Below are 44,982 nucleotides of genomic sequence, written 5' to 3'. Positions count from 1 at the left end.
TTGAGCCAGGCCCGGTTGACCTTGCTGCTTTTAACTGCTGATTTCATAGTTCTCACCGATAATACTGTTATGTCTCAAATTCAACTGACCCCCGCCCAACGCAAAGTTCACCGTGCTGAAGCCCACCACCTCGACCCCGTGGTCATGATTGGCGGCGACGGCCTGACCGATGCCGTCAAGAAAGAAGCCGACGCCGCGCTGAAGGCCCACGGCCTCATCAAGGTTCGCGTTTTCTCAGACGATCGCGTCGCCCGCGAAGCCATGTTTCAAACCCTGGCCGATGAACTCAATGCTGCTCCCATCCAGCACATCGGCAAGTTGCTGGTGCTGTGGCGGCCGCTGCCCGAGCGCGAAAAAACCGCTGACGAGGACCGCAAACCCGGCCCGCGTGATGTCAAGGTGCTCAAGTACAGCACCCGCGGCGGCCAGCGTCCCGAGGTCAAAACCCTGCGCGTGTTGGGCAACCAGCGTCTGACCTCCGGCGGGCAAGTCAAGCGCTCCAAGCCCAAGCAGGTCAGCGTTAAAAAGCAACGCAGCCAAAGCTAATCGGATTGCACCGTCCTCAACTGACTAGTGCTTTCGGGTCAATTGCCAGAACGTCACCCCGGCACACAGCCACTGCAACGCAAACATCGCGCTGCCCACGCTGTGCCAGAGACGCAAACTCTCCCGGCTCACGATTCTGGGGGCGACCGCAAATTCCGACAGCAGCGCCAGCAGCACCCCTAGCAGCATGAAAACCAGCGCGGCCTGAGTCCGCCCATTGCCGGGCCCTGCCTGACCGGGCCGATGCAGCAGCAACAGCAGCAGGCCACACCCGGTACTGAGCCAGGTTTGCGCCGTGAACAATTTGGCCGCCATGCCGCCCGCCAGGGCCGGGCTGGGCAAATGCACAAAAAGCAAAGGTACGACCAGTGCACCCAGGGTGGTCAGACTGCCCCACCACAAGGCCGCCAGCCAGGGTGCCAAAGCCAGAAAACGCTCGGCCATTCAGATCAGATATAGCTGACCGCCACCACTTCGTAGTGACGCAAGCCAGCGGGCGCCTGCACCTCAGCGGTGTCGCCTTCGACCTTGCCAATCAGGGCGCGAGCAATCGGGCTGTTGATGTTGATCAGACCAAGCTTGAGGTCAGCCTCGTCTTCTCCGACGATCTGGTAAGTGACTTTTTGGCCGGATTCTTCGTCTTCGAGCTCCACCGTGGCGCCAAAGACCACCCGGCCATCGGCATGGAGTTCGGTCGGGTCGATGATTTGCGCCGCCGAGAGCTTGCCTTCGATTTCCTTGATGCGGCCTTCGACAAAACCCTGTTTGTCCTTGGCCGATTCGTATTCGGCGTTTTCGCTCAAATCACCCTGCGCGCGCGCCTCGGCGATGGCGTTGATGACCGCTGGGCGCTCAAATGCCTTGAGTTGATGCAACTCGGCCTTGAGTTTGTCAGCACCACGTTTGGTAAGGGGAAGGGTCGCCACGTCAAGCTCCGTGAAAATGAAAGGTCACAAAATGAAACCGCCGAACGTTGCCGTCCGGCGGTATGGGTTGAATTATGCCGCGAATATGCGACTGGCAGGCAAAGGTTTACCCTGCGTTCAATTGCGCATGCATCTCCTGCACCGAAATCACACCGAGATCGTCCATGTAACGCATGCCTTCCACCGCCGCTTCAGCACCGGCAATGGTGGTGAACGTGGTCACTTGGGCAAGCAGGGCCGAGGTGCGGATCTGACGCGAATCGGCAATCGCATTGCGACGCTCTTCCACCGTGTTGATGACCAGCACAATCTCGTTGTTCTTCAGCATGTCGACAATGTGCGGACGGCCTTCGGTGACCTTGTTGACGACGCCGCAGGGGACACCGGCGGCATTGATGGCAGCTGCCGTTCCCTTGGTCGCCACCACGTTGAAATTCATCGCCACCAGTGACTTGGCGACGTCGATGGCACGCTGTTTGTCATTGTTCTTGACCGACAAAAAGACCTTGCCGGAAGGCTCACCCGTGGCCGTGAAAGGCCGCGGCAACTTGCTGCCGGCGCCCATTTGCGACTTGACGAAGGCTTCGCCAAAGGTCTTGCCGACGCCCATGACTTCGCCGGTGGACTTCATCTCGGGGCCCAGGATGGTGTCCACCCCGGGGAACTTGACGAACGGGAAGACGGCTTCCTTGACGCTGAAATAAGGCGGATCAACCTCGCGGCTGATGCCTTGCGCGGCCAGCGTTTGACCCACCATGCAGCGCGCTGCCACCTTGGCCAGTTGCACGCCGGTGGCTTTGGAGACAAAGGGCACGGTGCGCGAGGCCCGCGGGTTGACTTCGAGCACAAAAATCACGTCCTGCCCATCGAGGTGCTGGATCGCAAACTGCACGTTCATCAAGCCCACCACGTTCAGGCCATGGGCCATGGCCGCGGTCTGACGCTTGATCTCGGTCACCGTATCAAAGCACAGGCTGTAGGGCGGCAGCGAGCAGGCCGAGTCGCCGCTGTGCACACCGGCCTGTTCAATGTGTTCCATAACGCCGCCAATGTAGGTCTGACCGGTGGCATCACGCACGCAGTCGACATCACATTCAATGGCGTCGTTCAGGAAGCGGTCCAGCAGCACCGGCGAATCATGCGAGACCTTGACCGCTTCGCGCATGTAGCGCTCCAGGTCGCGCTGCTCGTGCACGATTTCCATGGCCCGGCCGCCCAGCACATAGCTTGGGCGCACCACCAGCGGGTAACCCAGGGCAGCGGCTTTTTCCAGCGCCTCGGCCTCGGTGCGCGCGGTGGCGTTGGGCGGTTGGCGCAATTTGAGTTCATGCAGCAGCTTCTGGAAGCGCTCGCGGTCTTCAGCGGCGTCAATCATGTCCGGGCTGGTGCCGATGATCGGCACGCCATTGGCTTCCAGATCCAGCGCCAGCTTCAAGGGGGTCTGACCGCCGTACTGGACGATCACGCCATAGGGTTTTTCCTTGTCGACAATCTCCAGCACGTCTTCCAGTGTCAAGGGCTCGAAGTAGAGACGGTCCGAGGTGTCGTAATCGGTCGAAACGGTCTCGGGATTGCAATTGACCATGATGGTCTCGAACCCGTCTTCACGCATGGCCAGCGCGGCATGCACGCAGCAGTAGTCGAACTCGATGCCCTGGCCGATGCGGTTGGGTCCGCCACCAAGCACCATGATCTTCTTTTTGTCGGTGGGTGCCGCTTCGCACTCCGCGCCTTCAGCCTCGTAGGTGGAATACAGATAGGCGGTGTTGGTGGCGAATTCAGCCGCGCAAGTGTCGACCCGCTTGTACACCGGGCGCACACCCAGCGCATGGCGGCGCGCACGCACCGCGGTGTCGCTGGTCTTGAACTGCTTGGCCAGGCGGCGGTCGGAAAAACCCTTTTGCTTGAGCGCACGCAGGGTAAGCGCGTCAATCGAATCCAGCGCCGTGCCCACGGCAGGCTGCGGCAACTGCTCGATTTCAAGCTCGATCTTGACGATTTGCTCGATCTGCACCAAAAACCAGCGGTCAATCTTGGTGAGTTCAAACACTTCATCCACGCTCCAGCCGGCGGCAAAGGCGTCACCCACGTACCAGATGCGGTCGGGGCCGGGCTCGCCGAGCTCGCGCTCCAGGATTTCGCGGTCCTGGGTTTTCTCGTTCATGCCGTCCACGCCCACTTCCAGACCGCGCAGGGCTTTCTGGAACGACTCCTGGAAGGTGCGGCCCATCGCCATGACCTCGCCCACACTCTTCATCTGGGTCGTCAGGCGGCTGTCGGCTGCGGGGAATTTCTCGAACGCAAAACGCGGGATCTTGGTGACCACGTAGTCGATGCTGGGCTCGAAGCTGGCCGGTGTGGCGCCGCCGGTGATCTCGTTCTTGAGTTCGTCGAGCGTGTAGCCCACCGCCAGTTTGGCGGCCACCTTGGCAATCGGGAAACCCGTGGCCTTGGAGGCCAGCGCGCTGGAGCGGCTGACGCGCGGGTTCATCTCGATCACCACCATGCGCCCGTCCTTGGGGTTGATGGAGAACTGCACGTTGGAGCCGCCGGTATCGACACCAATCTCGCGCAGCACGGCGAGCGATGCGTTTCGCAAGATCTGGTATTCCTTGTCGGTGAGCGTCTGCGCCGGCGCCACCGTGATCGAGTCACCGGTGTGCACGCCCATCGGGTCCAGGTTTTCGATCGAACAAACGATGATGCAGTTGTCGGCGGTGTCGCGTACCACCTCCATCTCGTACTCTTTCCAGCCCAGCAGCGACTCTTCGATCAGCAGTTCGTTGGTCGGCGAGGCTTCCAGGCCGCGCTTGCAGATCACGACAAACTCTTCGGGGTTGTAGGCAATGCCGCCACCGGTGCCGCCGAGCGTGAAACTGGGACGGATCACGGTCGGGAAACCGACCGTCTTCTGCACCGCCCAGGCTTCTTCCATGCTGTGCGCAATGCCGGATTTTGCCGAGCCCAGACCGATCTTGGTCATGGCATCCTTGAACTTGAGGCGGTCTTCGGCCTTGTCAATCGCCTCCGGCTTGGCGCCGATCAGCTCGACCGGTTTGCCTGTGGCGGCGCCGGTGTATTTGGTCAGCACGCCGTTGTGCCACAAATCGAGGGCACAGTTGAGCGCGGTCTGGCCGCCCATGGTCGGCAGAATCGCGTCGGGACGCTCCTTGGCGATGATCTTCTCGACCGTCTTCCAGGTGATGGGCTCGATGTAAGTCACATCGGCCGTGGCCGGGTCGGTCATGATGGTGGCCGGGTTGCTGTTGATCAGGATGACCTTGTAGCCCTCTTCACGCAGCGCCTTGCAGGCTTGCACGCCGGAGTAATCGAATTCACAGGCCTGGCCAATGATGATGGGGCCCGCGCCAATGATGAGGATGCTTTTGATGTCGGTACGTTTTGGCATGTTGAAGGACGGTTCTCTTGTTTTATTAATTCAGGCTGGCGCTGGCCAATTTGGCCCCAAACCACAGAAACAGGCCACCCACCAGGCTCGACAGCCCGGCCGACAGGCGCTTGCGCTGGGCAAACCCCTGCGCCAGTCTGGCCCCGGTGACGATCAGCACCGACAGATAGAGGGCGCTGAAAGTCATCAGGATGGCGCTCAAAATCAAAAATGGCACTTCCGGATGGGCATAGCTGGTATCAATGAACTGGACAAAAAACGACAGCAAAAACAAGATCGCTTTCGGATTCAGCAGGCTGATCACAAGGGCACGACGAAACGGCCGCTGCAAATGGGCGGCGCTGGCGGGGCTTGCGCTATTGGCGTCATTTTTCTCGCTGCCCAGCAGCTCGGGCTGGGCACGCAAACCGGCCAAGGCCGCGCGCAGCAAATTAAAACCGACCCACGCCAGATAAGCCGCACCAACGTACTTGACCACCATGAACATGGCCGGGTAGGTGCGCAGCACACCAGCCGCGCCCAATGCGGTGCACAACAGCAAAATGGTGTCGCCCACGAACACGCCGTAGGCCCCCTGGAAACCGGCGCGCACGCCGCGCGCGGTTGCCACCGAGAGCACATACAGAGAATTGGGCCCGGGCAGCAAGATGATGCCAAAGGCACCAATCACATAGGTCCACAGGTCGGTGACGCCGTAAAAACTCATCCGCGCGACTCCATGGCGGTGATGAAGCGGTCGAACAGGTAGCCAATGTCATGCGGGCCGGGTGAGGCCTCGGGGTGCCCCTGGAAGCAGAACGCCGGCTTGTCGGTGCGCTCCAGGCCTTGCAGCGTGCCGTCAAACAGGCTGACATGGGTGGCGCGCAGATTGGCCGGCAGGGTTTTTTCATCGACGGCAAAACCGTGGTTCTGGCTGGTGATGCTGACGCGGCCGCTGTCCAGGTCTTTGACCGGATGGTTGGCGCCATGGTGGCCAAACTTCATCTTGAATGTTTTGGCGCCGGAAGCCAGCGCCATGATCTGGTGCCCCAGGCAAATGCCGAAGGTCGGGATGCCGCTGTCGATCAGTTCGGCGACCGCGGCAATGGCGTAGTCACAAGGCTGCGGATCGCCCGGGCCGTTGCTCAGGAAGATGCCGTCCGGCTGCTGCTTGAGCACCTCGGCGGCCGGGGTTTGCGCCGGCACCACCGTGACCCGGCAGCCACGCTGTGCCAACATGCGCAGGATATTTTTCTTGACGCCGAAGTCATAGGCCACCACGTGAAAGCGCGGCGCGGCTTGTTCACCGTAGCCAGGGCCGCCACTGAGCGCCGGGTTGAACAGTTCCCACTCGGTCTGCGTCCAGTCGTAGAACACGGTGCTGGACACCACCTTGGCCAGGTCAGTACCAGCCATGCTGGGCGCGGCTTTGGCCAATGACAGCGCCTTATCAATGGCGGCAGGCGTCACCGCCTCGCCGTCAGCCAGAGCCAGGATGCAGCCGTTTTGCGCGCCAAGCGTGCGCAGTTGACGGGTCAACTGGCGGGTGTCGATGTTGGCGATGGCGACCGTACCCTCTGCAACCAGGTAGTCGCTGAGCGTTTGGGTAGAGCGAAAGTTGGACGCCAGCAAGGGCAGGTCCTTGATGATCAAACCGGCAGCGTGAACCTTGTCGGCCTCCACGTCCTGCGGGTTGACGCCATAGTTGCCGATGTGCGGGTAAGTCAGCGTGACGATTTGCTGGCAGTAGCTGGGGTCGGTCAGGATTTCCTGGTAGCCGGTCATGGCGGTGTTGAAAACCACCTCGCCTACCGTGGATCCTGCGGCCCCGATGGAATGACCGATATAGACCGTGCCGTCTGCGAGTGCCAGAATGGCCGGTGGGGTATTTCCCTTGAGAGACAAAAGCACTGGGTTCTCCGAAATGGTTGCGGGTACGCCCAAGCGCGCAGGAAGACTTCCTGAAGCGGCTACTGACTGGGTTGAGTGGACTGCTGCTGCGAGCGTACGCGAGGGCGAAATTGACCCGAATTATAGCCCAGGGGCACCCTTAGCCCAAGTGCGCCGTGGCACTCGCGTGCAGGCAAATCGCAGCGGCGCTGGCCACATTGAGCGACTCTTCGCCGCCCGGTTGGGCAATCCGCACATGGCCACTGGCGCGCGCTTCGAGTTCGCCGCAAACGCCCTGCCCCTCGTGCCCGAGGGCCCAGGCACAGGGCATGGGCAGCTCCTTTTTCATGAGTGCCTGGTGCAAATAACTGCCGCGATGCGAACTGGTGACCAGCAAGGGCACGGTCATTCCATCCAACTGATCAAGGGTTGCCCCCTCGATGAGCTGAAGACCCCAGTGGGCACCCATGCCGGCGCGCAGCACCTTGGTGCTCCACAGCGCCGCCGTGCCCTTGAGGGCAATGACCTGTTTGAAGCCAAAGGCCGAGGCGCTGCGCAAAATGGCCCCCACATTGCCGGCATCCTGCACCCGGTCCAGGATGACGGTTGCCACAGCGGGCTGAAATTCTGGCTGGGCCGGCAAATCAAAGACAAAGCCCATGCGTGCCGGCGACTCCAGCGTGCTGAGATCGGCAAACAGCGGGTCGGTCAGAACAATATTTTTAAGCGCTGCCTGCACATAAGCTGCCGGCGCAGACGTCCAATAGGAAGCTGCAAAAATACCCAGCGCGGGCCGCACACCGCGCCCCATGGCGGCGCGCACCAAGTGGTCGCCCTCGGCCCAGATGCGCTGCTGCTTGCGGTACTCGGTGCTGCCATGGGCCAGGCGCTTGAGGTCCTTGAGCAAGGCGTTGTCGCGCGAGCTGATGTGCAGCACCTGGGGCGAGGTCATGGCATGGCTCCGTGCAATACCTCGGTCACCGGCCGGAAAGTGGTGCGGTGCTCCGGGCAGGCGCCATGGCTTTGCAAAGCCGCCAGATGAACCGCCGTGCCATAACCCTTGTGCCTGGCAAAGCCGTATGCGGGATAGCGGGCATCGACATCCAGGCACCAGTGGTCACGCGTCACCTTGGCCAGAATCGATGCTGCCGAAATCGCCGCCACCAGGCTATCGCCCTTGACGATGGCCTCGGCGCGCATGGGCAACACCGGCAGGCGGTTGCCGTCGACCAGCACCAGTTTGGGGCTCAGGCGCAAGCCCTCGACGGCGCGGCGCATGGCCAGCAGGGTCGCCTGCAGGATGTTGAGCGCATCAATTTCCTGCACACTGGCTTGCGCCACAGAAAAACACAGGGCCTTGGCCCTGATCTCGTCAAACAGCGCCTCACGTTTGCGGGCCGTGAGTTTTTTGGAGTCGGCCAGGCCCTTGATCGGATGCAACTCGTCCAAAATGACCGCAGCAGCCACCACCGGACCGGCCAGCGGTCCACGGCCGGCCTCGTCAACCCCGGCGATCAAGCCAGTCATACCCCATTGCAGTGCGACCTGCTGCATGCTGGCTGGTCGCTGGGCACGCCGCCTGGCCGCAGGCGCGGTACGCGACGCCGACAAACGGCTGGCGCCGGGTTCAGGGGTGGAGGAGTTGCGCGATGGCATGGGCAGCAAGTCGGGGTGTGTCGCGCTGCAACTCGGCGTGCAGCGCGCAAAAGCGTTGTTCAAGGGCGTGTATTTTCTCAGGTTGCCGGGTTTTTGCGTCAAGCCACTGCAGAATTTCCTGCGCCAGCGCTGGCGGCGTGGCGGCTTCCTGCAGCAGTTCCGGCACGACAAAATCACGGCACAAAATGTTGGGCAACCCGACCCAGGCCTGCAGTTTCTTGCGCCGCATGATCTGCCACGACAACCAACCCATGCGGTAGGCGATGACCATCGGACGCTTGAACAGGGCGGCCTCCAGCGTAGCCGTGCCACTGGCGATCAGAGTCACGTCACAGGCGGCAAGCACCGTGTGGGACTGACCCGTTACCAGTTGCACCCGATCAAACATGCCGCTGGCCCTGAGTGCCGCTTTGATCCGGGCCTGGCGGGCTGCCACCACGGGAACGATGAATTTCGTTTCAGGTCGTGCCAGACCGATCAGCCTGGCCGCCTCGAAGAAGTGGGAAGCCAGATGGGCAATTTCCGACTCACGGCTGCCCGGCAAAATGGCCACCACTGAATCCTGCACTGACAGCCCCAACCGGGCACGCGCCGCGGCTTGGTCTGGCTGCATCGGAATCACGTTGGCCAGCGGGTGGCCGACATAGGTGGCGGCAATGCCATGGGCGGCCAGCAGTGTCGGCTCGAACGGAAAAATGCACAGCACATGGTCGACGCTGCGCTTGATCTTCTCAATGCGCTCCGGTCGCCAGGCCCAAATGGAGGGACAGACAAAATGCACGGTCTTGATACCCTGGGCCCGTAAAGCGGCTTCCAGGTCCAGGTTGAAGTCGGGTGCATCGACGCCGATAAAAACGTCCGGATGGTTTTGCAACAGGCGCGCTTTGAGTTGATTGCGGATGCCGACAATCTCACGGTAGCGGCGCAGCACCTCCCAGCCAAAACCATGGACAGCGAGTTTGTCATGCGGCCACCAGGCCGCAAAACCGCGCTGCGCCATCTGCGGGCCGCCAATGCCAACCGACTGCAAACCTGGCCAACGCTGCTGCAAGCCGTCCAGCAACAAACCCGCCAGCAAATCACCAGAGGTTTCACCAGCGACCAGGGCGACTTGCATGGGCTTACGGTTAACAGGCTTAGCGCACAATGCCGCGCTGGGGCGATGCCTGGTCCAGGAACGCGACCATCATCTGCACGTCTGGCAACGATTCGGGGTAGGTTTGCGTTAAATCTTCAATACGTTCCCGGGCCGCTTGCAGCGTCAGGTCGTCGCGGTACAGCGCCTTGTGCATGGCCTTGACGGCACTGATGCGCTCGGGCGAAAAACCGCGCCGGCGCAAACCTTCAAAGTTCATCGAGCGCGCCGCTGCCGGCTGCCCCTGGCACATGACAAACGGCGGCAAGTCGGCAAACAACAGCGCGCACATGGCCGTCATGCTGTGAGCACCAATGCGGACAAACTGGTGCACAACGGTAAAGCCACCCAAAATCGCCCAGTCGCCGACATGCACATGACCGGCCAGTTGTGCGCTGTTGGCAAAAATGGTGTGGTTGCCCACCTGACAGTCATGGGCCAGGTGCACATAAGCCATCAGCCAGTTGTCGTCGCCGACGCGTGTGACACCGACATCACCGGGCGAGCCGATGTTGAAGGTGCAAAACTCGCGAATGGTGTTGCGGTCGCCGATGACCAACTCGCAAGGCTCACCGGCATATTTCTTGTCCTGCGGTATGGCACCCAGCGAGGCAAACTGGAAAATCCGGTTGTCGCAACCAATGGTGGTGTGGCCTTCGATCACACAGTGCGGACCAACGGTGGTGCCGGCGCCAATCTTGACGTGCGGACCAATGACGGTATATGGCCCGACGGTGACCGAACCGTCAAGCTCGGCAGCGGGGTCAACGAGGGCCGTGGTATGGATGGCGGTCAAGTGCGCCTCCTCAGGCGATTTTGCGCATGGCGCAGGTGAGTTCTGCCTCAACCGCCAGCACACCGTCCACGGTGGCGCAGGTCTTGAACTTGAAAATGCCGGCCTTCATGCGCAGCAATTCGACATCAAGGATCAGCTGATCACCGGGTTCCACCGGACGCTTGAAGCGAACCCCTTCCATGCCGGCAAAGTAGTAGACCATGTCGTCGGTGGCGCCGGAATCCATGGCATCAAAGGCCAGCAAGGCGGCGGCCTGAGCCAGGGCTTCCAGCATCAACACGCCGGGCATCACCGGGCGGTGCGGAAAATGCCCCTGGAAGAACGGCTCGTTGATGGTGATATTTTTCAGCGCCTTGATGGTTTTGCCCTTGTCAATCGCGAGCACCCGGTCCACCAGCAGGAACGGGTAACGGTGCGGCAACTTGGTAAGAATCTTGTAAATATCCATCGTGGGTCCTTGGTTCGGATTTTATTTATTGAGTTTCGCCTCAAGCGCACGGATGCGCTCGCGCAGACTGGCCAGTTGCTTGAGCGATGCGGCATTTTTTTCCCAGGCCGCGTTGTCGTCGAGCGGGAACATGCCGGTGTAGTGACCCGGCTTGTGGATAGAGCGCGTCGCCACCGAGGCGGCAGAAATGTGAACCCCGTCAGCCAGTGTCAGATGCCCCAGCACAATCGCCCCGCCGCCCACGGTGCAATGGGCCCCGATGGTGGCACTGCCGGCCACGCCGGCGCAACCTGCCATGGCCGTGTGTTGGCCAATGTGCACGTTGTGGCCGATCTGGATCAGGTTGTCAAGTTTGACGCCGTCCTCAATCACCGTGTCTTGCAGCGCACCCCGGTCGATGCAGGTGTTGGCGCCAATTTCCACATCATTGCCAATGCGCACCGCACCGAGTTGTTCGATTTTTTCCCAGGCACCGTCGTTGGGGGCAAAACCAAAGCCGTCGGCCCCGATCACCACCCCGGTGTGAATGATGCAGCGCTCACCCACCAGACAACGCTCACCCACCGTGACGCGCGACTTGAGTACGGTCAGGGCGCCAATCACAGCGCCCGCCTCGACCACGCACAAGGGGCCGATGCGCGCGCTCGGGTGAACCCGGGCCAGGGGGTCGATCACGGCACTCGGATGAATTCGCGGCCCATCAGCTGAACCCAGGGTCTTTTTCCAGAGTTGGGTCACACGGGCAAAGTACAAATAGGGTTGATCGGTCACGATGCAGGCACCCCGCGCACAGGCGAGTTCCTGGAACTGGGGGCTGACGATGACACAGGCGGCCCGTGAAGCGGCCAGCTGGTGCTGGTACTTGGGGTGATTGAGAAAACTGAGTTGCCCTGACTGGGCACTTTCAAGAGGCGCCAGGCCTTCGATCAGAAGGCTGGCGTCGCCATGCAACTCGCCGCCCAGCGCCTCAACAATGGATGCCAATCGCAGGGTCACGCGCAACCAGACTGGAAGTCAAACTTACTTGGCAGCAGGCGTGTTGAGCGCCTTGATCACTTTGTCGGTCATGTCATGCTTGGGATTGACGTAAACCGCATCCTGAAAAATAAAGTCGTATTTTTCAGCCACGGCAATGTCCTTGATGACCTTGTTGGCACGCTGAATCACCACCTGCAGTTCCTCATTTTTACGTGAGTTCAGGTCCTCCTGAAACTCGCGCCGCTTTCTCTGAAAATCGCGGTCCTGCTCCAGCAATTGTTTCTGACGCGTCTGGCGCTGGGTTTCGGGCAAGGTGGGCGCTTCGCGCTCAAATTTGTCAGCCAGTGCCTTGATGCTGGCGCCCTGGTCAACCAGCTCTTTTTCGCGTTTGGAAAACTCCTGCTCAAGTTTGGTCTGCGCCGCCTTGGCGGTGCCGGCTTCCTTGAGCACACGATCAGTGCTGACAAAGCCCATGCGCAACTCCTGCGCCTGCAGGGAAACTGCAGACAGGCCGCACAGACTTAAAGCACAAAGATGACGTAAAAAATGGTTCATTAGAAACTGGTCCCAATTTGAAATTGCATACTTTGGATTTTATCGCCATCAAACTTGCGAATGGGTTTGGCAACCGCCAGACGCAAAGGCCCCACAGGGGAAATCCAGCTGATCCCGACCCCTACCGACGAACGCAGGTCGTTGGCATGTGCGTTGACTGCGTTATCGCCCCCGACCATACCGATATCCCAGAAACCATACATACGCAAGGTACGGTCATTGCCTGCCCCCGGGAACGGCGCCAACACTTCCATGTTGATGTTGAGCTTGCGTGAGCCGCCGATCACGGTGTCAGTGGCATCCCGCGGCCCCAGGCTGCCCTGCTCGAAACCGCGCACCGAACCCAAACCTCCGCCGTAAAAATTCTTGAATACCGGGTAAGAGCGGCTGCCCGACGCGCTGCCCAGGCCGATTTCGGTATTGAAGGCGGCGGTGTACTGCTTGCTCAACGGGAAATACTGCTGAAACTGGTAGGTGGCGCGCAGGTACTTGGCATCACCGGCAAAAGACCACTCTGCATTGGCCCGCTGGAAACGCCCGCTGGTAGGTGCCAGAGAGCTGTCGCGGCTGTCGCGCGCCCAACCCGCAGTAAATGGCAACGAGGTACTTGAATAGCCGAATTCATCGGCGTAACTCTGGTAGGAGGCGGGTAACAGAGTGCCAGGAACAATGGTCGTTTTTTCAATGCCAGCGCCAAAAAACACGGTGTCGATTTCGGTAAACGGCACACCAAAACGCAAACTTCCCCCCGAGGACTCCAGTTTGTAATAGTCCTCATCCTGGTAGGGGCTGCTGGTTTTGGAATAGAGGTCAAACGTGCGCGACACGCCATCCTCGGTGAAATAAGGGTCGGTGGTATTGAGCACGACCACCCGGTTGAATTTGCTGGTATTGATCTGAATACCCAGGGAATTGCCGGAACCAAAGGCGTTTTCCTGCTTCAGCCCAAACGACAGCCCCAAACCATCACCACTCGAATAACCTGCGCCCAGACTCAGGCTGCCGGTGGGTTTTTCCGTGACATTGACAGTCAGGTCAACCTGATCCGGGGTGCCTGGCACTTCCTGGGTTTCAATGGCCACTTCACCAAAATAGCCCAGGCGGTCAACCCGATCGCGCGACAGGCGAATTTTGTCTCCGTCGTACCAGGACGCTTCAAGCTGGCGGAATTCGCGGCGCACCACCACATCGCGGGTGCGGGTGTTGCCTGCCACGTCGATCTTGCGCACATAGGCGCGGCGCGAGGGATTGGCTTGCAGCACCAGGCTGACCCGGTTGTTGACGCGGTCAATTTCGGGTTTGGCCTCGACGCGCGCAAAGGCATAACCAAAGTTGCCGAAATAGTCAGAGAAGGCCTTGGTTGTTTTGGCGACATCATCGGCGTTGTAAGCCTGCCCCGGCCGGATCGCCACCAGCGACTTGAACTCGTCTTCCTTGCCCAGGTACTCACCTGCCAGCTTGACGCTGCTGACCACGAAGCGCTCGCCCTCGGTGATGTTGATGTTGATGCCAATGTCGGTCTTGTTGGGCTGCATGGCGACTTGGGTCGAGTCGATCTTGAACTCCAGGTAACCGCGGCTCAGGTAATAGGAGCGCAGCGTCTCAAGGTCGGCATTGAGTTTGGCGCGCGAATAACGGTTCGACTTGGTGTACCAGCTCAACCAGCCTCCGGTGTCGAGATCGAACAAATCGCGCAAGGTGGATTCGCTGAACGCCTTGTTGCCGACAATCCGGATTTCACTGATTTTGGCGGGCTCGCCCTCAACAACGGTAAACGTCAGATTGACCCGGTTGCGCTCGATCGGCGTCACGGTAGTTACCACCTGGGCGGCATACAGGCTGCGGTTGATGTACTGGCGCTTGAGCTCCTGCTCGGCACGGTCCAGCTGGGCCTTGTCAAAAGGCCGGCCGTCCGCCAGACCGACATCGCGCATGGACTTGACCAGCACGTCCTTGTCAAACTCCTTAGTGCCGACAAACTCCACATTGGCCACCGTGGGGCGCTCTTCGACCACCACCACCAGCACATCACCATTCACTTCAATGCGCACATCCTTGAACAGGCCCAGCGCAAACAGGCTCTGGATGGCGGCGGCGCCCTTGTCATCACTGTAGGTATCGCCCACCCGCACGGGCAAGGAGACAAACACGGTCCCGGGTTCGACCCGTTGCAAACCTTCGATCCGGATGTCACGCACCGTGAACGGATCAACAGCCCAGGCGGACTGGGCAACAAACATCAGGGAAACCAGCGCGGCGCAGGTGGTAAGACGAAAACGATTGAGTTGCATAGTTGAATTCAGTAAATAAAGGGTGCTGGCAAATGAAGCAATGATCAGCCAAACAATCGGGAAATATCGTTAAAAAGAGCGACCGACATCATGAGCATCAGGATGGCGACACCCCCTTGTTGCAAACGTTCCATCCAGGCATCGGAAACCGGTCGGCCCGTGACACCCTCCCAAAGATAATACATCAGGTGTCCGCCATCCAGAACCGGCACCGGCAGCAAATTCAAAACACCCAGACTGACACTGATGAGCGCCAGGAAAGTCAAGTACTGGGTCAGGCCCAGACCAGCCGATTTGCCGGCATAGTCGGCAATCGTCAGTGGGCCGCTGATATTTTTGATGGAGGCTTCACCAATCAGCATCCGGCCCATCATCTTGAGTGTCAGTACCGAAACATCCCAGGTTTTAGCCAGTGCCTGCCAGCCGCCATCGAACACGCCATAACGCACCAGCACCTGTTCAGGGGGTGCGCCCACATAGGCACCAATGCGGCCAATCGGCTGCTCCTGCTCCAGCACCACGCGCGGCGTCACCGTCAGTTGCAGGCGCTGGCCATCGCGCAAAATGGTCCAGACCTGGCTTGACGCCACCTGATTCGTCACCGATTGGCGAATCAACACCCGCAACTGTTGACCATCCACGATCAACTTGCCACCGACCTGGGTGACTTCGTCGCCCGCCAACAGACCCGCCAGCGCTGCGGCCGAATCCGGCATGACATCACCAATCACGGGGCGCGTCATCGGGCCAAGCACGCCGATTTTCTGAAACAGCCGGGCGTCTACCTCGTTGCTGTCCAGCCCCGAGAGCCTGAGCAGAAATTCACGCTCGGTGGCGGCGCTATTGCCTTGCACCCAAAGCCGGACATCCTGCCCCTCCAGGGCGCCGCGGGTCAATTGCCAGCGCAGGTCGTCGAACGACAGCACCTCAAGTTCCGCCTCACCGTCCAGGGCGGCGCGCAACACCCGCTCGCCGCCGACCAGCCCGGCTTGCGCGGCCACGGACTCAGCCTGCGGCGGCGCCAGGATGGCTGCCGGAAGTTGCACCCCGGTCCAGTTGACCACGCTGTACAAGAGCACCGCCAACAACAAATTGGCCGCCGGACCGGCCGCCACAATCGCACTGCGCCGCCCCAGGCTCTGGGTATTGAAGGCAAGATGGCGCTCGGTGGGCGCCACCGGAGCCTCGCGCTCATCGAGCATTTTGACGAAACCACCCAGGGGAAACAGGGCCAGCACAAATTCCGTGCCGCTGGTTCTGGATTGCCAGCGCAGCAAAGGCTTGCCAAAGCCAATCGAGAAACGCAACACCTTCACGCCACAGGCCACGGCCACCCGATAGTGGCCGTACTCATGGACGGCAATCAGCAAGGCAATGGCAACGAGGAAGGAAATGACAGTCAACATGCGATCAGAGCGTCAGCCGGGCCACCACACGCGCCGCGGCATCACGGCTTTGCGCATCGAGTGCCAGCAAATCCTCGAGAGAACCCGGCGGTGCAGGTTGCACTTTGGCGAGTGTTTCGAGATTGACGGCGTGCATCTGATCAAAGCGGATCTGGCCGGCCAGAAAAGCAGCCACGGCGATCTCGTTGGCCGCATTGAGCACGGCCGTGCTGCCCGGGGGCGCGGCCAGCACCGCCCAAGCCAGGGCGAGTCCGGGAAAGCGCTGGCCATGGCCGTTGGCATCGAGCGACTCAAACGTCAAATCCGTCATGGCCCGAAAATCCAGCGCACTGGCACCCGAGGTCATGCGTTGTGGCCAGGACAGGCCGTAGGCAATCGGCACCTTCATGTCGGGCGTGCCAAGCTGGGCCATCACGGAGTGGTCGCGGTACTGGACCATTGAATGGATCACGCTTTGCGGATGGATCACCACCTCGATCTGCCCGGGGGCCACACCAAACAGATAGCGTGCCTCAATCACCTCCAGCGCTTTGTTCATCATGGTGGCAGAGTCCACCGAAATTTTGCGCCCCATGACCCAATTCGGGTGGGCACAGGCCTGCTCGGGCGTGATGTCGGCAAAGCTGGCCGGGTCACGCCGGCGGAACGGTCCGCCCGATGCCGTCAAAATGATCTTGTCAATCTGCGCGGCCCAGGTTGTGGCGTCTTCGGGCAGGGACTGAAACACAGCGGAATGCTCGCTGTCAATCGGCAACAGCTTGGCGCCACCCGCCGTCACGGCTTGCAGAAAATAGTCACCGCCAACCACCAAGGCTTCCTTGTTGGCCAGCAACAGACGTTTACCGGCCCGCGCCGCAGCCAGGCATGAAGCCAGCCCGGCGGCACCCACAATGGCGGCCATCACCACGTCCACCAGTTCATGTCGGGCCATGTCGGTGATCGCGTCCGAACCAGACAACACCTGGGTCGGCAAACCCAGCGCACGGCATCGACGCGCCAGTTCCTGGCCGTGCGCCTGACTGGCCATGACCGCAAAGCTTGGCCGAAACTGCACGCATTGCTGCAGTAATTTGTCGACCTGGGTTGAGGCGGTCAAGGCAAACACTTCAAAACGTTCCGGATGCAGTGACAGCACTTCAAGGGTGCTGACGCCGATCGAGCCTGTCGAGCCCAGAATCGCGACCCGTTGTTTTTCCAAACCTGTTGAATCCAGCATGGTCACTCTCAAAATGTGTAAAGCATTATGGCCAGTGGCAAACTGGGCAACAAGGCGTCGACCCGGTCCAGCACCCCACCATGACCCGGCAGCAGCCTGCTGCTGTCCTTGACCCCGGCACTGCGCTTGACCAGGGACTCGATCAGATCGCCGACCACACTCATGGCCGACAGGAATAAGCAGGCGATCACGGCAAACACCACACCACGCTCCGCGAGGTGACTGTAAAAACTGGGCACCGCGGGTTGCGCCCACAGGTCAAACCAGGTCCAGGCCCAAGCCAGCAGCAGCACGGCCACCATACCACCCAAGACCCCTTCCCAACTTTTGCCCGGGCTGATGGAGGCCGCCAGTTTGCGCGTGACCAGACGCCCGCCCCAGGTGCGCCCGGCAAAATAAGCGCCAATATCGGCAATCCACACCAGCGCAAACACCGAGAGCAGGAAATTGGTGCCAATCAGCCTGGCCTGCGCGACCGCCAGCCAGGTCAGCACCAGTGCCAGCAAGCCAAGCCCCAGACGAAAGCCGCGATGCAGCCGCCCCCAGGCTGGCACGCCCGCGCGCAACACCCAGCTGCCCAGCAGCACCCAGGCAGCGCCAGTAAAAAGCCAAAGTTGCGGCAGACTCTGCGCCAGCCAGCCGGCCCACCATAACAGTGCACAAACCAAAGCAGTCAACACACCCGCCAGGTAGCTGGCAGCTAAGTTAAAGGCGTTTAAACGCGCCCACTCCCAGGCAGCAGCGGCCATGAAGAGGAGCGCCAGAAAACTGAAAGGGGCCGGATCATTAGAAAAAAGCGCGGGCAACAGCACCAGCAGCAACAACACAGCCGTGATCACACGTTGCTTGAGCATGACAGAGATCCTCAGTCGGAGCCAGTTGGCAGGGTTGACGCGGCACTCTGGCCCGGAATTTTGCCAAAGCGGCGCTCACGCTGACCATAGGATTGAATCGCCAGGTCGAGTGCGGCCTCGTCAAAGTCCGGCCACAGTATGTCAGAAAAGAAAAATTCGGAATAAGCCGATTGCCACAGCAAAAAGTTGCTGATGCGTTGCTCGCCGCCGGTGCGGATCACCAGGTCGGGGTCCGGTACATGCGCCAGTGCCATCATCGGGCCCAGGTTCTGCTCTGTCATCGTCAAGCCCTGGGCGGCCACACGAGCGGCCGCCTGCACGATGTCCCAACGACCACCGTAGTTGAAACAGACATTCAACACCAGCTGCTGGTTGGCGGCTGTGGCCGCTTCAGCCTGCTCGATACCCTTGAGCACGCGGGCTGACAAACCCTGACGTTCACCAATGAAGCGCAATTGCACACCATCGGCATTCAGCTGCGGCACCTCACGCCCCAGGGCCAGGGCGAACAAGTCCATCAGACCGGAGACTTCCTCTTGCGGACGCTGCCAATTTTCAGAAGAAAAGGCAAACACCGTGAGTACCTTGATGCCACGCGCTTCACAGGCCCGGGCGCAACGCTTGAGGGCATCCACCCCCTGCTTGTGACCCGCAATACGGGGTAAAAACCGCTTTGACGCCCAGCGACCGTTGCCATCCATGACAATGGCCACATGGGTGGGCGTTGACTTGTTCGTCATGCCCGGTCAAACCGCCATGATGTCGTGTTCTTTGGCAGCCACCAGTTGATCAATGACGCCAATGTGTTTGTCGGTCACTTTCTGAATGTCGGTCTCGCAGCGCTTTTGCTCATCTTCGGATGCCAGCTTGTCCTTGACCAGTTTTTTGACGCCCTCATTGGCATCACGGCGCAGGTTGCGCACGGCGATCTTGGCGCCCTCGCCTTCGTTGCGCACCAGTTTGGTCAACTCCTTGCGGCGCTCCTCGGACATCGGCGGCATCGGCACCCGGATCAGGTCGCCCATGGACGACGGGTTCAGGCCGAGATCGCTGTCGCGGATGGCTTTTTCAATCTTGGCACCCATGCCCTTTTCCCAGGGCTGCACACTGACGGTGCGGGAATCCAGCAGCGACACATTGGCCACCTGACTGATAGGAACGAGAGAACCGTAGTAGTCCACATGAACCGTGTCCAAAATGGCAGGGTTGGCGCGTCCGGTACGGATCTTGGTCAAATTATGTTTGAAAGCCTCGATGGATTGGTCCATCTTGGTTTCTGCAATATTTTTAATTTCGGCGACTGACATGGGTCTTTCCTCACTCAGGGTTCAAAACAAAAAACGATTGGCTGTGGCCGTCAATACCGACACGCTCAGGCGTAAACCAGGGTGCCCTCGTCTTCGCCCAGCACCACGCGCTTGAGCGCGCCGTGCTTGAAAATCGAGAACACCTTGACCGGCAGTTTCTGATCGCGGCACAGGGCAAAAGCCGTGGCATCCATGATGCCCAGGTTTTGCGAAATGGCGTCGTCAAAAGAAATCTTGCTGTAACGCGTGGCAGCGGCATCTTTGTTGGGATCAGCGCTGTAAACGCCGTCGACCTTGGTGGCCTTGAGCACAATCTCGGCGCCAATCTCGGCACCGCGCAAAGCGGCAGCGGTGTCGGTGGTAAAAAACGGATTACCGGTGCCAGCCGCAAAAATCACCACCTTGCCTTCTTCAAGGTATTGCAAGGCTTTGGGCCGCACATAGGGCTCGACCACCTGCTCAATGGCAATGGCCGACATCACGCGCGCCGTCAAGCCGGCCTTGTTCATGGTGTCGCCCAGCGCCAGTGAATTCATGACGGTCGCCAGCATGCCCATGTAGTCGGCCGTGGCACGGTCCATGCCGACCGAGCCACCCGCCACACCCCGGAAAATATTGCCACCGCCAATGACCACGGCGACCTGGACACCCAGCGCCGTCACGCCCACGATCTCATCGACCATGCGCACAATGGTGTCGCGGTTGATGCCAAACTGGTCATCACCCATCAGTGCCTCACCCGACAATTTGAGCAAAATTCTCTTGTAAGCCGGCTTGACATCTGACATGGGTAACTCCTGGGGTTTATGGGGATTCAATAAAACGGCAAGAGTCCGATCAGGCAGCCTGTTGCGCAGCGGCCACCTGGGCAGCCACCTCGGCAGCAAAATCGTCCACCTTTTTCTCAATGCCTTCACCCACCACATAGAGCGTGAATGAATTGACCGTGGTAGCCGTCGCCTTGAGCATTTGCTCGACCGTCTGCTTGTCGTTCTTGACAAACGTCTGGTTCAGCAAAGAAACTTCCTTGAGGTATTTCTGCACGCCGCCTTCAATCCGCTTGGCCACGATTTCTGCGGACTGCACAGGCTTGCCGGCCGCTGTGGCCACAGCAGCGTCCTCAGCCGCCTTGGCGGCTGCCACCGAGCGCTCGCGCGCCACCAACTCAGCCGGCACATCAGCGCTCGACAAGGCCACGGGCTTCATGGCGGCAATGTGCATGGCAACATCCTTGGCGGCGGTTTCGTCACCTTCAAACTCAACCACCACACCAATGCGGGTGCCGTGCAGGTAAGAAGCCAGCTTGCTGCCGCTGGCAAAACGCTGGAAACGGCGAAAGCTCATGTTCTCGCCAATCTTGCCAATCAGACCCTTGCGCACGTCTTCCAGGGTCGGCCCAAAACCGTCCTGCGTGTAAGTCAGGGCGCCCAAGGCGGCCACATCAGCCGGGTTGTGCTTGGCAATCAGGGCGGCAGCCGCATTGGCCAGACCCAGGAAACTGTCGTTCTTGGTGACAAAGTCGGTTTCGCAGTTCACCTCAAGCAGGGCACCGACACCGGCATCCGCACTGTAGACCACCACGCCTTCGGCGGTGATCCGGCCGGCCGCCTTGCCCGCCTTGCTGCCCAATTTGACGCGCAGTAACTCTTCGGCCTTGGCCATGTCGCCCTCGGCCTCGGTCAGGGCGCGTTTGCACTCCATCATGGGGGCATCGGTTTTGCCACGAAGTTCAGCCACCATGCTTGCGGTAATTACAGCCATTTTTTTCTCCGGAAATCGGTTCAGTTTATCAATTGAAATTAAAAAAAGGGGGCAACAAAGCCCCCCTTTGGATTGGGGCCGCCAAAGAATCAGGCAGCAGCCTCATTGACCTCAACGAACTCGTCGGCGCTGTCTTCAGCAACTGCCTTGACCACATCGTCCATCGCATTGGCGCGACCTTCCAGGATGGCGTCGGCAATGCCACGGGCATACAGCGTCACAGCCTTGGAAGAGTCATCGTTGCCGGGGATCACGTAGTCGATGCCTTCTGGCGAATGGTTGGTGTCCACCACGGCAATCAGCGGAATACCCAGCTTGCGGGCTTCGGCGATGGCAATCTTGTGGTATCCCACGTCGATCACAAAAATGGCATCAGGCAAGGTGGTCATGTCCTGGATACCGCCAATGTCTTTTTCCAGTTTCTCGAGCTCACGGGCAAACATCAGCTGCTCTTTTTTGCTCATGCTGTCAAGGCCGGCTTCCTGCTGGATCTTCATGTCCTTCAGACGTTTGATCGAGGTTTTGACCGTCTTGAAGTTGGTCAACATGCCACCCAACCAACGCGAATCAACGTAGGGGACACCGGCGCGCTGCGCTTCAGTGGCCACGGTTTCACGCGCCTGACGCTTGGTGCCGACCATCAGGACGGTACCGCGCTTGGCCGAAATCTGACGGGCAAACTTGGCGGCTTCCTGGAACATCGGCAGCGATTTTTCCAGGTTGATGATGTGGATTTTGTTGCGATGGCCAAAAATGAAGGGGGCCATCTTGGGGTTCCAGAAGCGGGTTTGGTGACCAAAGTGGACACCGGCTTCCAGCATTTCGCGCATAGTAACTGCCATAAAAATACTCCAAAGGTTAGGTCTGAAATCCAGTTCGTTTTGCCAGGGGACTGGCAACACCTTGATGAAACTGGTTTGCGGATTAACTCTGCAGCAGACGTTCATTGAACAAGCCCAGCCGCAAAGCCAAACGAGTATAACACCGTGCCCGTGTTGACTTCTGCTGCGCAGGCCCGCCAGACCCGTTTACTGTAGCGTTGACGGCGGCACCTGAAGATGAGGTGCCTTGAAAATCTGGGCCGCATCGACCGCGTCAAAACGGTACTGCAAACCACAAAAATCACAGCCCACTTCGATCACATCACGCTCCTGCAAAAGGCTGTCAGCCTCAGCCTGCCCCAGGTCCTGCATCATTTTGGTGACGCGTTCACGACTGCAGGAGCAGGCAAAACGGGGGCCGGTCTCGCCTTGCAAGGGTTCAAAGCGCAGCAATTGCTCCTCCCAGAACAGACGATGCAGGATGGTGTCAACATCCAGCGTCAACAACTCTTCGCGCTTCAGGCTGGCTGCCAGCAGGGCGATGCGATTGTAATGTTCGTTGAGGCCAATCTGGTCTTCATCGGCCTGGCTGACGGTGCCGGCCAGATTCCCCGAGCCTGCCATGGGCAAACGCTGAATCAACAGACCGGCGGCCACCTTGTCGTCGGCAGCCAGCACCAGCGTGGTGTCCAACTGTTCACTTTGCAGCATGTAGTGCTGCAACACATCACTGAATTTTTCCAGCTTTTCACGTTTGTCGCCAAACAGCGGCACCACCCCCTGGTAGGGTTGCTGACCAGGCTGACGGTCTTTGGGGTCAAGTGTGATCGCGCAGCGGCCCTCATTGCCCGCATTGACCATCTGGCTCAGCGAGGCATCCGGGCTGACTTCGCCGTTCACGGTAGCGGTCGCGCGCAGGGAAAAATCGCTTTGCACCTCCACCACCGCCAGCTTGACCGGGCCGTCGCCAAACACCTGCACGATCAGCGAACCGTTGAATTTGATATTGGATTGCATCAGCACGGCAGCCGCCGTCATCTCACCGAGCAGGGCCTGCACCGGCGGCGGGTAGGCACCATGCGTGGTATTGCTGGCACGCCGGCGCAGAATTTCGGTCCAGGCATCGGTCAGGCGCACCACGGCACCGCGCACCGGCAGGCCCTCGAAGATAAATTTGTGAATTTCAGACAAACGTCGTTCCTAATTTATTTAAATAATCTTGCGGATCAGACCACTCACATAGCGGCGTGCTCTGACCCCAACTAATTAGAAAAGCTTGCGGGTCAGACCACTCGCGTAGCGACGTGCTCTGACCCCAACTGATTAGGCAAGAGCGGGCCATCAGGCGATCTTGTGCAAACTGGTTTTGAAGCGCCTGGCATTGTCCACATAATGTTGCGCGCTTGAACGCAAACCCTGCAACTGCTCCGGGGTGAGTTGGCGCACCACCCGTGCCGGACTGCCAATGACCATGGAACCATCGGGAAACTCCTTGTCTTCGGTCACCAACGCACCGGCACCGACCAGGCAACCCTTGCCAATTTTGGCACCATTGAGCACCACCGCGCCAATCCCGATCAGGCTGTCATCGCCGATGGTGCAACCGTGCAGCATGGCCTTGTGACCCACCGTCACCCCGGCGCCAATGGTGAGCGGCATGCCGACATCGGCGTGCAGCACACTCAGGTCCTGGATGTTGGTGCGCGCACCCACCCGAATGCTGTCGGTGTCACCCCGTACCACCACGCCAAACCAGATGCTGGACTCCTCGCCCAGCACCACATCGCCCATCACCTCGGCGCTGTCAGCCACCCAGGCGGATTCAGCAATTTGCGGTGACACACCCTCAAGCTCATAAATTGCCATTGCGTTCTTTCGGATTCATTTACCTAGAATTGTAGGGAAACCCAGCGCCACATGAACCCGATTGACCCAAACTCCCCCACCAGCGTGCCCCCTTCGAACGACTTGCGCGCTGAGTGCCTGCGACTGCTGCAAATCAACGCGCCCCAAGACAAAGCGGCCCAGGTGCGCGGGCTCGATGCCGCCCGGTGCACGCTGAAGCCCGCTGAAATCTTCACAGGACCAGCCCGGCTACCCGGACGACCCGAGCGCCCGCTGCTGGTGCAGCCCGCGCAACTCAAAACCCGCGCCGTGGGCACCCTGGAAGGCCGCGCCGGGCTGATCCACGCCCTGACCCATATCGAAGCCAATGCCATCAACCTGGCGCTCGACATGGTGTGGCGCTTTGCCGGCATGCCCACCGACTTTTACCGGGACTGGTGGCGGGTGGCGCAGGAGGAAGCCCTGCATTTTGAATTGCTGAACGCTCACCTGATCCAGATGGGCTTTGCCTATGGCGACTTTCCCGCCCATGACGGCTTGTGGGACATGGCCGAGCGCACCAAAAGTGATGTACTGGCCCGACTGGCGCTGGTGCCGCGCACGCTCGAAGCGCGCGGCCTGGACGCCACGCCGGCAGTGCGCAACCGGCTGGTGTCGGTGGGCGATCTGGCGGCGGCCAAAATTCTGGACGTGATTTTGCGTGACGAGATCGGCCATGTGGCCATCGGCAACCGCTGGTACCGTTACCTCTGCGATGCGCGCCAACTCGACCCGGTCAGCACCTATGCGGCGCTGGCACAGCGCTACCAGGCACCGCAACTCAAAGGCCCGTTCAACCTGACGGCACGCCGTGCCGCCGGCTTTACCGAAGCCGAACTCTCGGCCCTGCAGGTGCCAACCAGTGTCACCACCGCGTGAGTCCAGACGCGCATTCAACCGCGCGGATGGTGCTGGGCATGCAGGGTTTTCAGGCGTTCCCGGGCCACATGGGTGTAAATGGTGGTGGTTGAAATGTCAACATGACCGAGCAGCAACTGCACCGCCCGCAGGTCAGCGCCATGGTTGAGCAAATGGGTGGCAAAGGCATGGCGCAGCGTGTGCGGTGACAGCGGTGCGGTAATGCCGGCCAGCAGCGCGTATTTTTTGACAATCATCCAGAACATGACCCGGCTCATGGCGGTGCCCGGCGTGCTGCCGCGCTGGGTCACAAACAAAGCCTCGCTGGCATGACCCGCCAACAGCTCGCCCCGAGGCTGGGCCAGGTAGCGTTTCAGCCATAGGCTGGCCACCTCGCCAAACGGCACCAGACGTTCCTTGTTGCCCTTGCCAAACACCCGCAGCACGTTGTCGTTCAGGCTCACATTGAACACCTTCAGGCCCACCAATTCACTGACCCGCAGGCCGCTGGCGTACATCAGTTCCAGCATGGTGCGGTCACGCATGCCCAAAGCTTCGGCTGTATCCGGCGCGTTCAACAAGGCCTCCACCTGCGACTCGGTCAAGGTTTTGGGCATGCGCAACGGCTGCTTGGCGGCCTGCAGCTTCAACGTGGGATCGGCGCCCAGCAGTCGTTCGCGCAAGGCCCAGCGGTAAAAGCGCTTGAACACCGTCAGGCGACGGTTGGCGGTGGTGGCTTTAGTGCTGGCATGCTGGTCGGCAAAGTAACTGTTGAGCAGCAACTCGGTGCCATCCAGCAAACAACTCCCCTGCCCGGCCAGCCAGGTGCCAAACAGCGTGAGGTCACGCCGGTAAGCTGCGAGCGTGTTGCTGGACAAGCCTTCTTCGAGCCACAGGGCATCGATGAAGGTGTCGATCACCGGGTCGGGCGCTTTTTTGGCGACCGAAACCTCCGAATTGGCAGTGGGCTGAGACTGGGGCATGGCTTGGGGTGCAAACAGAAGAGCGCTGATCTTATGCCGAGCTGACCGCTGTGGGTGTTATCGACGATTTTGACGCGGTGGGCCTGCTATTCTCAGGGCGTGAACTACGCCCAACTCCTCTTTCCTGATTTCTCGCTGATTCTGATCGGCTACCTGATCTGCCGCTTCACGCCTTTGAACCGTGCCGTGTGGACGCAAGTGGAACAACTGGTGTATTTTTTGTTCTTCCCGGTGCTGCTGTTTCATTCCATCCTGAAAAGCCCGCTCGACATCAGTGCGGCCAGCAACCTGGTGGGGGCCGGCTGGGCTCTGGGACTGGGCGGTATTGCCATGGCCTACTCGGTGCCTTACTGGCCGGGACTCAAAGGTCATGTGGCTGCACGCCAGCACGCCGCCAGTGCACAAATTGCCTTCCGGTTCAACTCTTTCATCGGCCTGGCGCTGGCCGAGCGGCTGGCCGGCCCCCCGGGCCTGCTGGCGATTGCGCTGGTCATTGGCGTCAGTGTGCCGCTGATGAATATCGGCGCGGTGTGGCCGATGGCGCGCCACGCCAAACGCGGTTTTCTGGGCGAATTGGTGCGCAACCCGCTGATCATCGGCACCGCCAGCGGCCTGGCGGCCAACCTGGCCGGTTTGTCCATTCCGGGCTGGGCCGAACCCACCGTGACCCGCATTGGCGGAGCGTCGCTGGCGCTCGGCTTGATGGCCGCGGGTGCCGGTATGCAACTGAGCGCCCTGAACCATGCCAAATTGCTGGGGCTGGCGGTGTTGTTGATCCGCCATTTGCTGATGCCGCTGTTGGCCTTGGCGGTGTGCCTGGTGTTTCAGCTCAACCCGGTGCAGGCCACCATTTTGCTGATGTTCTCGGCCCTGCCCACGGCGTCAAGCTGTTATGTTTTGGCGGCACGCATGGGGTATGACGGCGCCTATGTGGCGGCCTTGGTGACCGTGTCCACCGTGCTTGGCATGCTGAGTTTGCCTTTAGCGCTGGGGGTTTTGAGGGCGTTGATTTAATTAACGCGTCTTCTTTTTGCCGCATTCCAACGGCGGTGATTTGCTTCGCGCGGTGACCTCATCTTGCCGAGATCGAACTGCGGTGATTTGCTTCGCGCGGCAACCGGCAGGGGCGGCCACCTCATACTGGGGTACCAGAAATCGGTGACCACCCCTGCCGGTTACCACGCGATGTGGTGATTTGCGGAGGCTTTTTACAGACAAATACCGTTTCTTTTTGAGGTTTGGGCGTGACCACAGTAAACCTTTCATAGTCACTTCACGCGCGCTAGTGCAGTGGCTGGCTTTGGGGGCTGACGATTTCTGGTACCCCAGTATGAGGAAGCCGCCAAAGCCAGCCGCTGCGTGGGTAAGGCGAACCTGCAGTTACTTTTTCTGATCCAAAGCCCACGCCACGTGCTCACGCACCAAAGCACTGGGATGCTCGGCACGCGACGCAAGCGCGGCCACCAAAGGCCTGGCTGACTCCGCATCAGCAACACGCAGCGCATTGCCAAGTGCCACCGCAATGTTGCGCAACCAGCGTTCATGGCCAATGCGCCGGATCGGGCTGCCTTCGGTGAAACGCAAAAACGTCTCTTCGGTCCAGCCAAACAGCTCAATAAGCTGGCTGCCTGCCAACCCGGCGCGGGCATCAAAGTCGGGCAAGGCACTGCGCTTGGCAAACTTGTTCCAGGGACAAATCAACTGACAATCGTCGCAACCGTAAATGCGGTTGCCCATCAAGGGGCGCAGTTCCAGCGGGATCGGCCCGGCGTGTTCGATCGTCAGGTAGGAGATGCAGCGCCGGGCATCGAGCCGGTACGGGGCCACGATGGCCCGGGTCGGACAGATGTCCATGCAGGCGCTGCAACTGCCGCAGTGGTTGGCCACGGGCTCGGTCACTGGCAAGGCCATGTCGACAAAAATCTCGCCCAGAAAAAACGTCGAGCCCGCCTCGCGACTCAGCAGCAAGGTGTGTTTGCCGCGCCATCCCAGGCCGCTCAAACTGGCCAGCTCGGCCTCCAGCACCGGGGCCGAATCGGTGAACACCCGGTAGCCCAGCGGCCCCAGCGCAGCGGTGATCTGGTCGCTCAACTTTTGCAGGCGCTGGCGCATCACCTTGTGGTAGTCGCGGCCACGGGCATAGACCGAGACAATGGCCTCTGTCGGCTGCTTGAGCCGGTCGAACTCCAGCGCCTGCCAGCCCTCGGGTGTGCTGGCGGGCAGGTAATCCATGCGCGCGGTGATCACGCGCACAGTGCCCGGCACCAGCTCGGCCGGACGCGCGCGCTTGAGGCCATGTGACGCCATGTAAAACATGTCACCATGGAAACCAGCGGCCAGCCATGCCGATAATCCGGGTTCTGCATCCGTTAAATCGACGCCTGCGACGCCAATTTGTGAAAATCCCAATGCCCGCCCCCAATCCTGAATTCTGGAGACCCATTGACTGCCGTTGAGTTGCTGCATGGTGTTGATCACCTGCCCATTGTAAAAACCCTGCTGTGGCGCGATGAAGCCGCCACCGAAAAATTTGCCCGCGCGCTGGCGGAAGTGCCGGAACTGCGCCTGGCCTACATTGAACTGCAAGGTGATCTGGGCGCGGGCAAGACCACGCTGGTGCGGCATCTGCTGCGGGCACTGGGAGTGCAGGGACGCATCAAAAGCCCGACTTACGCCGTGGTGGAGCCCTATGAACTGCCTGACCTCCATGTCTGGCACTTCGACTTTTACCGGTTCAGCGACCCGCGCGAATGGCTTGATGCCGGCTTTCGCGACATCTTTGCCAGCTCCGGCCTGAAACTGGCCGAATGGCCCGAAAAGGCCGCCGGCTGCGTGCCGCTGGCCGACCTGGTGGTCCGTCTCGAAGTGGATGATGACGCATCGCGCCGGGTGAGCCTGACGGCGCACACAAAGCTGGGTGCCTCCCTGCTGCGTTGCCTCGATGCCGCCAGCCTTGATAGAGTGTGCCCATGAAACGCCGCCATCTGTTGCAGTCGGGTACGCTGGTGCTGGTGCTGGGGGCACAGCATCTGGCCCGCGGCGCCACCATCGTGGCGGTGCGGGTGTGGCCGGCACCCGACTACTCGCGCGTTACCATCGAGTCCGACGCCAGCCTGAGTTTCAACCAGACTTTTGTGCCCAACCCGCCGCGACTGGCTGTGGATGTGCAAGGCATCGACCTGAATCCGGCGCTGCGGGAACTGGTCGCCAAGGTGGGCCCCAACGACCCCACCATTTCCGGCATTCGCATCGGCCAGTTTGGCCCCGGTGTGGTGCGCCTGGTGTTCGACCTCAAACAGCCCATTGCGCCGCAGGTGTTCACGTTGACGCCTGTCGCCGCCTACCAGCACCGGCTGGTGTTTGATTTGTACCCGACGCAAGTGGCTGATCCGCTGGAAGCCCTGATTGCCGAGCGTCTCATGGAAAGCACCAGCACGCGTAGCACAACACCGTCAGCGGCTGACCCGCTGGGCGAATTGATTGCACAAAAATCACAGGTGCACCCGCCGGAAGCGCCCGTGCCGCAGAAAGAAGTCAAACGACTGCCCCCTCAAAGCATGCGCGCACCCGTCCCGGCAGCCACCGACCGGCTGATCATCATTGCGCTCGATGCCGGTCACGGCGGCGAAGACCCCGGCGCCATCGGCCCCGGCGGCACCCAGGAAAAAGACGTGGTATTGCGCCTGGCCCACCGCCTGCGCGAGCGCATCAACGCCGCCTCCAGCAATGGCAATCCGATGCGGGCTTTTTTAACGCGTGATGCCGATTTTTTCGTGCCGCTGCACACCCGGGTCGACAAAGCGCGCCGGGTCCAGGCCGATCTCTTCATCAGCCTGCATGCCGATGCCTTTTTTACGCCGCGTCCCCAGGGCGCCAGCGTCTTTGCCCTGAGCCAGGATGGCGCCTCCAGCAGCGCCGCGCGCTGGATGGCGGCCAAGGAAAACAAGGCCGATGTGATTGGCGGCCTCAACGTCAAGGCCCGAGATGTCCAGGTCAGGCGCGCCCTGCTCGACATGAGTACCGCAGCCCAGATCAAGGACAGCCTGCAGTTGGGCGGCGCCATGCTGAGGGAGATTGGCCGTGTCGGCAAGCTGCACAAGCCACGCGTTGAACAGGCCGGCTTTGCCGTGCTCAAGGCACCCGATATTCCCAGTGTGCTGGTCGAAGCCGCCTTTATCAGCAACCCCGATGAAGAAGCCAAACTCAACAGCGATGCCTACCAGGAGCAGTTGGCAGATGCCCTGATGCGCGGCATTGAAGCCTATTTCTCCAAAAACCCGCCGCTGGCACGCAATCGGTCAACCTGATTCAGACCCACGGCACACAAACGTCTGCATGTTGACGCGTCGCGGCAATCCGCACGGCGTTGGGCTCGTCGGTGCTGGCGATCCAGGCTTGCGCCTCTTCAAGGCTGCGGCCAAACCGCATATGCCGTGCCAGCAGGCGCTCCAGGCGCAGCTCGTCCGGCACGTCCAGATACCAGATTTCATCCACCACCTCGCGCACCTGGGCCCAGGGTTGCTCATCGAGCAGCAGATAATTGCCTTCCGTGATGACCAGGGACGTGTCTGACCCAATGGCGATGGCACCGGCGATGCCCTCCTCGATATCGCGTCTGAACTCGGGGACATAAATGGTCTCCGAGCTTGACTGGTTCTTGAGGCGGCGCAGCAAATTCACAAAACCTGCGGCATCAAAGGTATCGGGGGCGCCCTTGCGCTCTTTGCGTCCCAGACGCGCCAGTTCACTGTTGGCCAAGTGAAAGCCATCCATCGGCACCCCTTGCACATGCTGGGGATGATGCGCCATCAGGGCCGCGGCCAGGGTGGATTTGCCGGCCCCCGGCGGTGCCACCAGACCCAGGATTTTGCGCTCCCCGGAGGCCAGCAACTGCGCGATGCGCTGCTGACAAAGGGCGGGCAACTGGTGCGTTGAAGACATGGCTTCAGACGTTTCCATCGGCAGCTCAGCGGGTAAAGGAATAAGGCACTTGTACCAGCCGCGCCAGCACTTCTGCGCGTGTCGGCGGCACGCAACCACGGCGCATCACGCACAGGCTGGCGCTGGCGATGGCGCTGGTCAACAATTGTTTGGCCACCTCTTCGGACACTGCACCGCGGCCCCAGTCCGATGGCAGTTTGTGAGCCAGCATGGCCACCACCAGACCCGCCAGAAAGCAGTCACCTGCGCCCACCGTGTCCACCACCACAATCGGTTCCAGCTCGCGCGCCGCGAACACCTGGCCATGGCGCGTCAGCAAAACCGCCCCCTTCGGGCCCAGGGTCAGCGCCATGACGCCGGCACGGCTTCTTTGCAACAAGTGCTGCGCCTGGGCCAGGGCGTCGTCCCCCGGCAGTGCCAGGCAAACCAGGTCTTCGTCGCTGGCCTTGATGACATCGGCGTATTGCAGCGCGGTCAGCACATGGCGGCGGTATTTTTCAAGATCCGGCATGACCGAGGGACGCAGGTTGGCGTCAATCACCACGGTGCGACCGGCCTGGCGCTGGGCCGCCAGCCAAGGCAGATAGATATCGCCATCGTCAGGCGACAAGGCCAGCGCGCCGGTGCACACCAGTGACAGGTTGTCAAGCGACCGGCAGGCTTGCGTCAAGGCAACAGCCGAGGTGGCGCGGTCGGCCACGCCCTCCCGGTAAAACGCATAGTCTGGATGGCCCTGTTCATCGACATTCACCACCGCCAGGGAGGTCACCTCGACCACGGCCTCAGGGACAGCCAGATACACCCCATCGTCCAACATACCCTGCGCCAAGCGGCGGCCAAAACGGTCGCGCGACAGCGGATTCAGGTAAAGCGTGGGCACACCCTGGCGCGCAATGGCACGCGAGAGGTTGTAGACCGCACCACCCAGACAAGGCCCAAAACGGCCATCGGCATGGGCAATGAAGTCAATCAAGGCCTCACCAGCAGTGGCGACTTGAACTGAAGAATTTATTTGCATCATATTAGGGTTTTCCATAACTAAAACAACTTGATTTAATAACTATTCTGCCACTATAGTTCAGCCACGCCAAGTTAACAAGCGTAATTTCCCGCAGGCCGCATGATGCACCCACCTGCCAACGATCGAACCACCACCCGCAAGGGTCAAACCAACGAGGAGTCTCCGAATGAAATTGTCAACCACCCTGCTGCTGAGCACCCTGACTCTGGCAACCAGCGCGGTCTTTGCCGCCAACGAACCCATCATCGGCCTGATCACCAAGACCGACACCAACCCCTTCTTCGTCAAGATGAAGGAAGGCGCACAGGCCGAGGCCAAAAAAGCGGGCGCCAAGCTGATGAGCGCCGCCGGCAAAAAAGACGGCGATACCGCCAGCCAGATCACCGCGCTTGAAAACATGGCCGCTGCCGGTGCCAAAACCATCCTGATCACCTCCACCGGCGATGCCATCATCCCGACGGTAAAAAAAGTACAGGCCAAAGGCGTGCAAGTGATTGCGCTGGACAGCCCGTTTGAAGGCGCGGATGCCCTGTTTGCCACCGACAACTACAAGGCCGGGGTGCTGATTGGCCAATACGCCAAGGCCGCCCTGGGCAACAAGCCCGCCAAGATTGCCATGCTCGACCTGTTCCCCGGTCACCCGGTGGGCGCGCAACGCCACAACGGTTTCATGGCCGGCTTCGGCCTGAAAGCCTTTGACGCCAAGTCCAACGAGCTCTCCAGCACCCCCGAGACCGTCTGCGCTGGCGACACCGATGGCAACCAGGCCAAAGGCCAGACCGCCATGGAAAACTGCCTGCAAAAGAACCCTGACATCAATGTGGTCTACACCATCAATGAGCCAGCCGCTGCCGGTGCCTACAACGCGCTGAAGAAAGCCGGCAAGGAAAAAGGCGTGATCATCGTGTCGGTGGACGGTGGTTGCCAAGGCATCAAGGACACGGCGGCCGGCATCATCACTGCCACCTCGCAGCAATACCCGCTGAAGATGGCTTCAATGGGCGTCGCTGCAGGTATCGAATATGCGAAATCTGGCAAGAAAGCCTCGGGCTATATTGATACTGGCGTCACGCTGATCGCGTCCAAGGCCGTCGCCGGTGTGGACAGCATGGACACCAAGGTCGGCATGGACCTGTGCTGGGGCACCAAGTAAACGGACCCAAAACTGCCCGGTCAACGTCTCTGACAACCGGGCCATGAATTTACTTTAAATCGGAGTCCATGATGACCACAACGCAGAAGCGTAATATTCCCTGGGGGGTCCTGGGCCCCTGGATCGCCCTGGGCGTGACCTGCCTGTTTTTTGCCACCCAGTCAGACCGTTTCCTGAGCGGCGGCAACCTGTCCCTGGTGCTGCAGCAAGTGATGGTGGTGGGTGTGCTGGCGATTGGCCAGTCGCTGATTATTTTGACCGCGGGCATTGACCTGTCGTGCGGCATGGTGATGGCCCTCGGTGGCGTCGTCATGACCAAGTTTGCGGTCAATTACGGCATTGATCCCTATGCAGCCATCCTCTGCGGACTGGCGGTCACCACCGGCTTTGGCCTGATCAACGGCCTGTTGGTGACACGCATCAAGCTGCCGCCGTTCATCGTGACGTTGGGCACGCTGAACATTGCCTTTGCCATCACCCAGATTTACTCGGAGTCGCAAACCATCACCAATCTGCCCAATGCCATGACCGCGCTGGGGGAGACTTTCAACTTGGGCAACACCGAGGTCAGCCTGGGCACGGTGACCATGCTGCTGCTGTACGCACTGGCCTGGTTTGTGCTGCGCGACACCGCGCCCGGCCGCCATTTGTATGCGGTGGGCAACAACCCCGAAGCGGCGCGCCTGACCGGCATCAACGTCGACCGTGTGCTGCTGTTTGTTTACGCACTGGCCGGTCTTTTTTACGGCATCGCCGCCCTACTCTCGGTCTCACGCACGGGTGTCGGCGACCCCAATGCCGGGCAGACTGAAAACCTCGATGCCATCACTGCCGTGGTGCTGGGTGGCACCAGCCTGTTTGGCGGCCGCGGCATTATTTTGGGATCGCTGGTGGGCGCCGTGATTGTGGGCGTGTTCCGCAACGGCCTGACCCTGATGGGCGTGGCCTCGGTTTACCAGACATTGATTACCGGCATTCTGGTGATTCTGGCAGTCGCTGCCGACCAGATGTCTCGCAAGGGAGCACGTTGATGAACACCTCAACCGATCAAAACCTCATCATGCAGGCCAAAGGCATCGTCAAGCGCTATGGCCAGGTCACGGCACTGGACGGCACCGACTTCGAGCTGCGAGCCGGTGAAATCATGGCCATCATTGGCGACAACGGGGCCGGCAAGTCGTCCCTGATCAAGGCACTGTCCGGGGCCACCGTACCCGATGAAGGCGAACTGCTGCTGGACGGCAAGCCGGTGCGCTTCAAGTCGCCCATCGACGCCCGCCGCGCCGGCATTGAAACCGTGTACCAGGATCTGGCCGTGGCCCCGGCCATGAGCATTGCCGAAAACCTGTTCCTGGGCCGTGAACTGCTCAAGCCCGGCTTTATTGGCCAACTGCTGCGCCTGCTGGACAAAAAGGAAATGCTGGCGCAGGCGATTGCCCGCATGCAGGAACTCAAGGTCGGCATTCGCTCCATGACCCAGGCGGTGGAAACCCTGTCGGGCGGCCAGCGCCAGTGCGTGGCCGTGGCCCGCGCCGCCGCCTTTGCCCAGCATGTGGTGATCATGGACGAGCCCACCGCGGCCCTCGGTGTGAAGGAGGGCAACATGGTGCTGGAGCTGATCCGCCGGGTGCGCGACAAGGGCTTGCCCGTCATCCTGATCAGCCACAACATGCCCCATGTATTCGAAGTGGCCGACCGCATCCACATCCAGCGTCTCGGCAAACGGGCCGCCGTGGTCAACCCCAGGACCATCAGCATGAGCGATACCGTGGCGGTAATGACCGGCGCCAAGACGGTGGACGAACTCCCCGCCGACGCCCATGCTTAAAGGAATCAACCCCCTGCTCACGCCCGAGCTGCTCAAGATCATGATGGAAATGGGTCACGACGACGCACTCGTGCTGAGCGATGCCAACTTCACCGCCCAGAGCATTGCCGCCGGCAAACCGGTGATCCGGTTGCCCGGCGTCCCGATGCTGCAAGCGGTGCAAGCGGTCAGTTCACTGCTGCCGCTGGCGGCAGACGTGGCGTATCCGGTGGCCTTCATGGCGGTGAGTGGCGAAGCTGACAGTTTCCGCTCGGCCTTGCAGCATGAGGTCATCGCGCACCTCACGCCAGTAATGTTGCCCGGTCAAAGTGCAGAGCCGGTCGAGCGCTTTGCGTTTTACGACCGTGCCCGCGCCGCCTATGCCATCGTGGTCACGGGGGAAAAGCAGCCCTTTGGCAACTTTATATTGCGCAAGGGTGTCATCGGCGAAAATCTGCGTCCATGACGCCCTCCCGCCCTGCTCCACCGGTTGCAAGCCCCTCGCTGTTGCGCCCGCGTGGCTCCAACCACGTGGGCATGCGCCAGTTCAATGAACGGGTGGTGCTGCAGGCCATCCGCCTCAACGGCAGCCTGCCCAAAGCCGATCTGGCTCGCCTGACCGGCCTGACAGCACAAACCATCGGGCTGATCACCACGCGGTTGGAAGAAGACGGTCTGGTTCTCAAACAGGACCGGGTGCGCGGGCGCATCGGTCAGCCTTCCGTGCCACTGTCACTCAATCCTGACGGTGCGTTTGCCATTGGCATCAAAATCGGTCGACGCAGCGCCGACTGGTTGCTGGTGGACTTCTGTGGTCAGGTGCGCCAGCGCCAAAGCCTGGACTACGTGTTTCCGGATGCCGGCACCCTGCTACCCGACATCAACCAGCGACTGAACGCCATGCGTGATCAGCTTGGCGACCTGAAAGACCGTCTGGTCGGCGTCGGCGTGGCAGCCCCCTTTCAACTCGGCGGCTGGCATAAGATGCTGGGCCTGTCGGAGGCCCAATCCGAAGCCTGGAACCAGATCGACCTGCGTGTCCAGGTGCAGACCATGACGGACGTGCCCGTCGGCTTTGCCAAAGACACCTCGGCGGCCTGTGTCGCCGAACTGGTGGTGGGGCGCGGACGTGACCTGAAGAATTTTTTGTACCTGTTTGTCGACACCTTCGTCGGCGGTGGCCTGGTCATCAACTCGCATTTGCACGGCGGCGTCCATGGCAATGCAGGCGCCGTGGCTTCCCTGCCCTCCAGTCTGGCGCAAGGCAACACGGCACCGACGCAACTGATTCACCATGCATCGCTCTGGGAACTTGAGCAACGCTTGATGACCAGGGGTCTCGACCCGCATGCCGCTTACGACGAACGTGCGTTGACGGCACCCTTTGCGCCGGAAACCCGCGCCTGGGTCAAACAGGCCGCCAACGCGCTGGCACATGCAGTCGTGAGTGGCACCGCGTTCCTGGACATTGAAGCCGTCGTGATCGATGGATCATTCTGCCGCCCCTTGCTGACGCTGTTGATCGAAGAAACCCGGGAAGCCCTCAAACGCTACAACTGGGAAGGCATTTGGCAAGCCAATGTGATTGCCGGCCATGTTGGCCCGGACGCCCGGGCGCTGGGCGGCGCGCTGATGCCGCTGCATGCCAACTTTGCGCCGGATCAGGAGCTGTTTCTGAAAACGGGCGCCTGAGCTCGAATCAGGCCGTCTTTTTGTGCCCTCTCCAGGCACCATAAAGCACCACCAAACCCGGCACCAGAATCATCGCCCAGATGATCTTGTCCAAGTGCAGCTTGACCCAGGGAATGTTGCCAAAGAAATAGCCCACGGTGATGATGCCACCCACCCAAAGCGCCCCTCCCAGCACATCAAAAAACGTAAACCGGCTGCGTGTCATCTGAGCGACCCCCGCAACAAACGGCGCAAAGGTGCGCAGAAAAGGCATGAAACGCGCCGCCACAATGGTGATGCCGCCATATTTTTCATAAAAGGCGTGCGCCTGGTTAAACGCCTTCTTGTTGAACCAGCGCGAGTCTTCCCAGCCAAACACCTTGGGTCCGAAGTAATTCCCGATGGTGTAGTTGGACTGGTTGCCCAGCACGGCCGCAGCAAACAACAAACCCACTGAGAGTGGGTAGCTCATTAGCCCAACGCCACACATGGCCCCCACCACAAACAGCAGCGAGTCGCCCGGCAAAAAAGGCATCACAACGACGCCGGTCTCGACAAAGATGATCAAGAACAGCAGCGCATACACCCACACGCCGTAGCTTTGCACGAACGCCTCCAAGTGTTTGTCCACGTGGAGGATGAAGTCAAGAAGAAAAGAGATGATTTCCATGGCTTCGATTATCCCCGGCAAGTCTGCCCCTGCCCCAGCCGGCACGCGCAATGCAGCACAGCCCGAATAATGAACAAAGTATTACAAATAGTGAGGCTTGATTGATTCAAATCAAGCAAAGCTCATATCAAAACCAAGGGTTTACCCTAATCATCACTACATTAGGGACTTCTTTGAAGGAGCTGTAAATGGACATATTTCTGCAACTGATTGTGATTCTGGTTTGCCTGTTTTATGGCGCCAGAAAGGGCGGCGTGGCGTTGGGGCTGCTGGGTGGCATCGGCATTGTCATCATGACCTTTGTTTTCGGACTCAAACCTGGCAAGCCACCGGTCGATGTGATGCTGACCATCATCGCCGTGGTAGCGGCATCTGCCACGCTACAGGCTTCGGGCGGCCTGGAGGTGATGCTCAAGGGCGCTGAAAAGGTGCTGCGGCGCAACCCCAGATACATCTCGATCCTGGCCCCGTTCGTGACCTGTTTCCTGACCATTTTGTGCGGCACCGGCCACGTCGTGTACACCATGTTGCCGATCATTTACGACATTGCCATCAAAAACAACATCCGCCCGGAGCGGCCCATGGCAGCATCGTCCATTTCAAGCCAGATGGGTATTCTGGCCAGTCCGGTGTCGGTGGCCGTGGTGTCACTGGTGGCGTTTTTGGCCAAGGCACCGGTGGATGGTCATGTGATCGATTTCATTCAGGTGCTGTCCATCACCATTCCGTCCACCTTGGCCGGCGTGCTGATCATCGGCATCTTTAGTTGGTTCCGCGGCAAAGACCTGGACCAGGATGTTGAATTCCAAAAACGCATTGCCGATCCGGAACAACGTCAGATCGTCTACGGTGACAGCACGACGCTGATGGGAAAAACGCTGAGCAAAGACCAGTGGATTGCCATGTGGATTTTCCTCGGTGCGATTGCCTTGGTGGCCTTTTTGGGAGCCTACCCCAGCCTGCGTCCAGCTTTTGACGGCAAGCCCTTGTCAATGGTGCTCACCATCCAGATGTTCATGTTGCTGGCAGGCGCCCTGATGATCATGTTCACCAAAACCGATCCTTCGACCATTGGCAAGACCGAGGTCTTTCGGGCCGGCATGATCGCCGTGGTGGCGGTGTTTGGTATCGCCTGGATGGCCGACACCGTGTTCGAATCCCACCTGCCCGAGTTGAAAGCTGCGCTCTCTGAACTGGTCCAGACCCAACCCTGGACCTATGCCATCGCCCTGCTGCTGGTATCCAAGCTGGTGAATTCGCAAGCAGCAGCCATCAGCGCCATGGTGCCGGTGGGTCTGGCCATTGGCGTGCCGCCCGGCTACATTGTGGCGTTTGCCGCAGCCTCCTATGGCTATTACATCTTGCCCACCTACCCCAGCGACCTGGCGGCCATCCAGTTTGACCGTTCGGGCACCACCCGCATCGGCAAGTATGTGATCAACCACAGCTTCATCATCCCCGGGCTCATCGGTGTCGCCACCTCGTGCCTGATGGGCTACCTGCTGGCATCGGCGAGCGGCTTGATTTAAGCATTGGAAATGGGCAATCAACACAGTTTGTCCGCCACCCGGACACCTAAAATGTCCGGGTGAACATTGATACAACACCTCTTATAAATAGTCTGCGCCGCCCCATCCGTGAACTGCCCGACACACTGATCAGCCAGATTGCCGCCGGTGAAGTGGTGGAGCGGCCCGCCTCGGTGGTACGCGAACTGGTGGACAACGCGCTCGACGCCGGGGCCAGCCAGGTCACGCTGCGGCTGCTGGCCGGCGGCGTGCGCCTGATCAGCGTCGAAGACGACGGCTCGGGCATTCTGCCCGAAGAACTGCCGATGGCGCTCAAGCGCCACGCCACCAGCAAGATTGGCAGTCTGGCCGACCTGGAATCGGTCGGCACCATGGGCTTTCGCGGCGAGGCGCTGGCCGCCATCAATGCCATTGCCGACTGCGCCCTGCTGTCCCGGGTGAACGGCCAGCCTCACGCCTACCTGCTGGAAGGCCAGACCGGCGAGATCACGCCGGTGGCGCGCAGCACGGGTACCACCGTCGAGGTCAAGGAACTGTTTTTCAGCACCCCCGCCCGGCGCAAGTTCCTGAAAACCGATGCCACCGAGCTGGCACATTGTGTCGAGGCGGTACGCCGCCACGCGCTGGCGCGGCCCGATGTCGGTTTTGCCATCTGGCATGAGGGCAAGCTGGTGGAGCAATGGCGGCGCTGCGGCGAGGTAAACAGCCTGCCCGCGCTGGAGCAGCGGCTGGCTGATGTGCTGGGCAGCGACTTTGTCGAGCGCTCGGTATGGGTCGACTTTTCGACCAGCGTCACACCGGGCCGCCCTGACTACGCCCCGGTGATCAAGGTCTGGGGCCGTGCCGGCATCCCCGACGCCGCGCGAGCGCGTGGCGACCAGCAGTTCTGTTATGTGAACGGCCGTTTCGTGCGCGACAAGGTCATCACCCACGCCGCCCGCAGCGCCTATGAAGACGTGCTGCACGGCCAGCGCCAGCCAGTTTATGCACTGTATATCGAACTGGACCCGACCCGGGTCGATGTCAACGTGCACCCGACCAAGATCGAGGTGCGCTTTCGCGACAGCCGCGAAGTGCATCAGGCGGTGCGCCATGCGGTTGAAAGTGCGCTGGCGGCACCGCGTGGGGGCCATGTGACGCTGGATGCGCCCAACACGGTGGTTCATCCATCTGCACCGACTGCCCAAGTCAGCGATTGGGGCCAGGTGCTACCGACGGAAGCCGGCAGGCCCGTCAGTGCGCCGCCCCATTTTTCATACGCTCAGGCAGCGATGCATTTTGAAACCCCGATGGGTCTCCGGGTGAGCGACATGGGGGCGCCGTGGGCTGCACCACCGCCTCCGGCTGCAGCGCCCCTGCCCGTCGGCGACTGGCCACTGGGAAGGGCTCTGGCGCAGCTCAAGGGGATCTACATCCTGGCTGAAAATGCCCAGGGCCTGGTGATTGTCGACATGCACGCCGCCCATGAACGCATCGTCTACGAGCGGCTCAAGGCGCAATGGTCGCAGACGCAGGGCGCCTCCAGCCTGCCCAGCCAGCCGCTGCTGATTCCGGCCACTTTTGCCGCGACACCGCTCGAAGTTGCCACGGCAGAAGCCAACGCCGCCACGCTGCACCTGCTGGGGCTTGACATCACGCCGTTCTCGGAAAAAACACTGGCGGTGCGGGCGGTGCCGAGCACATTGGCGCAAGGCGATGCGGTGGAACTGGCACGCAGCGTACTGGCCGAACTGAGCCAGCATGAGACCAGCACCGTGGTGCAACGCGCCCACGACGAGTTGCTTGGCACCATGGCCTGCCACGGTGCCGTGCGTGCCAACCGGCAATTGGCGCTGGAAGAGATGGACGCGCTCTTGCGCCAGATGGAAGCCACCGAACGCAGTGACCAGTGCAACCATGGCCGGCCCACCTGGCGACCGGTCAGCCTGCGTGAGCTCGATGCGCTGTTCATGCGCGGACGTTAATAAAAACCAGCATCTGATCTTTGTCTCGCTTGCACAGCAACTCACTATTTTGCTAACTTCTCTCAAACAACTCGTGCACCACCCGGCGCAGCGCAACCGGCTCAACACCGAACTGCGGGGCCTGTGGCTGCTGGCCTGGCCGATTCTGGTGGGACAACTGGCCTACGTGGGCATGGCGGTGGTCGAGGTGGCCATGGCCGGCCATGCCTCAGCGCAAGACCTGGCCGGCGTGTCGCTGGGCGTGTCGATCTGGAACATGCTCATCATCAGCATGATGGGGGTGATGATGGCCATCAACCCGGTGGTGGCTCATCAGGTGGGTTCGGGTGATCTGACACGCGTCCCCCATGTGGTACGGCAGGCCTTATGGAAAGCACTGGCCGTTGGCCTGCTGGCCGCGGCCATGGCAAACCTGGCCGCCCTGCTGTTTGAGCACATGACGCTGGAACCCTATGTGCGTGATCTGGCGCTTGGTTTTGTGCGCATCACCAGCATCGCCATGCCGCTTTTTGCCTGCTATCGGGCGCTTTATGGTTACAGCACCAGCATCAACCAGACCAAGCCGCTGATGGTGATTGCGCTGCTGTCGCTGGGACTCAACATCATCGTCAACAGCCTGCTGGTCTTTGGCCTGCTTGGTTTTCCCCGGCTGGGCGGACTGGGTTGTGCCTGGGCCACGCTGATCTCGGTGGCCTTCAATTTGCTGGCCTTGCTATGGTGGATGCGGCGTTCGCCGGTGTACCGCGCAAGTTGGCCATTTGCACACTTTGAGTCACCGCACTGGCCACAAATCAAAAGTCTGCTCAAGCTTGGACTCCCGATCGGGGTGACCTACTTTGCCGAGGCCAGTGCCTTCAGCCTGATTGCCCTGCTGATTGCCGAATTTGGCAGCACCCAAATGGCGGCACACCAGATTGCCCTCAATTTCACGTCACTGGTCTTCATGGTCCCGCTCAGCCTGGGGCTGGCGTTGCTGACCCGTGTCGGCCAGTCGCTGGGGGCCGGAGACCCGGTGCTGGCACGTTACCAAGCCTGGGTGGGCGTGGCACTGGGTCTGGGTTTTGCGGTGATGTCGGCCACGCTGATGGCACTCTTGAGCCAGCAGATTGCCCGGGCCTACACCAGTGATGCGGCCGTGATTGCGCTCACCGCGCAGCTGCTGATGCTGGCCGCCCTGTTCCAGCTCTCGGATGCCACCCAGGTGGTCACCAGTTGCGCCATTCGCGGCTACAAGGTCACCCGCTCACCCATGGTGATCCACCTGACCGCATTTTGGGTGTTTTCGCTGCCGCTGGGCTACATCCTGGGGCTGGCGCCGGCCTGGGCACCGTGGGCACCGGCACAAGCGATGGCCGCACAGGGCTTCTGGATTGCGCTGGTGCTGGGGCTGACGATTGCCGCACTGGGGCTCACCGCGTTGCTGCGCCATGTGGCGCGCAGCAGACTGACCAGGCATTCATTCGAGCCGGGTCGCGTCGAATGATCAGTGCAAGGTTACGCCCGTCTTGGACTGCAACTCTTCCATGCTCACACCCGGGGCGCGTGCGACCACCTTGAGTCCGTGCGGCGTGACATCCATCACAGCCAGGTCGGTGATGATGCGGTCCACCACACCGACGCCGGTTAGCGGCAAGGTGCAGTTGGGCAAAATTTTCAGGTCAATCGTGCCGTCTTTCTTTTTGGCCACGTGCTCCATCAGCACCACCACACTTTTCACGCCGCCCACCAGGTCCATGGCACCGCCCATGCCCTTGACCATCTTGCCCGGAATCATCCAGTTGGCCAGGTCGCCGGTTTCGCTAACCTGCATGGCACCCAAAATGCTCAGGTTGATCTTGCCGCCGCGAATCATGGCAAAGCTGTCGTGGCTGCCAAAGATGCTGGAGCCCGGGATGGTGGTGACGGTTTGCTTGCCAGCGTTAATCAGATCGGCATCCACTTCATCGTCAGTGGGAAACGGGCCAATGCCCAGCATGCCGTTTTCACTTTGCAGCCAGACCTCGATGTCGGGCGAGACAAAATTGGCGACCAGCGTGGGCAGGCCAATGCCCAGGTTCACATAAAAACCGTCGTGCAATTCCTTGGCCGCCAAAGCGGCCATTTCGTCGTGTGTCCAAGCCATGATCAAACTCCTTCTTTATTGGTTTTTTCGGTAATGGTGCGTTTTTCAATGCGCTTCTCAGGGTTGGCATTGAGCACAATGCGGTTCACGTAAATGCCGGGCAAGTGCACGCTGTCGGGATCGAAAGTGCCGGTTTCCACAATTTCTTCCACTTCCACCACGGTGATCTTGCCGGCCATGGCCACCGCCGGGTTGAAGTTGCGCGCGGTACGACGGAACAACAAATTGCCGCTCTTGTCGGCTTTCCAGGCTTTCACCAGTGACACATCGGGCACCAGGGACTGTTCCAGAATATGCACATGGCCGTCGAAAACCCGGCTCTCCTTGCCCTCGGCCACCAGTGTGCCCACGCCCGTGCGCACGTAAAACGCCGGAATGCCGGCGCCACCAGCGCGCAGTTTTTCGGCCAGCGTGCCCTGGGGCGTGAATTCCAGTTGCAACTCACCGGCCAGGTACTGGCGTTCGAACTCCTTGTTTTCGCCCACATAACTGGAGATCATCTTGCTGATCTGACGCGTTTCCAGCAACTTGCCCAGACCAAAACCATCCACGCCGGCATTGTTTGAGATCACTGTCAGGTCACGGACTCCGGTATCACGCAGGGCGTCAATCAGGGCTTCGGGGATGCCGCACAGACCAAAACCACCCACGGCCAGCAACTGGCCGTCCGTGACAATGTCTTTCAGCGCCAGCGCTGCGGAGGGATATATTTTGTTCACTTTGAAATCTCCAATGAATGTCTGTCCTGAACTATTTAGAAACTGTACGATACTACTTAACAAAATACGTAGTTTTTCTTAACGTACAAACCCTAACAAGCTGCTTTCGAGACCATGGATATCAATTACCGGCTCGCTTTCGAGATGGCCCCTGTGGGGCTTGCCCTGTCGCGCAACCGCATCATGGTGGACTGCAACCGGCACCTGTGCGAGATGTTTGGTGCCGCACCCGATCAACTCATTGGCCAGTCTTTCCAGATACTCTACCCCAGCGCCCTAGAGTTCGAGCGCACCGGCCAGCGCATCGAACCGCTGCTCAACCGCAACGGCACCTATGCAGATGACCGCATCATGAAACGGGTGGAAGGCCGCTTCAAGGGTGAAACCTTCTGGTGCCACGTCACCGGCCACGCCTTCAATCAGGCGGCGCCGCATGAAGCCGGCATCTGGACTTTTAATGACTTGAGTGCCAGGCGCCCGGTCAAGGCCGAACTGACAGCCCGCGAACGTGAAGTGGCGGCCTTGCTGATGGATGGACAGACCAGCAAAGAGATTGGCCGAGCGCTTGCGATCAGCCACCGTACCGTCGAAATTTACCGCGCCCGACTGATGCGAAAATACAAGGCCTCCAATACCGGTGACCTGGTGCACAAGTTGATGTCCGGCTAACCTGATGCTGCACCGGGTCGACCGAAACCAGCAGATCTGGCGGCAGGTGCTAATTTCGTCACAAGCTCCAACCCAAGGAAAAACCATGGTTACCGCAAAAAAATCAAGCGCCGCCAAAACAGGCACATTCACCACAGCAGTCTCGCCCAAGCCAAAAACAGCTGCCAAAAAGGCTCTCTCGGTGTCAACGACAGAAACAAGCGCCGTACCCAAGGCTGCCGTCAAAAAAGCGCCGGTCAAAAAATCGGTCCCGGCCAAAACGAGCGCCACAACAGCTGCCACGCGACCCGCCGTGAGTGCCGAGCAGCGTCACCACTACATCGAAGTGGCCGCTTTTTATGTGGCGCAACGGCGCGGCTTCGCGCCCGGCAACCCTGCCGATGACTGGGCCATGGCCGAGCGCGAGGTGGATCGCCTGATTGCGTCAGGGCATTTTTCCAAATAAGCGCCTCAAGCCTGTCGGCTTGCGACCTCACGAGACCAGGGCGCGTATTCGGTCCGGTAAATCAATCGCTTTTTGCTTTGGAAAGTCCACCCAGATCGTGGTGGCCCCGCCCGCAGCGTAAATCACGCCGGGCTGATCGGTCATTTCCATGGTGGCCCAGGTCTCGAACGTGGTGCGACCCGGGTCGCTGGCATACATCTTGATCAACACATCGCCAGGGTATTCCAGCTGCTTGTAAAAATTGCAGAACGCGTTGACAATCACCGGCCCTTCTCCGATCGGATTGGGCATGCCACCCGTGGCCCGCATCCAGTCGATACGACAGGTCTCCAGATAGCGAAAATAGGTGGTGTTGTTGACATGGCCCATGGCGTCCATGTCGCCCCAGCGGATCGGAATCACCATCTCGAACACCAGCTTTTTTTGTTCTGGAATGTCATATTTCATCGCGATCTCCTTCGTTTGATATTTTTCAACGTTGCATCCTCCGGCCAACGCCAGCTACGCGCGGGGGCGGCAAACACTTCCATCACCAGCAGCGCCGCGCCATGGCGGGTGAACACCGAGCGGCG

46 protein-coding genes are annotated in these 44,982 nt (G+C 60.4%); 15 read left to right on the top strand and 31 right to left on the bottom strand.

Annotation, left to right across the window (positions count from 1 at the left end; genetic code table 11):
- Positions 1-69 precede the first annotated feature (69 nt).
- Positions 70-546, top strand: a complete 477-nt coding sequence (locus NDI87_RS02355) for a YhbY family RNA-binding protein (protein ID WP_296273194.1) — start codon at positions 70-72, stop codon at positions 544-546.
- A gap of 24 nt (positions 547-570) precedes the next feature.
- On the opposite strand, the gene NDI87_RS02350 is transcribed toward NDI87_RS02355, so the two are convergent.
- From NDI87_RS02350 to NDI87_RS02240, 23 genes are all read right to left on the bottom strand, one after another.
- Positions 571-990 (bottom strand): DUF4149 domain-containing protein, encoded by a 420-nt coding sequence (locus NDI87_RS02350; RefSeq protein WP_296273193.1) that lies wholly within the window; start codon positions 988-990, stop codon positions 571-573.
- 5 nt (positions 991-995) lie between these two features.
- Entirely contained in the window at positions 996-1,472 is a 477-nt protein-coding gene (gene greA / locus NDI87_RS02345) for a transcription elongation factor GreA (RefSeq protein ID WP_296273192.1), read from the bottom strand.
- 106 nt (positions 1,473-1,578) lie between these two features.
- The gene (gene carB, locus NDI87_RS02340) at positions 1,579-4,881 is read right to left on the bottom strand and encodes a carbamoyl-phosphate synthase large subunit (RefSeq protein WP_296273191.1); all 3,303 of its coding nucleotides are present in this window, start codon (positions 4,879-4,881) and stop codon (positions 1,579-1,581) included.
- Between the two features lie 25 nt (positions 4,882-4,906).
- Complete coding sequence (leuE, locus tag NDI87_RS02335) at positions 4,907-5,587, bottom strand: leucine efflux protein LeuE (RefSeq protein ID WP_296273190.1); 681 nt, start codon at positions 5,585-5,587, stop codon at positions 4,907-4,909.
- Complete coding sequence (carA, locus tag NDI87_RS02330) at positions 5,584-6,771, bottom strand: glutamine-hydrolyzing carbamoyl-phosphate synthase small subunit (protein ID WP_296273189.1); 1,188 nt, start codon at positions 6,769-6,771, stop codon at positions 5,584-5,586. Before carA ends, leuE begins: the two co-directional genes overlap by 4 nt.
- 139 nt (positions 6,772-6,910) lie before the next feature.
- Positions 6,911-7,702 (bottom strand): RNA methyltransferase, encoded by a 792-nt coding sequence (locus tag NDI87_RS02325; RefSeq protein WP_296273188.1) that lies wholly within the window; start codon positions 7,700-7,702, stop codon positions 6,911-6,913.
- A complete protein-coding gene (gene rnhB / locus NDI87_RS02320; protein WP_296273197.1) occupies positions 7,699-8,304 on the bottom strand; it encodes a ribonuclease HII in 606 nt (201 codons plus the stop codon). Before rnhB ends, NDI87_RS02325 begins: the two co-directional genes overlap by 4 nt.
- A 73-nt stretch (positions 8,305-8,377) precedes the next feature.
- Positions 8,378-9,523, bottom strand: coding sequence for a lipid-A-disaccharide synthase (lpxB, locus tag NDI87_RS02315; protein WP_296273187.1), 1,146 nt, complete (start codon positions 9,521-9,523; stop codon positions 8,378-8,380).
- Between the two features lie 19 nt (positions 9,524-9,542).
- Entirely contained in the window at positions 9,543-10,337 is a 795-nt protein-coding gene (lpxA, locus tag NDI87_RS02310) for an acyl-ACP--UDP-N-acetylglucosamine O-acyltransferase (RefSeq protein WP_296273186.1), read from the bottom strand.
- Between the two features lie 10 nt (positions 10,338-10,347).
- On the bottom strand, positions 10,348-10,785 hold the full coding sequence (gene fabZ, locus NDI87_RS02305) for a 3-hydroxyacyl-ACP dehydratase FabZ (RefSeq protein ID WP_296273185.1): 438 nt from the start codon (positions 10,783-10,785) through the stop codon (positions 10,348-10,350).
- A gap of 21 nt (positions 10,786-10,806) precedes the next feature.
- Positions 10,807-11,781, bottom strand: coding sequence for a UDP-3-O-(3-hydroxymyristoyl)glucosamine N-acyltransferase (gene lpxD / locus NDI87_RS02300; protein WP_296273184.1), 975 nt, complete (start codon positions 11,779-11,781; stop codon positions 10,807-10,809).
- Positions 11,782-11,805: 24 nt separating this feature from the next.
- Positions 11,806-12,318 carry an OmpH family outer membrane protein gene (locus NDI87_RS02295; protein WP_296273183.1) on the bottom strand — a complete coding sequence of 171 codons (513 nt, stop codon included), beginning with the start codon at positions 12,316-12,318 and terminating at the stop codon, positions 11,806-11,808.
- Positions 12,318-14,609: an outer membrane protein assembly factor BamA gene (bamA, locus tag NDI87_RS02290; RefSeq protein ID WP_296273182.1), complete on the bottom strand. Its 2,292-nt coding sequence runs from the start codon at positions 14,607-14,609 to the stop codon at positions 12,318-12,320. Before bamA ends, NDI87_RS02295 begins: the two co-directional genes overlap by 1 nt.
- 44 nt (positions 14,610-14,653) lie before the next feature.
- Positions 14,654-16,015 (bottom strand): RIP metalloprotease RseP, encoded by a 1,362-nt coding sequence (gene rseP, locus NDI87_RS02285; RefSeq protein ID WP_296273181.1) that lies wholly within the window; start codon positions 16,013-16,015, stop codon positions 14,654-14,656.
- Between the two features lie 4 nt (positions 16,016-16,019).
- A complete protein-coding gene (gene dxr, locus NDI87_RS02280) occupies positions 16,020-17,231 on the bottom strand; it encodes a 1-deoxy-D-xylulose-5-phosphate reductoisomerase (protein WP_296273180.1) in 1,212 nt (403 codons plus the stop codon).
- Positions 17,232-17,239: 8 nt separating this feature from the next.
- A complete protein-coding gene (locus NDI87_RS02275; RefSeq protein ID WP_296273179.1) occupies positions 17,240-18,085 on the bottom strand; it encodes a phosphatidate cytidylyltransferase in 846 nt (281 codons plus the stop codon).
- A gap of 11 nt (positions 18,086-18,096) precedes the next feature.
- Positions 18,097-18,825: a polyprenyl diphosphate synthase gene (uppS, locus tag NDI87_RS02270; protein WP_296273178.1), complete on the bottom strand. Its 729-nt coding sequence runs from the start codon at positions 18,823-18,825 to the stop codon at positions 18,097-18,099.
- Positions 18,826-18,831: 6 nt separating this feature from the next.
- Entirely contained in the window at positions 18,832-19,392 is a 561-nt protein-coding gene (frr, locus tag NDI87_RS02265; RefSeq protein ID WP_296273177.1) for a ribosome recycling factor, read from the bottom strand.
- A gap of 65 nt (positions 19,393-19,457) precedes the next feature.
- Complete coding sequence (gene pyrH, locus NDI87_RS02260; RefSeq protein ID WP_296273176.1) at positions 19,458-20,180, bottom strand: UMP kinase; 723 nt, start codon at positions 20,178-20,180, stop codon at positions 19,458-19,460.
- Between the two features lie 49 nt (positions 20,181-20,229).
- A complete protein-coding gene (tsf, locus tag NDI87_RS02255; RefSeq protein ID WP_296273175.1) occupies positions 20,230-21,153 on the bottom strand; it encodes a translation elongation factor Ts in 924 nt (307 codons plus the stop codon).
- A gap of 89 nt (positions 21,154-21,242) precedes the next feature.
- Complete coding sequence (gene rpsB, locus NDI87_RS02250) at positions 21,243-21,995, bottom strand: 30S ribosomal protein S2 (protein WP_296273174.1); 753 nt, start codon at positions 21,993-21,995, stop codon at positions 21,243-21,245.
- 186 nt (positions 21,996-22,181) lie between these two features.
- Entirely contained in the window at positions 22,182-23,165 is a 984-nt protein-coding gene (locus tag NDI87_RS02245) for an Hsp33 family molecular chaperone HslO (RefSeq protein WP_296273173.1), read from the bottom strand.
- A gap of 150 nt (positions 23,166-23,315) precedes the next feature.
- Complete coding sequence (locus tag NDI87_RS02240; protein ID WP_296273172.1) at positions 23,316-23,840, bottom strand: gamma carbonic anhydrase family protein; 525 nt, start codon at positions 23,838-23,840, stop codon at positions 23,316-23,318.
- Between the two features lie 84 nt (positions 23,841-23,924).
- Between NDI87_RS02240 and NDI87_RS02235 the strand changes: the two genes are divergently transcribed.
- Positions 23,925-24,737 (top strand): ferritin-like domain-containing protein, encoded by an 813-nt coding sequence (locus NDI87_RS02235; protein WP_296273171.1) that lies wholly within the window; start codon positions 23,925-23,927, stop codon positions 24,735-24,737.
- 14 nt (positions 24,738-24,751) lie between these two features.
- On the opposite strand, the gene xerD is transcribed toward NDI87_RS02235, so the two are convergent.
- Positions 24,752-25,699, bottom strand: a complete 948-nt coding sequence (xerD, locus tag NDI87_RS02230) for a site-specific tyrosine recombinase XerD (RefSeq protein ID WP_296273170.1) — start codon at positions 25,697-25,699, stop codon at positions 24,752-24,754.
- 99 nt (positions 25,700-25,798) lie between these two features.
- On the opposite strand from xerD, the gene NDI87_RS02225 reads away from it, so the two are divergent.
- The gene (locus NDI87_RS02225; RefSeq protein WP_296273169.1) at positions 25,799-26,713 is read left to right on the top strand and encodes an AEC family transporter; all 915 of its coding nucleotides are present in this window, start codon (positions 25,799-25,801) and stop codon (positions 26,711-26,713) included.
- A 366-nt stretch (positions 26,714-27,079) separates the two neighbouring features.
- On the opposite strand, the gene queG is transcribed toward NDI87_RS02225, so the two are convergent.
- A complete protein-coding gene (gene queG / locus NDI87_RS02220) occupies positions 27,080-28,165 on the bottom strand; it encodes a tRNA epoxyqueuosine(34) reductase QueG (protein ID WP_296273168.1) in 1,086 nt (361 codons plus the stop codon).
- Positions 28,166-28,177: 12 nt separating this feature from the next.
- On the opposite strand from queG, the gene tsaE reads away from it, so the two are divergent.
- Both tsaE and NDI87_RS02210 read left to right on the top strand, forming a co-directional pair.
- Positions 28,178-28,672 (top strand): tRNA (adenosine(37)-N6)-threonylcarbamoyltransferase complex ATPase subunit type 1 TsaE, encoded by a 495-nt coding sequence (gene tsaE / locus NDI87_RS02215; protein ID WP_296273196.1) that lies wholly within the window; start codon positions 28,178-28,180, stop codon positions 28,670-28,672.
- Positions 28,669-30,006: an N-acetylmuramoyl-L-alanine amidase gene (locus tag NDI87_RS02210; RefSeq protein WP_296273167.1), complete on the top strand. Its 1,338-nt coding sequence runs from the start codon at positions 28,669-28,671 to the stop codon at positions 30,004-30,006. The genes tsaE and NDI87_RS02210 overlap by 4 nt, the downstream gene beginning before the upstream one ends.
- A gap of 1 nt (position 30,007) precedes the next feature.
- On the opposite strand, the gene NDI87_RS02205 is transcribed toward NDI87_RS02210, so the two are convergent.
- Both NDI87_RS02205 and NDI87_RS02200 read right to left on the bottom strand, forming a co-directional pair.
- Positions 30,008-30,640: a nucleoside/nucleotide kinase family protein gene (locus tag NDI87_RS02205; RefSeq protein ID WP_296273166.1), complete on the bottom strand. Its 633-nt coding sequence runs from the start codon at positions 30,638-30,640 to the stop codon at positions 30,008-30,010.
- Positions 30,641-30,665: 25 nt separating this feature from the next.
- Complete coding sequence (locus tag NDI87_RS02200; protein ID WP_296273195.1) at positions 30,666-31,658, bottom strand: PfkB family carbohydrate kinase; 993 nt, start codon at positions 31,656-31,658, stop codon at positions 30,666-30,668.
- Positions 31,659-31,827: 169 nt separating this feature from the next.
- On the opposite strand from NDI87_RS02200, the gene NDI87_RS02195 reads away from it, so the two are divergent.
- The 5 genes from NDI87_RS02195 to NDI87_RS02175 all read left to right on the top strand — a co-directional run bounded on the left by NDI87_RS02195 (position 31,828) and on the right by NDI87_RS02175 (position 36,313).
- Entirely contained in the window at positions 31,828-32,814 is a 987-nt protein-coding gene (locus NDI87_RS02195; RefSeq protein WP_296273165.1) for a sugar ABC transporter substrate-binding protein, read from the top strand.
- A 71-nt stretch (positions 32,815-32,885) separates the two neighbouring features.
- Positions 32,886-33,845: an ABC transporter permease gene (locus NDI87_RS02190; RefSeq protein ID WP_296273164.1), complete on the top strand. Its 960-nt coding sequence runs from the start codon at positions 32,886-32,888 to the stop codon at positions 33,843-33,845.
- Entirely contained in the window at positions 33,845-34,642 is a 798-nt protein-coding gene (locus NDI87_RS02185) for an ATP-binding cassette domain-containing protein (RefSeq protein ID WP_296273163.1), read from the top strand. The genes NDI87_RS02190 and NDI87_RS02185 overlap by 1 nt, the downstream gene beginning before the upstream one ends.
- Positions 34,635-35,087: an RbsD/FucU domain-containing protein gene (locus NDI87_RS02180; RefSeq protein ID WP_296273162.1), complete on the top strand. Its 453-nt coding sequence runs from the start codon at positions 34,635-34,637 to the stop codon at positions 35,085-35,087. Before NDI87_RS02185 ends, NDI87_RS02180 begins: the two co-directional genes overlap by 8 nt.
- On the top strand, positions 35,084-36,313 hold the full coding sequence (locus NDI87_RS02175) for an ROK family transcriptional regulator (RefSeq protein ID WP_296273161.1): 1,230 nt from the start codon (positions 35,084-35,086) through the stop codon (positions 36,311-36,313). Before NDI87_RS02180 ends, NDI87_RS02175 begins: the two co-directional genes overlap by 4 nt.
- A gap of 7 nt (positions 36,314-36,320) precedes the next feature.
- Here the strand turns inward: NDI87_RS02175 and NDI87_RS02170 are convergent, their stop codons facing one another.
- Positions 36,321-36,962 carry a VTT domain-containing protein gene (locus tag NDI87_RS02170; protein ID WP_296273160.1) on the bottom strand — a complete coding sequence of 214 codons (642 nt, stop codon included), beginning with the start codon at positions 36,960-36,962 and terminating at the stop codon, positions 36,321-36,323.
- A 188-nt stretch (positions 36,963-37,150) separates the two neighbouring features.
- Between NDI87_RS02170 and NDI87_RS02165 the strand changes: the two genes are divergently transcribed.
- The 3 genes from NDI87_RS02165 to NDI87_RS02155 are packed head-to-tail and all read left to right on the top strand — an operon-like array spanning position 37,151 to position 41,938.
- Positions 37,151-38,491 carry an anaerobic C4-dicarboxylate transporter gene (locus tag NDI87_RS02165; RefSeq protein ID WP_296273159.1) on the top strand — a complete coding sequence of 447 codons (1,341 nt, stop codon included), beginning with the start codon at positions 37,151-37,153 and terminating at the stop codon, positions 38,489-38,491.
- 59 nt (positions 38,492-38,550) lie between these two features.
- Positions 38,551-40,455, top strand: a complete 1,905-nt coding sequence (gene mutL / locus NDI87_RS02160; RefSeq protein WP_296273158.1) for a DNA mismatch repair endonuclease MutL — start codon at positions 38,551-38,553, stop codon at positions 40,453-40,455.
- Between the two features lie 49 nt (positions 40,456-40,504).
- Positions 40,505-41,938 (top strand): MATE family efflux transporter, encoded by a 1,434-nt coding sequence (locus NDI87_RS02155; protein ID WP_296273157.1) that lies wholly within the window; start codon positions 40,505-40,507, stop codon positions 41,936-41,938.
- Here NDI87_RS02155 and NDI87_RS02150 read toward each other — a convergent pair whose 3' ends face one another.
- Positions 41,939-42,577, bottom strand: coding sequence for a 3-oxoacid CoA-transferase subunit B (locus NDI87_RS02150; protein WP_296273156.1), 639 nt, complete (start codon positions 42,575-42,577; stop codon positions 41,939-41,941).
- A 2-nt stretch (positions 42,578-42,579) separates the two neighbouring features.
- Positions 42,580-43,296, bottom strand: a complete 717-nt coding sequence (locus NDI87_RS02145; protein WP_296273155.1) for a CoA transferase subunit A — start codon at positions 43,294-43,296, stop codon at positions 42,580-42,582.
- 114 nt (positions 43,297-43,410) lie between these two features.
- Between NDI87_RS02145 and NDI87_RS02140 the strand changes: the two genes are divergently transcribed.
- Positions 43,411-43,965 (top strand): helix-turn-helix transcriptional regulator, encoded by a 555-nt coding sequence (locus tag NDI87_RS02140; protein ID WP_296273154.1) that lies wholly within the window; start codon positions 43,411-43,413, stop codon positions 43,963-43,965.
- An 85-nt stretch (positions 43,966-44,050) separates the two neighbouring features.
- Positions 44,051-44,410, top strand: coding sequence for a DUF2934 domain-containing protein (locus NDI87_RS02135; protein WP_296273153.1), 360 nt, complete (start codon positions 44,051-44,053; stop codon positions 44,408-44,410).
- Between the two features lie 27 nt (positions 44,411-44,437).
- Here NDI87_RS02135 and NDI87_RS02130 read toward each other — a convergent pair whose 3' ends face one another.
- Entirely contained in the window at positions 44,438-44,857 is a 420-nt protein-coding gene (locus NDI87_RS02130; protein ID WP_296273152.1) for an acyl-CoA thioesterase, read from the bottom strand.
- Positions 44,858-44,982 lie beyond the last annotated feature (125 nt).

The organism is Rhodoferax sp., from assembly GCF_023701345.1.
Taxonomy (GTDB): Bacteria; Pseudomonadota; Gammaproteobacteria; order Burkholderiales; family Burkholderiaceae_C; genus Rhodoferax.
This window is presented reverse-complemented; position numbering and strand designations above follow the sequence as displayed.

What these genes read in the sequence shown, in the direction of transcription:
- NDI87_RS02355 (WP_296273194.1), top strand. Translation starts at nt 70, where the DNA reads ATGTCTCAAATTCAACTGACCCCCGCCCAACGCAAAGTTCACCGTGCT.
- NDI87_RS02350 (WP_296273193.1), bottom strand. Translation starts at nt 990, where the DNA reads ATGGCCGAGCGTTTTCTGGCTTTGGCACCCTGGCTGGCGGCCTTGTGG.
- carB (WP_296273191.1), bottom strand. Translation starts at nt 4,881, where the DNA reads ATGCCAAAACGTACCGACATCAAAAGCATCCTCATCATTGGCGCGGGC.
- leuE (WP_296273190.1), bottom strand. Translation starts at nt 5,587, where the DNA reads ATGAGTTTTTACGGCGTCACCGACCTGTGGACCTATGTGATTGGTGCC.
- NDI87_RS02325 (WP_296273188.1), bottom strand. Translation starts at nt 7,702, where the DNA reads ATGACCTCGCCCCAGGTGCTGCACATCAGCTCGCGCGACAACGCCTTG.
- rnhB (WP_296273197.1), bottom strand. Translation starts at nt 8,304, where the DNA reads ATGCAGCAGGTCGCACTGCAATGGGGTATGACTGGCTTGATCGCCGGG.
- lpxB (WP_296273187.1), bottom strand. Translation starts at nt 9,523, where the DNA reads ATGCAAGTCGCCCTGGTCGCTGGTGAAACCTCTGGTGATTTGCTGGCG.
- fabZ (WP_296273185.1), bottom strand. Translation starts at nt 10,785, where the DNA reads ATGGATATTTACAAGATTCTTACCAAGTTGCCGCACCGTTACCCGTTC.
- NDI87_RS02295 (WP_296273183.1), bottom strand. Translation starts at nt 12,318, where the DNA reads ATGAACCATTTTTTACGTCATCTTTGTGCTTTAAGTCTGTGCGGCCTG.
- bamA (WP_296273182.1), bottom strand. Translation starts at nt 14,609, where the DNA reads ATGCAACTCAATCGTTTTCGTCTTACCACCTGCGCCGCGCTGGTTTCC.
- rseP (WP_296273181.1), bottom strand. Translation starts at nt 16,015, where the DNA reads ATGTTGACTGTCATTTCCTTCCTCGTTGCCATTGCCTTGCTGATTGCC.
- dxr (WP_296273180.1), bottom strand. Translation starts at nt 17,231, where the DNA reads ATGCTGGATTCAACAGGTTTGGAAAAACAACGGGTCGCGATTCTGGGC.
- NDI87_RS02275 (WP_296273179.1), bottom strand. Translation starts at nt 18,085, where the DNA reads ATGCTCAAGCAACGTGTGATCACGGCTGTGTTGTTGCTGCTGGTGCTG.
- uppS (WP_296273178.1), bottom strand. Translation starts at nt 18,825, where the DNA reads ATGACGAACAAGTCAACGCCCACCCATGTGGCCATTGTCATGGATGGC.
- frr (WP_296273177.1), bottom strand. Translation starts at nt 19,392, where the DNA reads ATGTCAGTCGCCGAAATTAAAAATATTGCAGAAACCAAGATGGACCAA.
- pyrH (WP_296273176.1), bottom strand. Translation starts at nt 20,180, where the DNA reads ATGTCAGATGTCAAGCCGGCTTACAAGAGAATTTTGCTCAAATTGTCG.
- tsf (WP_296273175.1), bottom strand. Translation starts at nt 21,153, where the DNA reads ATGGCTGTAATTACCGCAAGCATGGTGGCTGAACTTCGTGGCAAAACC.
- rpsB (WP_296273174.1), bottom strand. Translation starts at nt 21,995, where the DNA reads ATGGCAGTTACTATGCGCGAAATGCTGGAAGCCGGTGTCCACTTTGGT.
- NDI87_RS02240 (WP_296273172.1), bottom strand. Translation starts at nt 23,840, where the DNA reads ATGGCAATTTATGAGCTTGAGGGTGTGTCACCGCAAATTGCTGAATCC.
- xerD (WP_296273170.1), bottom strand. Translation starts at nt 25,699, where the DNA reads ATGCCCCAGTCTCAGCCCACTGCCAATTCGGAGGTTTCGGTCGCCAAA.
- queG (WP_296273168.1), bottom strand. Translation starts at nt 28,165, where the DNA reads ATGCAGCAACTCAACGGCAGTCAATGGGTCTCCAGAATTCAGGATTGG.
- NDI87_RS02210 (WP_296273167.1), top strand. Translation starts at nt 28,669, where the DNA reads ATGAAACGCCGCCATCTGTTGCAGTCGGGTACGCTGGTGCTGGTGCTG.
- NDI87_RS02205 (WP_296273166.1), bottom strand. Translation starts at nt 30,640, where the DNA reads ATGTCTTCAACGCACCAGTTGCCCGCCCTTTGTCAGCAGCGCATCGCG.
- NDI87_RS02200 (WP_296273195.1), bottom strand. Translation starts at nt 31,658, where the DNA reads ATGCAAATAAATTCTTCAGTTCAAGTCGCCACTGCTGGTGAGGCCTTG.
- NDI87_RS02195 (WP_296273165.1), top strand. Translation starts at nt 31,828, where the DNA reads ATGAAATTGTCAACCACCCTGCTGCTGAGCACCCTGACTCTGGCAACC.
- NDI87_RS02190 (WP_296273164.1), top strand. Translation starts at nt 32,886, where the DNA reads ATGACCACAACGCAGAAGCGTAATATTCCCTGGGGGGTCCTGGGCCCC.
- NDI87_RS02185 (WP_296273163.1), top strand. Translation starts at nt 33,845, where the DNA reads ATGAACACCTCAACCGATCAAAACCTCATCATGCAGGCCAAAGGCATC.
- NDI87_RS02180 (WP_296273162.1), top strand. Translation starts at nt 34,635, where the DNA reads ATGCTTAAAGGAATCAACCCCCTGCTCACGCCCGAGCTGCTCAAGATC.
- NDI87_RS02175 (WP_296273161.1), top strand. Translation starts at nt 35,084, where the DNA reads ATGACGCCCTCCCGCCCTGCTCCACCGGTTGCAAGCCCCTCGCTGTTG.
- NDI87_RS02170 (WP_296273160.1), bottom strand. Translation starts at nt 36,962, where the DNA reads ATGGAAATCATCTCTTTTCTTCTTGACTTCATCCTCCACGTGGACAAA.
- NDI87_RS02165 (WP_296273159.1), top strand. Translation starts at nt 37,151, where the DNA reads ATGGACATATTTCTGCAACTGATTGTGATTCTGGTTTGCCTGTTTTAT.
- NDI87_RS02150 (WP_296273156.1), bottom strand. Translation starts at nt 42,577, where the DNA reads ATGGCTTGGACACACGACGAAATGGCCGCTTTGGCGGCCAAGGAATTG.
- NDI87_RS02140 (WP_296273154.1), top strand. Translation starts at nt 43,411, where the DNA reads ATGGATATCAATTACCGGCTCGCTTTCGAGATGGCCCCTGTGGGGCTT.
- NDI87_RS02135 (WP_296273153.1), top strand. Translation starts at nt 44,051, where the DNA reads ATGGTTACCGCAAAAAAATCAAGCGCCGCCAAAACAGGCACATTCACC.
- NDI87_RS02130 (WP_296273152.1), bottom strand. Translation starts at nt 44,857, where the DNA reads ATGAAATATGACATTCCAGAACAAAAAAAGCTGGTGTTCGAGATGGTG.